At 66.9% G+C, this 46,099-nt stretch carries 36 protein-coding genes (1 of these 36 running past the window's edge); 17 read left to right on the top strand and 19 right to left on the bottom strand.

The annotated features are described in order from the left end of the window. Positions 1–1,520, top strand: the 3' portion of a protein-coding gene (locus tag AC2EAL_RS20560) for an oxidoreductase (RefSeq protein ID WP_484726108.1). 457 nt of this gene lie to the left of the window's left edge; the window shows 1,520 of its 1,977 coding nt (coding positions 458–1,977); the start codon falls outside the window, past its left edge; its stop codon occupies positions 1,518–1,520. 680 nt (positions 1,521–2,200) lie between these two features. Here AC2EAL_RS20560 and AC2EAL_RS20565 read toward each other — a convergent pair. The 12 genes from AC2EAL_RS20565 to AC2EAL_RS20620 all read right to left on the bottom strand — a co-directional run bounded on the left by AC2EAL_RS20565 (position 2,201) and on the right by AC2EAL_RS20620 (position 17,155). Next, a complete protein-coding gene (locus tag AC2EAL_RS20565; RefSeq protein ID WP_484726109.1) occupies positions 2,201–2,599 on the bottom strand; it encodes a hypothetical protein in 399 nt (132 codons plus the stop codon). A 355-nt stretch (positions 2,600–2,954) separates the two neighbouring features. Beyond that, positions 2,955–3,539, bottom strand: coding sequence for an RHS repeat-associated core domain-containing protein (locus AC2EAL_RS20570; RefSeq protein ID WP_484726110.1), 585 nt, complete (start codon positions 3,537–3,539; stop codon positions 2,955–2,957). A gap of 299 nt (positions 3,540–3,838) precedes the next feature. Next, complete coding sequence (locus tag AC2EAL_RS20575) at positions 3,839–4,147, bottom strand: hypothetical protein (RefSeq protein WP_484726111.1); 309 nt, start codon at positions 4,145–4,147, stop codon at positions 3,839–3,841. A 117-nt stretch (positions 4,148–4,264) separates the two neighbouring features. Beyond that, complete coding sequence (locus AC2EAL_RS20580) at positions 4,265–5,632, bottom strand: phosphohexomutase domain-containing protein (RefSeq protein WP_484726112.1); 1,368 nt, start codon at positions 5,630–5,632, stop codon at positions 4,265–4,267. Positions 5,633–5,668: 36 nt separating this feature from the next. Continuing rightward, on the bottom strand, positions 5,669–7,093 hold the full coding sequence (locus tag AC2EAL_RS20585) for a mannose-1-phosphate guanylyltransferase/mannose-6-phosphate isomerase (protein ID WP_484726113.1): 1,425 nt from the start codon (positions 7,091–7,093) through the stop codon (positions 5,669–5,671). Between the two features lie 12 nt (positions 7,094–7,105). Then, positions 7,106–8,377 (bottom strand): MATE family efflux transporter, encoded by a 1,272-nt coding sequence (locus AC2EAL_RS20590; RefSeq protein ID WP_484726114.1) that lies wholly within the window; start codon positions 8,375–8,377, stop codon positions 7,106–7,108. Further along, entirely contained in the window at positions 8,377–9,264 is an 888-nt protein-coding gene (locus tag AC2EAL_RS20595; RefSeq protein WP_484726115.1) for a glycosyltransferase, read from the bottom strand. Before AC2EAL_RS20595 ends, AC2EAL_RS20590 begins: the two co-directional genes overlap by 1 nt. A 159-nt stretch (positions 9,265–9,423) precedes the next feature. Next, entirely contained in the window at positions 9,424–10,653 is a 1,230-nt protein-coding gene (locus AC2EAL_RS20600) for a glycosyltransferase (RefSeq protein WP_484726116.1), read from the bottom strand. 175 nt (positions 10,654–10,828) lie between these two features. Beyond that, positions 10,829–12,346: a glycoside hydrolase 5 family protein gene (locus AC2EAL_RS20605; RefSeq protein ID WP_484726117.1), complete on the bottom strand. Its 1,518-nt coding sequence runs from the start codon at positions 12,344–12,346 to the stop codon at positions 10,829–10,831. Continuing rightward, positions 12,343–13,404, bottom strand: coding sequence for a hypothetical protein (locus AC2EAL_RS20610; protein ID WP_484726118.1), 1,062 nt, complete (start codon positions 13,402–13,404; stop codon positions 12,343–12,345). Before AC2EAL_RS20610 ends, AC2EAL_RS20605 begins: the two co-directional genes overlap by 4 nt. Continuing rightward, on the bottom strand, positions 13,388–16,486 hold the full coding sequence (locus AC2EAL_RS20615) for a hypothetical protein (RefSeq protein WP_484726119.1): 3,099 nt from the start codon (positions 16,484–16,486) through the stop codon (positions 13,388–13,390). Before AC2EAL_RS20615 ends, AC2EAL_RS20610 begins: the two co-directional genes overlap by 17 nt. A gap of 69 nt (positions 16,487–16,555) precedes the next feature. Next, positions 16,556–17,155, bottom strand: a complete 600-nt coding sequence (locus tag AC2EAL_RS20620; protein WP_484726120.1) for a response regulator transcription factor — start codon at positions 17,153–17,155, stop codon at positions 16,556–16,558. A 321-nt stretch (positions 17,156–17,476) separates the two neighbouring features. Between AC2EAL_RS20620 and AC2EAL_RS20625 the strand changes: the two genes are divergently transcribed. Next, a complete protein-coding gene (locus AC2EAL_RS20625; RefSeq protein WP_484726121.1) occupies positions 17,477–17,971 on the top strand; it encodes a putative pterin-binding protein in 495 nt (164 codons plus the stop codon). 27 nt (positions 17,972–17,998) lie between these two features. Further along, a complete protein-coding gene (locus tag AC2EAL_RS20630; RefSeq protein ID WP_484726122.1) occupies positions 17,999–20,629 on the top strand; it encodes a hybrid sensor histidine kinase/response regulator in 2,631 nt (876 codons plus the stop codon). On the opposite strand, the gene AC2EAL_RS20635 is transcribed toward AC2EAL_RS20630, so the two are convergent. Next, on the bottom strand, positions 20,622–21,506 hold the full coding sequence (locus AC2EAL_RS20635) for an NAD(P)-dependent oxidoreductase (RefSeq protein ID WP_484726123.1): 885 nt from the start codon (positions 21,504–21,506) through the stop codon (positions 20,622–20,624). The two genes, AC2EAL_RS20630 and AC2EAL_RS20635, sit on opposite strands and share 8 nt — an antisense overlap. 97 nt (positions 21,507–21,603) lie before the next feature. Between AC2EAL_RS20635 and AC2EAL_RS20640 the strand changes: the two genes are divergently transcribed. The 3 genes from AC2EAL_RS20640 (at position 21,604) to AC2EAL_RS20650 (ending at position 25,148) form a co-directional block, all read left to right on the top strand. Next, on the top strand, positions 21,604–22,593 hold the full coding sequence (locus AC2EAL_RS20640) for an MDR family oxidoreductase (protein ID WP_484726124.1): 990 nt from the start codon (positions 21,604–21,606) through the stop codon (positions 22,591–22,593). A gap of 171 nt (positions 22,594–22,764) precedes the next feature. Then, entirely contained in the window at positions 22,765–24,144 is a 1,380-nt protein-coding gene (locus AC2EAL_RS20645; RefSeq protein WP_484726125.1) for a cytochrome ubiquinol oxidase subunit I, read from the top strand. A gap of 2 nt (positions 24,145–24,146) precedes the next feature. Beyond that, positions 24,147–25,148, top strand: coding sequence for a cytochrome d ubiquinol oxidase subunit II (locus AC2EAL_RS20650; protein ID WP_484726126.1), 1,002 nt, complete (start codon positions 24,147–24,149; stop codon positions 25,146–25,148). A 12-nt stretch (positions 25,149–25,160) separates the two neighbouring features. Here the strand turns inward: AC2EAL_RS20650 and mprF are convergent, their stop codons facing one another. The 3 genes from mprF to AC2EAL_RS20665 are packed head-to-tail and all read right to left on the bottom strand — an operon-like array spanning position 25,161 to position 28,958. Further along, positions 25,161–27,755 carry a bifunctional lysylphosphatidylglycerol flippase/synthetase MprF gene (mprF, locus tag AC2EAL_RS20655; RefSeq protein ID WP_484726127.1) on the bottom strand — a complete coding sequence of 865 codons (2,595 nt, stop codon included), beginning with the start codon at positions 27,753–27,755 and terminating at the stop codon, positions 25,161–25,163. Further along, entirely contained in the window at positions 27,745–28,446 is a 702-nt protein-coding gene (locus tag AC2EAL_RS20660; protein ID WP_484726128.1) for a DUF1003 domain-containing protein, read from the bottom strand. The genes mprF and AC2EAL_RS20660 overlap by 11 nt, the downstream gene beginning before the upstream one ends. Continuing rightward, complete coding sequence (locus AC2EAL_RS20665; protein ID WP_484726129.1) at positions 28,443–28,958, bottom strand: HdeD family acid-resistance protein; 516 nt, start codon at positions 28,956–28,958, stop codon at positions 28,443–28,445. The genes AC2EAL_RS20660 and AC2EAL_RS20665 overlap by 4 nt, the downstream gene beginning before the upstream one ends. 222 nt (positions 28,959–29,180) lie before the next feature. Here AC2EAL_RS20665 and AC2EAL_RS20670 point away from each other — a divergent pair, with 222 nt between their 5' ends. From AC2EAL_RS20670 to AC2EAL_RS20685, 4 genes are all read left to right on the top strand, one after another. Then, positions 29,181–29,858 carry a response regulator transcription factor gene (locus AC2EAL_RS20670; protein ID WP_484726130.1) on the top strand — a complete coding sequence of 226 codons (678 nt, stop codon included), beginning with the start codon at positions 29,181–29,183 and terminating at the stop codon, positions 29,856–29,858. Then, positions 29,845–31,236 (top strand): sensor histidine kinase, encoded by a 1,392-nt coding sequence (locus AC2EAL_RS20675; protein ID WP_484726131.1) that lies wholly within the window; start codon positions 29,845–29,847, stop codon positions 31,234–31,236. Before AC2EAL_RS20670 ends, AC2EAL_RS20675 begins: the two co-directional genes overlap by 14 nt. Before the next feature lie 100 nt (positions 31,237–31,336). Next, complete coding sequence (locus AC2EAL_RS20680; protein ID WP_484726132.1) at positions 31,337–32,002, top strand: hypothetical protein; 666 nt, start codon at positions 31,337–31,339, stop codon at positions 32,000–32,002. 197 nt (positions 32,003–32,199) lie between these two features. After that, complete coding sequence (locus AC2EAL_RS20685) at positions 32,200–32,841, top strand: YfdX family protein (RefSeq protein ID WP_484726133.1); 642 nt, start codon at positions 32,200–32,202, stop codon at positions 32,839–32,841. Positions 32,842–32,965: 124 nt separating this feature from the next. Here AC2EAL_RS20685 and AC2EAL_RS20690 read toward each other — a convergent pair whose 3' ends face one another. From AC2EAL_RS20690 to AC2EAL_RS20700, 3 genes are all read right to left on the bottom strand, one after another. Next, on the bottom strand, positions 32,966–34,510 hold the full coding sequence (locus AC2EAL_RS20690) for a DHA2 family efflux MFS transporter permease subunit (RefSeq protein ID WP_484726134.1): 1,545 nt from the start codon (positions 34,508–34,510) through the stop codon (positions 32,966–32,968). Then, positions 34,507–35,508, bottom strand: a complete 1,002-nt coding sequence (locus AC2EAL_RS20695; protein ID WP_484726135.1) for an HlyD family secretion protein — start codon at positions 35,506–35,508, stop codon at positions 34,507–34,509. Before AC2EAL_RS20695 ends, AC2EAL_RS20690 begins: the two co-directional genes overlap by 4 nt. A 68-nt stretch (positions 35,509–35,576) precedes the next feature. Then, complete coding sequence (locus tag AC2EAL_RS20700; RefSeq protein WP_484726136.1) at positions 35,577–36,191, bottom strand: cytochrome b/b6 domain-containing protein; 615 nt, start codon at positions 36,189–36,191, stop codon at positions 35,577–35,579. A 309-nt stretch (positions 36,192–36,500) separates the two neighbouring features. Between AC2EAL_RS20700 and AC2EAL_RS20705 the strand changes: the two genes are divergently transcribed. From AC2EAL_RS20705 to AC2EAL_RS20735, 7 genes are all read left to right on the top strand, one after another. Continuing rightward, entirely contained in the window at positions 36,501–37,079 is a 579-nt protein-coding gene (locus AC2EAL_RS20705) for a phosphoribosyl-AMP cyclohydrolase (RefSeq protein WP_484726137.1), read from the top strand. 312 nt (positions 37,080–37,391) lie between these two features. Continuing rightward, positions 37,392–39,182, top strand: a complete 1,791-nt coding sequence (locus AC2EAL_RS20710; protein ID WP_484726138.1) for a c-type cytochrome — start codon at positions 37,392–37,394, stop codon at positions 39,180–39,182. Between the two features lie 258 nt (positions 39,183–39,440). Next, positions 39,441–41,171: a sensor histidine kinase gene (locus AC2EAL_RS20715; protein ID WP_484726146.1), complete on the top strand. Its 1,731-nt coding sequence runs from the start codon at positions 39,441–39,443 to the stop codon at positions 41,169–41,171. Next, complete coding sequence (locus AC2EAL_RS20720) at positions 41,168–42,511, top strand: sigma-54-dependent transcriptional regulator (protein ID WP_484726139.1); 1,344 nt, start codon at positions 41,168–41,170, stop codon at positions 42,509–42,511. Before AC2EAL_RS20715 ends, AC2EAL_RS20720 begins: the two co-directional genes overlap by 4 nt. A gap of 203 nt (positions 42,512–42,714) precedes the next feature. After that, positions 42,715–43,692 carry a tripartite tricarboxylate transporter substrate-binding protein gene (locus AC2EAL_RS20725; RefSeq protein WP_484726140.1) on the top strand — a complete coding sequence of 326 codons (978 nt, stop codon included), beginning with the start codon at positions 42,715–42,717 and terminating at the stop codon, positions 43,690–43,692. Between the two features lie 62 nt (positions 43,693–43,754). Beyond that, positions 43,755–44,216, top strand: a complete 462-nt coding sequence (locus tag AC2EAL_RS20730; RefSeq protein ID WP_484726141.1) for a tripartite tricarboxylate transporter TctB family protein — start codon at positions 43,755–43,757, stop codon at positions 44,214–44,216. Positions 44,217–44,225: 9 nt separating this feature from the next. Then, positions 44,226–45,731: a tripartite tricarboxylate transporter permease gene (locus AC2EAL_RS20735; protein ID WP_484726142.1), complete on the top strand. Its 1,506-nt coding sequence runs from the start codon at positions 44,226–44,228 to the stop codon at positions 45,729–45,731. The last annotated feature ends 368 nt before the right edge of the window (positions 45,732–46,099 follow it).

The following is a 46,099-nucleotide window of genomic DNA, read 5'->3' on the forward strand; positions in this document are numbered from 1 at the left end:
CGGTCAGGGCCAAAGCAGCGGGGTTCCAGGGGGTGGAGGTCTGGGCGGCTTACCATTCCCTCCTGGACCAGTTCTGGACGCCCTGGTCGAACCAGCGGTCGGACCAGTGGGGTGGGTCCTTGGAGGGGCGGACAAGGTTCTCGCGCGAGCTGATCGAGCGGGTGCGGCGGGCCTGTGGGGAGGACTTCGTGGTGGGCCTCGCGGTCAGTTATTCCGAGGCTTACGAGGTGACGCTGGGGGCCGAGGCGCTGACCGAGATCCTGGCGCTTCATGACCGGACGGGCCATGTGGACTACGTGACGGTGGGGGCCGGGTCGTATCTGGAGTTCGAGTCGATCATCCCTCCGTTTACCCATGGCGAGAAGCTGACGACGCCCCTGACGCAGGTCCTGAAGCGGGAGCTGAAGCATGCGGTCGTGACCTCCGAGGCAGGGGTGCGGACGCCGGAGAATGGCGAGGCGATCATTGCTTCGGGGCTGGCGGACCTGGTCAGCATCGTGCGCGGCCAGATCGCCGACCCGCATCTGGCGCGGAAGGTGGCGGAGGGGCGGCCGGAGGATGTGCGGGGGTGCATCTCGTGCAACCAGATGTGCTGGGGGCGGCGGTCGCGGGACTACTGGATTTCCTGCCTGATCAATCCCTCGGCGGGGCGGGAGTTCGAGTGGGGCGGGGATCGGTTTTCGCCTGCAGCGGTGCCGAAGGACGTGCTGGTAGTGGGCGCGGGGCCCGCGGGGCTGGAGGCGGCGCGGGTGGCGGCCGAGCGGGGGCACCGGGTGGAGATCGTCGAGGCTCTGCCGGTGGTGGGCGGGCAGTTCCGGCTGGCCGGGATGCAACCCAGGCGGGGGCAGATCCTGGAGCTGATGGACTGGTACGAGCGGCAGTTTGACAAGCTGGGGGTGCGGCTGCGGTTGAACACGTTCCTTGAGGCGGAGGAGGTGGCGGGGCATCCCGCGCAGGTCGTGGTGGTGGCAACGGGGTCCTTGCCGGACGAGAGCGGGTTCCAGCGCTGGGTGCCGCAGGAGCCGTCCCTGCCGGGGATCGAGGCGGGGGGCGTTTGGTCCCCCGAGGCAGTCCTGCGGCGCGAGGCTCGGCTGGGGGACGCGGTGGTGGTCTATGACGAGGGGTCGAACTGGCGAGGGGTGGGGACGGCCTGGGCCTTGGCGGAGCAGGGGAAGCGGGTGACCATCGTGACGCCGGAGCCCTTTGTCGGGAAGGAGCTGTCCCGGACGGCGGCGGATGGGGTGGTGCGGCGGCGGTTGGGGGCCTTGGGGGTGCGGATGCTGGCGGAGCATCGGCTGGTCCGCTGGCACGGCAACGGGGTGACGGTGCGGTCGTTCCTGACCGGGGAGGAGGAGGTGATCCCGGCCTCGGGGCTGGTGATGGCGACGACGAACCGGGCCTTCGATGTGCTGCCAGAGGTGATCGAGGGGAAGGTGCTGCACCGGGTGGGCGACTGCGCGGCCCCCCGGCTCGCGGCCTATGCGTTTCATGAGGGGCGGAAGGTGGGGATGGGGATTTGACGGCGTGTCCACGCTGGGCGGGGTTTCTGGGGTGAGGGAAATCAAGGGGTTGGGTGTGGGCGTTAGGGTGGTGTTAGGCATGTTCGGCGTCCCCGTCGTCGGGTCGTAGTCGCGCATCCAGGTCTGGTGGAGGCGATCGCCGGGTGATCGCTCCACTGGAGCGCTCACTGATCCGGCTCTCCGGACTGGAACCACTGGCCGGGGAATCGGTTGGGGGGGAGGGTGCCGGTCGACACATGCACTCCGCCGAAGGGGTGAGGGGGACAAGAAAACAGTCCAGTGGACTGTTTTCCCCCCGAACGCCCGAGCACGCCTGCGAGGGCCGGGTGGCGGACCAGACCTTCACCCCGGCGGCGTTGGTCGCGAAGACGGGGTGGGCGGTGTGGGAGGCCACGAAGTAGATGACGCCGCCTTCGATCACTGCGACCGGGGTCCGGGCGGGCCGGAGGTGGTCGCGGATCAGGAGGGTGGTGGGCTGGGTGTGCTCGGCGGCGCTGCGACTCGGGGGCGGAGGGAGAGGACGCGAGGGAGGCTTTTGCGGCCCCAGGTGGGACGTGTCCATGGTGGACCGTTCTGATAAAGGACGCCGGATCAATAGCTTGGTCGAGGACGTCAGGGTGGTGTTAAGTCTGCAACTCGCCCACATCACAGTTGCAGCGGCGCGTTACTATAGCGAGACTTCAAGTTACTTCGCGAGCAAACCAGTCCAGTCGCTCAATGACATCTTTGCAGCTGTGCCCTCGACCAAAGCCATTTGCAATGTCTTCAGCGCTCCAAACGCTCTCACTGTTGATCCACCAAGACGGGTTTTTCTTAAGATGACCAGCAAAGCGATTTATCAAATCATTAGCAGAGTGTTTGGCGACACTTCTCAGGTCCATATCGATCCGAAGGCCTCGAGACAAGACAGCACCCAGCCAGCGCCTCGGCAACACCTCGACCGAGGCTGCGGCGTATTCATTGCCGGAGGTATCGAACACTCTTACTCCCAGGAAGTATCCTTGTTCGATACTCTCCAGAGACACATGATCAAACATGTCTGCCCAAGTCTTCACGGTTCCAAGAAAATCAGCATGCATTACAGCTAGTGGAAGGCTCAGCTCTCGCAGAAGCATGAATCCTCACGATCGATTATTTCCGCAATTGCACCCGGGTACATTGATGCCTCGGCCCCCAGCAGCCAGTAAGGAGTTCCATGGCGCCAACGATTGAACGCTCCCATTCTTGCGGCACCGAATTGTCCGTGAAGTGCATTGTGGATAGAAGGTGTTACCGGCCGCAGATTCCACCAAGCATTTCGCCAGCCAGCAGGATGGTTCATCAGTGCGGCGATAATTGCATGGTGACTAATATTTGACGAACTAACCCCCATGGCCGCCTTGTAAGCTCGAGACGCGTCCCGCCAGGGCATGCTCGTCAAGCCACGTGCTCCGGTCAAGCCCTTCCACCAAGCGGATCCCCAACCACCGCTGAACGCACGAGCGCGCCGCCGATGCCGACGTTGGCCCAGTTGACGCATTCCCATCGCCCGTCGTGTTCCCAAAGTTCAAGCAAAAGCGAAATTCCAGCACCTATCGCAGCTGCGGCAGCGACGGCGCACCAGTGGCACTCTCCGGTCGGGTCAGTTAGCATCATAGGCGACTGGCGGACGTAGCCGTAGACCGAGGCGTCATCGATCAGCCCCAGCGGGTCGGGCTGGAGGTATCTCCCCGTCGTCGGGTCGTAGTCGCGCATCCAGTTCTGGTGGAGGTCGCTCTCGGACTGGAACCACTGGCCGGGGAAGTGGGCGGAGGGCAGGGTGCCGGTTGACACATGCACTCCGCCGAAGGGGTGAGGCGCGCCCGGACGGCCTTCCAGTGGAAGGACGTCAGCGCCGAACGCCCGAGCATGCTTGCGAGAGCCGGGGTGGCGGTCCAGGTTTTGACTCCGCTGGCGTTGGTGGCGCAGACCGGGCGGCCGATGTGGTCTGCGCGGACAAAGGAGATGACGCCGCCTTCGATGACCGCGACCGGCTCCCACCCGTTCCAGACATATTCGCGGATCAGGGGGGCGGTGGGCTGGGTGTCCTCGGCGGCGATGCGAAACGAGTGTGGAGGGGAGGGGGACCGGAGGAGGCGTTGGGAGGGGGCGGAGGGAGGGGACGCGAGGGAGGCTTTTGCGGCCTCAGGTCGGAAGCGTCCGCAGTGACAGTTTCGATAAAGGCTGGCGGATCAATGGCTTGATCGTGGACGGCTGGTGTTGTGGATTGGGCGGGGCTCACAGATATTGCGTGAGTTGGCACCGTTCCGCTTGCCATATGGTGCGCGAACCAAGCGCCTTTACAACTTGCTGGCCCCTTCGAGGTCGGCAATCCTCTTTTTCAGAGCGAACACGGCGGCAACCAGTTTGGGAACATCCTGCCTAGCTGCCGCAATAAAATCTTGGTCAGCCACTGTCGCACCTGTCAGCTCCAAATCTGTTTCCCGATGGTTTTCGGGGCCTATCATTATGAAGTCGCCGCCACCGACGTTATCGTCTCGACGTTCCACAATTGACTTCCACGGGCCTTTACGAGCTGCTTCAGCCCGTTGAAGAATTTCACGGAGCTCTTCTTCGCTGATTTCTTCGGGTCTTTCAGTCATTATCATCAATCGGGCTGCTTCGGGCCGGGGTTAGGTCTGACACCAGACGCAAGCACGCCGGGCGCTTGGTCCGGCGTTAAGCTTTCAACCTAGCATGAGATGGATTTTCCGGAAGTGGCGATGTCACCCGTAGCGGCGGATCAGTCCGGAGAGCTCGGTCTCGCGGCGGCGGAGGAGGGCGGGTGAGGCGCGAGTCTCGATATTCAGCCGCAGGAGCGGCTCGGTGTTCGAGCGGCGCAGGTTGAAGCGCCAGTCGGGGAATTCGAGGCTGAGGCCATCGAGCTCATCCACCGTGACGGCCCGGGCGGCATAACGGGCGCGGATGGCGGTCATGGTCCGCGCGGGATCGGCGACGCGGAAGTTGATCTCGCCGGACGAGGGGTGGCGCTGGCGCATCTCGGCGACCTCGGCACCCAGGCTGCGGCCGGTGCGGGAGAGCAGCGCGAGGATCAGGAGAAATGGGATCATCCCGCTGTCGCAGTACATGAAGTCGCGGAAGTAGTGGTGGGCCGACATCTCGCCGCCGTACCAGGCGTTGGTGCGGCGCATGCGGTCCTTCATGAAGACATGGCCGACCGGCGCGGGGATCGGCAGGCCGCCGTGTTCGGCCACGATGCGGCGCGTGTTCCAGACCACGCGGGGATCGTAGACCACGATGCCGCCTGGCTCGGTTTCGAGGACGGAGCGGGCGAGGAGCCCCACGACATATTCCCCGGGCACGGCAGCGCCGGTTTCGTCGAAGAGGAAGCAGCGGTCGAAATCGCCGTCCCAGGCGACCCCGAGGTCGGCGCCGGTGGAGCGGACGACAGCGCCGGTCGCGGCGTGGTTTTCCGGCAGAAGCGGGTTCGGCACGCCGTTCGGAAAGCTGCCGTCGGGCTGGTGATGGACCCGGGTGATGTCGAGCTGCGCGCCGCGGTCGGCCAGGGCCCGGGCGATGGCGTCGAAGGTCGGACCGGCCGCGCCGTTGCCGGCATTGGCGACCAGGCGGAACCGGGCCAGCCGGGCGGGGTCGATGAAGGAGAGGACCCGGTCGACATAGGCGGCGCGGGTGTCGGTGGGGGTGATGCGGCCCCGGCAGGCGGGCTGGGGATCGGCGGGCAGGGAGACATAGGCCTCGATCAGGCGGAACTCGGCTTCGGTCAGGGGCCGCGCGCCCGGGCCGATCAGCTTGAAGCCGTTGTATTCGACCGGGTTGTGCGAGGCGGTGACCATGAGGCCGAACCCGGCCCGCAGGTGGGCGGTGGCGAAGTAGACCTCTTCGGTGCCGCAGAGGCCGAGGTCGAGAACATCGACACCCGTGGCGCAGAGGCCTTCGGCGAGCGCGGCGGCGAGGCGGGGCGAGCTTTCGCGGACGTCGCGGCCGATGACGACGGCGGCGGGGGCGAAGGCGGCGGCGACCGCCTTGCCGAGGCGGGTGGCGAAGTCCGGGGTCAGGTCAGAGCCGACCTTGCCGCGGATGTCATAGGCCTTAAAACAGGGGATACGGGTCATGGGGCTGGTCCGGATGGGGGGTGGGCAGGGCTGCGGTCAGGCGCGGGCGTAGATGTCCTGGTAGCGGATGATGTCGTCTTCGCCGAGGTAGGCGCCGGTCTGCACCTCGATCAGGCGGAGCTCGACCTTGCCGGGGTTCGCCAGGCGGTGGACCTCGCCCAGCTGGATGTAGATCGACTGGTTTTCCGCCAGGGTCGAGACGGTGCTGCCGAGGGTGACAAGCGCGGTGCCTTCGACGACGACCCAGTGTTCGGAACGGTGCATGTGGCTTTGCAGCGAAAGCTCACCCCCCGGTTTGACCACGATGGATTTCACCTGGTAGCGGCTGCCAAGCGCCAGCGTCTCGTAATGCCCCCAGGGCCGGTATTCCTTGCGGAAGGCTTCGGCCTGCGGGGCCTTGCGGAGCCGGAGTTCCTTGACCGCGTCGGCCACCGACTGGCTGCTGTCGAGATCGGCGATCAGCACGGCGTCGCGGGTGGCGATGGCGGCGATGTTGCGCAGGCCGATGCCGACGACCTGGATCCCCTCGTCACGGGCGCTGAGGAGGCTGTCGTGGCAGTGAAGGGCGAGCGCGGTGCCAGAGGTTACGACCCCGGCGGCGTCACGCTGGGACGCCTCCCACACGGCGCGCCAGCTGCCCATGTCGCTCCACCCGACGGAGATCGGGACGACGCTGCCGGTCTCGCGCTCCATCACGGCGTGGTCGATGGAGAGGTCGGCGGCTTCGGCGTAGCAGGGCCCGAGGCGGAGGAAGTCGAGGTCGGTCTTCGCCTCGCGGATCGAGCGGCGGACGGCGGCGCGCAGCTGGGGGGCGTGGCGGCCGAAGGCGGACATCAGGGTCTTGGCCGAGGCGAGGAAGATGCCGGAGTTCCAGACATGGGTGCCGCTGGCGAGCATGGCGGCGGCAGTTGCGGCATCGGGCTTTTCGACGAAGCGGCGGAAGGGATGCGGGACGCCGTCGACGGCGGTTTCGCTGGCCAGTTCGATGTAGCCAAAGCCGGTCTCGGCGCGGTCGGGGCGAATGCCGAAGGTCACGATCTCTCCCCTTGCCGCGACGGGAATGGCGGCGGCGACGGCGCGGGCGAAGGTCATGACATCGGCGATGACGTGGTCGGCGGGGCAGATGAGGACGAGGGCGTCGTGGTCCTGGGCGTGGATCAGCTCGACCGCGGCGCAGACGGCGGGGCCGGTGTTGCGCGGTTCGGGTTCGACGACCAGGCGGTGGCCCTGGACGCCAAGCTCGGCCGCCTGTTCGGCGACGACGAAGCGGTAGTCGTTGGCGGTCATCAGGACCGGCGGGGCGGAGCTGATGTCCTCCAACCGGCGGATGGTCTGCTGCAGGAGGCTGGTGTCGCCGCCGAAGCGGGCGAACTGTTTCGGCATGCTTTTGCGCGAGGCGGGCCAGAGGCGTTTGCCAGAGCCGCCGCAGAGGATGACGGGGTGGACCTTGGGGAGGGACATGGGGCGGGTTCCTTATGCGGGGGTGGGGTGGAGGTCGGGTACCAGGCTGCGCCGGAGGGCGAGGGCCAGAAGCAGGGCGGAAAGGGCCAGCTGGCAGAGGAGCTTGAGCGTGACGAGCGCGGTCAGGTCATTGGCCAGAAGCGTGAGGGTGGCGATCTGCAGCGGGCAGGCAAGGGCGATGGCCCAGATGCCGGACCGGTCGCCAAGCGCCGCGAGGTAGGTGGCCAGAAGGTAGCTGAGGGTGAAGGCGGCGGCAGAAAGCGAGATCAGCGGCAGGTGCGGTGCGGCGGGCAGGAAGGCCGGGCCGACGAGAAGCGTGATGAGCGTATCGGGGGCCGTGCAGGCGAGGCTGGTGAGCAGGGTGGTGACGGCGGCGAACAGTGCGAAGACCGGCAGAGCGGCGCCCAGGGGGCTGCGACCGGCGGCGGCCTGTGCGGCCACGGCGGGTACGAGCACGGCGGCAAGGCTGAAGCAGGCGAAGAACTGGATGCGCTGGACAAGGCCAAGCGCCGCGACATGGCCGGAGGCTTCCGCGCCTAGCCGCAGTTGGGCGATCAGCACGTCGCCGTCCATCAGCACGACCTGACCGGCCTGCATCAGGGCGAAGGGCACGGCGGCCAGGACCAGGGGCGTGACGGCGGCTGGCGTGCCGTGATGGTCCCGCCCGAAGGCCGGGCGCAGTGGCAGCCATCCGGCAAGGACCGAGAGGGCGATGGCGGCGGTGACCCCGGCCAGCCCGAGGCCCAGGTGCCAGGCCAGCGCCGCGCCGATCAGGCGGACCCACATCTCGATCTGGGCCGACAGGATGACCGGGCGGGCGGCGAGGTGTCCGGTGACGATCCCTCGGCCAAGCGCGAGCGGCAGGGCGAAGGGCAGGCAGAGGAGGAGGAGCGGCAAGAGGAGCGGGTTCCCGAGGCCAAGCCTTTGGCCAAGATCAAGCGCCAGGGTGGCGGCGATCAGGGCCGGAAGGACGGCCAGCCCCAGGACCAGCCCGCGCCGCGCCAGCCGGGCCAGGGCGGCCTGCAGGGCAAGCGCCTGGTCGGGCCGGGCGGCGATGCGTTGGCTGACAGCAAGCTGCAGCGCGCCGAGGACCCCCATCACCGCAAGGAACAGGGTCAGGAGCGTGGCCAGTTGGCCGAAGAGAACCGGCCCCATCCAGCGGCTGAACATCACGTTGAAGCCGAGGTTGCCGAGGTTGACCAGGTTGGCCGAGACGAAGATCGCCACCACCGGCCCGGCAAGCCGCGCGGCAATCTCCCGGCTTGGCAGGGCGGGTGCGGACATCAGGCGGCTTGCCCGACAGCGGAGACAAGGCCGTTGAGCACGCTGAGCGCGGGTTGATCGCCGGAGGCCGGGCGGGCGGGCAGGCCAAGGCGGCGTTCGGCGATCAGGCGCAGCATGGCAAGACCCGCCCGGCGGATGGCGCGGCCGGTGACCTTGGAGCCGGGGACCTCGGTCCATTCCGGCAGGGGGAATTCGTAGAAGGCATGGGCGGGAGAGGCGGAGGTGCGTGAGAGGCGGCTGAACAGCTCGACATCGAACAGCCAGCCGGCCGAGAAGGGCTGCGCGAGGGCCTGACGCAGGCGCGGGCCGTTGCGCAGCAGCTTGGCGCCGCATTGTGTGTCACCGATGGGCAGGCCCACGGCGATACGGGCGAGACGGGCGCAGAGGCGCGAGATGAGGCGGCGCGACAGGGTCCGCGCGACGCGGTGGCCCAGGAGCTGCAGGCGGGCACCGTAGACGACTTCGGTTTCGGGATAGCGTTGGGCGATGCGCAGGAAATCCTCGATCGCCGCAAGCGGGGTGGCAAGGTCGGCGTCCCAGTAGCCGACGAAGGGGATGTCGCTGGCCGCGGCGTAGCTCAGGCCCTGGCGCACCGCCTCGGCCTTTCCGGCGTTGCGGCTGAGGGATAAGACCTCGACCCGGTCGGGGTGGACGGCATGGAGGGTTTCCAGGACCGACAGGGTCGCATCGCGGCTGCCATCGTTGACGAAGACCAGCCGCACGCCGGGGGTGCCGGTCAGGAAGGCGCTGAAGGCTTGCAGGTCTAACCGGTTCGCTTCGTTGTAGCAGGGGACGACGATGATGGCCTGGTCGGGCACCCGGCCGGGTTCGGCAAACAGCGCGACGACGTTGGAGCGGTGGATCTGGATCGGGGTGGCAGCGGACATTGCGGGTTCCTTCCTTGGATGATGGGAAGGTGCCACGGAACCGCGTGGTGGTCTTGCAAGCCTATGGATAAACAGGGATTTATGCCGGATAGTCCCCCTGCCCCGAAATGACGGACGGGGCCCCTTTCGGGACCCCGCCTACTGCTTTGGGATAGCGGTTCAGACCTGGGGCACAGGGTCCCCGGGCGCGGCGGCGGGATGCGGCCAGAGGGCGGCAAGCTGGCGCATGTGCACCTCGACCACGTCCGAGATCGGCATGCCGATGGCCGCGGCACGGTTGGCGGCGGCCAGGGCATCGGCGCGGTCGGGATCGGCCAGGAGGTCGGCAATCGCCTGGGCCATGCCGGTAGCATCGCCGGGGGCGTAGTTCGCGCCGTCCAGCCCCTCGTCCCGGCAGACGTCGACGAAGTCGCCGATGCGCGGAAAGACCGGGACGGCGCCGTAGCAGGCGGTCTGGTGCAGGACGCCGGAGCTGCCGGTCGTGGCGCTGTAGTCGAAGACGCTGACCCGGGCGGTGCCGAAGAAGTCGGGGATGTCGGCCTCGGCGACATAGCCGTGGAAGCGGATGGCGGGCTGGTCGCGGCAGGTGGCGGCGACCGAGGCGAGGTAGCCCGGCGTGTTGGGATGGTCGGTGCCGCCGATCACCAGCTGGAGCCCCGCAAGGCCGGGCCGGGCACGCAAGGTGCGAAAGGCGGCGATCAGCGTCTCAAGCCGTTTGTAGGTGCCGAACTTGCCCATGGTGACGATCCGAAGCGGGCGGTCGCGGGCGGAGGTCAGGCTGCGGGCGGTGGTGTCGAAGGTGCCGTGTGGAACAAGAAGGACCGGCGCGCCGGGGTAGCGGCGGGCGAGGTCCTGGCGGTAGCTGTCAAGTGTCACGGTCAGGTAGTTCGCGGCCAGCAGCGCGCGGGTGATGACCGCCCCGCCCAGGCGGACGATCCGCTGCCGCCAGGGCTGGCCCTTCAGCTGGGTCTGCTCCAGGTCGACGCCGCTGATCAGGTTGTGGGCGATGACGCCGGAGGGAACCCGGCAAAGGCGGGCCAGGAGGGGGGCGCAGAGGCCAAGGGCGGCGGGCAGCTCGCGGTCGCCGAAGCTGGCCATCTGCAGGTTGAAGATCGCGGCATCGGCCCGTTCGGCCTTGAGCGCGGCAGTGATCCGGACGGCGGAGAGGGCCGAGTTGAACGACCAGACGCGGCGGACGCGGACCTTGGGGCCGAGGTCAAGCTCGGCGGTCGGGGCGGCCAGACGGTCGGCGAGGACGATGACTTCGGCCACGTCGGGGCGGGCGGCGAAGGCCTGGGCGAGGTGCAGGCCGTATTCGTTGAGCGTCAGGCGGCCAGGCGGAAAGGCCGAGACGAGGGCGATGCGGCGGGGAGTGGTGGGGGCGGACATGGGGTTCCTTGCGGTTGGGGATGTGGTCCCGAAGCTGCGCCGTGCCCTGCCCAGGGCGGGGCTTGAATCCCCAGCCAAGCCCTTCGGTCACTGCTTCGGTCCCGCCCAACTTATGCGCCCGGGAGGCACGCCTGTCCGCTGTCCAAACGGATAGAATTGCGCGGATCGGGATAGGTCAGGGACTGCCTTGCGCGGCGGCAAAGGCCTTTCGGACAGCAAGGCCTGCGGGCTTGAGGTTGCCTTGGGCATCAAGGACGCCAAAGCGCGACTGCAGCCGCAGCACCCAGGGCGAGGCGCCCACAGCGGCGGCATCGGGGTTAGCCAGGTCGTAAAGCGTCCAGACCAGCACTCCATCCGCCGAGGCAAGCTGCGACAGGCGATCCTGCAGGGCGGTGGCTTGCGTCGTCTCGGTTCCCGGGAAGCCCAGGGCAAGCGTGTAAGAGCTGGCGCCGATTTCGGTCACCAGGACCGGTTTGCCCTGGGCCTTGCCGCGCGCCATGGCCAGGCGGTCGGCGGTTCCCTCGGGCGTCGCGTAATCGTGGTAGGACACGGCGTCGACCCGGTCGAGGAGGTCGGTCGCGGCCTCGGCCGTGGACCAGCCGATGGTCAGGGGCAGGCGCGGCGCGATGCTGTTGGTCATTAGGGCCATGGTGGTCAGCCAGGCATCGACCAGCCCGGCCCCGTGCGCGGCGCGGTCGAGGTCGGGTTCGTTCTTGAGGTCGACCAGCACCACGGCGGGTGATGCGGCCAGCACCGGCAGGACCCGGCGCAGATAGGCGACATCGTCGGCCCAGAGCGCGGGGCGGTAGCCGGGTTTCAGGTCGAAGAGCGTGGGGATGACGGCGATGTCGCGGGCCTGGGCGAGGTCGAGGAAGGTCTGCAGGTTCAAAAGGTTGCGCTGGCCGGTCGGGTCGGGGCCGAAGTCGGCCACCGGGAGGAAGATGCGGAGCGCATTGCCGTTCAGGCTGGTGACCCGGTCAAGGTCGGCGGCGATGACCTTCGCGTCGAACTCGGGCCAGAAGCGGCGCCAGGGGGTGGCGGCGGGGTAGTAGTTGAAGCCCTGCAGCAGCGGGAGCGTCTGGGGGGCACGGGCCTCGGGCGTCAGGGCCTGGCTGCCCTTGCGTTCATGGCTGAAGATGCGCCAGCCGGTGGTTTCGTTGGTGAGCGTGGTGAGGACGTCGTCCTGCACCAGCTGGAACCAGGTCAGCGCGCCGTCCTGCAGGGCGAAGCGGACCGTCGTGGCCTGGGACGACAGCTGCAGGACCGAGCCGTCGAGGTGCAGGAACTCTGGCCTTGCGGTCTGGTCCAGGATGACCATGCGGGTGCCGGTCCGGGCGGCGTCGGTGGCGGCAAGGGTGGCGCGGGTGAGGGCCACTGCCGAGAAGTGATCGGCAAGAAGCGCGGTCTGCCCGGTGTCGGACGCAGCGGCAAAGGCGCGCCAGGCCTGGGTCAGGGCGGCGCCGACGGTCGCCAGATCCTGCGGCGTCACGCTACGGACCAGCGGGCGGGTCGGTGGCAGCCAGGCGACGGCCAGCGCGGGGGGTTCGACCGGGGTCAGCGCCTCGGCCAGGTAGCGGTAGGTGCGGGTCCGGTCCTGCGCCGCAAGGAAGGACAGCGCCGCCGTCCAGAGGACAATGGCAACGGTGGCAAGGAAGCCCGCGACGGCCAGGCTGCGCGGAAGGAGGCGGGTCATGGGCCTCCCCCGGGTGCGGTGGCGGTGCGCCAGTCCTCGGTCAGGTCCAGGGGGCCGATCGGAGAGGAAACGGTGATGCGCTGGACATCGGTTGCGGTGCCGAAGGGGAGGAGAAGCTCGACCGTGCCATCGATGACCCAGGCGGTTTCGGTGTAGGTCTCGCCTTGGCGGAGGTCTGCCGTGACGCTGACCTGTGCGCCGTCCGACAGGGCGTAGCCGTCCGCGGTCAGGAATGGGCCAAGCCGCAGCCGAATGGCGTCGATGGCGGCGAGGGCGGTGAGGTCGACCTTGGGTCGCGCGGTGGCGCGGGGTTGGTCAACGAGGAGCGGCAGCTGGGCCGAGTGCTGCTGGCCGAGGGTCAGCGTCGCCATGGCCCGGCCGGGAATGTCGCCGGTGATGAGGCGGGCGGTGGCGCGGTCCTGCAGGACAAGGCCTTGTGCGAGGCTGTGGCTGCCGTCGGCATGCGTCAGGATCGCGGTGAGGCCGGTGCCGTCGGGAGCCGGGTTGCCGAAGCGGTCTGCGAGGGGCGCCGAGGTGAGCACAAGTTCGGTGTCCAGCCCGGCAGGCGGCACGGGCCCGTCCAGCACGGGCCGCAGCGAGGCGATGTCGGCGGTGATGCCCAGCATGGCTTTCGGGCTTTGCCGCTGTCCGACCTCGACCCCCACGAACAGGGTATCGGCGCGGGTCTGGGGCGGGATCAACAGGTCGGCGATGCCGCCCCGGGTGCGGGTCGTGGTGACCTTGCCGGCGACGGTCACCCGGGCGGGGCTGCCATCGGCCACCAGGTTGCCATGCCGGTCAAGCGCGATGCCCACGACGTGACCGGGGTCCTTGCCGGCCACCAGGCTTTTCGGTCCGGCGAAGATGATGACGGACTCGGGCGCTTGCGGCGGCACCAGCCCGGCCCGGCTGGTCCATCCGGCCCAGTCCAGCCGCTCGGGCTGGGTGGTGGCGGGATCGAACAGGCCGAAGGCGTCCGAGACCAGCGGGTCGGCCAGCGCAGGGGCGGAGAGGAGGGCGAGGGCCAGGACGGCGGCGCGGTCAGAAGAGCGGGTCATGGGTCATGCTGGTCACGAGGAGGCGCAGGCGGCTGTAGCCGCTGGCGGGGTCAAGCGGGATCGCGCCGTCCTGTGCGCCGGGAAGCGTCAGATCCGGTTCCTGGTGGCGTCCGTTGGTGGTGATCGCGGTGCCGGACAGGTCGGTAATGGGGGTGATGTCCTGGGCGAGCGGCAGGACCAGGCGGAACGGGGCGCTTTGGCCGGGGTAGATGTTGGTGTCGACAAAACCGGTGTCGGCCCAGAGCGGCTGGCCGTCGGGGCCATAGAGGAGAAGGTTCAGCCCGGTGATGCTGGCGGTTTCGGTCCCGGTGTTGACGGCAAGCCCGGTCAGGACAAGTGCTCCGTCCTGGACCTGGCTGCGCACAGCGTTTAGCGCCACGCCACGATAGAGGTCGCGCCCGGTGACCAGCGCGCGGGCGGCCAGGGTGGCGGTGGCGGGCGGCTGACTGAATTCGGGGGGGACGAACAGGGTCGGGTCATATTCGCCGGTGGCCAGCGCGTCTTGCAGGGACAGCACACCTTCGAAGTCGATGCGGAAACCGGCGGTCTCGGCCGGCAGAAGGCGGTGGGCGTTGACCAGTCCGGCGACATCCTGTGCCAGCGGCGAGGTCGGGCCGTAGAGCGTGGCGCCGAGTGTTACATGCGCGGGGTCGGCGTCGGCGTTGGTCACCTGGCCGATCAGCGCATGGCGGGTGCCGTGCCGGACCAGGCGCGCGCCCGACACGGCGATGCGCGGGCGGTCCAGCCGGTCGCGGTGGAGGTCGGTCTCGGGCCGGGGTTGGCGGCGGCCGACGACGTTGAGGTCGAGGGTTTCCTGCCGCTGCAGCAAAAGCGGGGTCTGAACCGGGCGGAGGACTGTCGGCGCAAGATACCAGGCCCCGTCGCGGCGAACGGTGCGGACCGTCAGGTGTTGCTGGCGCAGGTCAAGCGCGGTGAGCCAGTCGAGTGTGACGGCAAAGTCGGCGATGGTCCCGGTCTGCCGCAAGGGGGTGATGGTGACGCCGGACAGTTTGCCGAACGAGGCGACCAGGCCGCCGGTCCAGCGCCAGGCGAACTGGACATCTTCGAACCGGCCCCGGGTTTCCGGGTCAAGCCGGGCGAAGGCGGCCTCGTGGCGGCGGAAGTCGAGGTCGTCGAAATAGGCCTCGATCACCGCCTGCGGCGCGGCGGGGCGGGTCAGGCGCTGTGTCAGGGACCAGGCGAGGGCCAGTGCGGCCACCAGTGTCACCAGCGCGCCCCCGGCCACGATCCGCCGGACGGCTTGGGGGTTGGTAAAGCGGGCCTCGGACCGGGTGACCGGGCGGAACCCTTCTGCCCGGGCGCCAAAGGTGCGGCTGAGGGCGGTGGACAGGAACAAAAGGCCCGCGGCGACCAGCGCGAGGGGTGGCAGGAGGCCCCACATCAGCACGTGCAGGGCCGGGATGTCCCGGCGCGGCAGGACCAGCGGTAGGGGCGGAATGTCGGGCTTTTCCCAGACCACCAGCCCGTTGCCCAGCCGGTTGAGCCGAGTCCAGCCGGCGAAGTGCAGGAGGGGATCGTAGAAGGCGTCGTTGCTGAAAATGTACTTAAGATTGTAGCGTTCGGCGTTCACCAGGAACTGCCGCAGCGACCCCAGGCCCGGCACGCCGAGGTATTTGGCATTCTCCAGCCGCTCGACCGAAAAGCGGGTGAGGTCGGGCAGGCGGCGGGCGGAGTGGTAGTTGCCGTCCACCGACAGCGCGTCGGTCTGGGCGGAGAGATAGGCGAACTGGTCGCCCAGCCCGAGCGTCAGGTAGCGCCAGCGGTTGTGTTCGTCCTCGGCCATGAAGCGCGCGACGGGGGCGGGATCGACGAAGTCCGGCTGGGTCGGCTGGATCCGGGGCAGGACGGCGGGCAGGACGGCCAGGCCGACCATGGCCAGGAAGATGCCGCCCATCAGCAGCCGATGCGCGCCGATGCCGACGGAGCGGGTGATGACCTCGCGCGAGCGGCCGTGGAGGAGGCCGTCGAACATCAGCCCGAGGAAGGGCAGGATCAGGATCGTCGCCCAGAAGGTGAAGCGGTCGAGGGTCAGGATGTCGAAGGCCCCACCCAGAAGCAGGCGCGGCAAGGGCGTGGTCCCACCGGTCCCGAGAAGGACACAGAGAAAAAGCGACAGCCCCAGCGGCCAGAGGCAGGTGGTGGCAGACTTGTAGAGCGCATAGGGCAGGAACAGGATCGCCACGCCCCAGGGAATGGCGAAGAACACCAGCCCGAGGTCGAGCCGTTCCAGAAAGCTTTCCCGGCTGCCGTGCGGGATCGGGACCTGGGTGATCGGGTCGGTGACGGACCAGTACCAGTAGGGAAAGACGGTCAAGACGATGGCGCCAAGCATCAGGACGGCCAGGACGGCTCCGCGCAGGAGGGCGGGGAGGAAGCGTGCAAGGACATAAAGGCGGGGGCGCCGGGCGGCGGGCTTGAGCTCGGCCACCGCCTTCAGCGCGTGGAGGCCAAGCGGCAGGATGAAGAGGACACCGCCGAAGATCGTCGTCACATGATGCGCGGCGGTGGTTGCGGCCGCAAAGACCGTCGCGGCAGCGCAGCTTTGCCAGCCGCCGTGGACGATCCAGCGGTAGACATGCGGCAGACCGTTCAGGAAGATGCCCAGCGAGCAGATGGTCGGCAATTGTCCGAACAGATGCACGGTCTCCGAGATCGACGAGGCGAGGACCGCCGCAAGCGCGGCATACCCTGCAGCACGCGGCGGCACCCAGAGGAGCGCAAACCGGTAGACCCCGGTGACCAGCAGCAGAAGCCCGCCCAGCTGCACCAGGACAAAGGCCGCGCGCAGGGGCAGGAAAGTCATCAGCCCCGCGATGGCCATATGCGTGCCGGGCGGATAGGAGGTCACGGCAAAGCCGGTGTACCAGCGCGGCTCCCACGGGTCGAACCAGCTGCGGTGGTAGTGGTCGGCAAAGAACATGTGGATGAACGCGTCGTAGGTGTTGCCGTGGGTGAAGGGCAACAGCCCGCCATGAAACAGCGCGGTGGCCGCAAGCGCGATCAGAAGCAGGCGCAAGCCGGCGCTGTCTTCGCTGGAACCTGTGGCGGGGTCGACGGTCATGCCGGAACAGACGGGCGCCCAGGTCGCGGCGTTTGCCCGACCCCGGTCGTAACGACCCGCCCTACCCTGTCAGATCAGGTTCATCTCACGCGCGATCATCGCGGCGTGGGTCCGGTTCCGGGCGTTCAGCTTGCGGCTGAGCGTCTTCACATGCAGCTTGATGGTGACTTCCTGCAGGTCCAGATCGCGGGCGATTTCCTTGTTGGACTTGCCTTCGCAGAGGCCACGCAGGACGTCGGTCTCACGCTGGCTGAGGGTACCGCCGCCCGTCTCGGCCTGCTGCATGAAACTGTAGGGCGCATAGACCTCGCCCGCGGCCATGAAGCGGACGGCGCTGACCATCGAGCGCGAGGACATGGTCTTGGGGACAAAGCCCGCCGCTCCCTCCTTGATCGCCTGCTCGGCCAAGGCGCGCGAGGCGGTGCCGGACAGGATCGCCACCGGCCGCCGGTCGTTGGCGGCGAGCATCTGGTGTAAGCCTTCCAGCCCGTTCATCCCCGGCATGTTGTAGTCCAGAAGGACCAGATCGAAGCTGCCGGTTTCATCGGCGGCGCGCACGGCTTCTTGTAAGGTCGGCATGGTAACGACCTCGACCACACCCTCGCTTTTCAGGAACGAGGCAAGGGCTTCACGCACCAGGTCATGATCGTCGGCAATCAGAACACGCATGGTCGAAACTGTGGTCAATCCGGCCGGTCTGGTCAACTGGCGGTGGTGAGGGGCGTCTTGTAACTGCATGGCTGTGTTCCGGCTACCGGGTGAAACTGTACTGCTGCGGCTTGTCCGCTCTCGAATGAAACTAGGGCTGTTCCGGTCTGCCGTCGCGCGGCCAGACGAAGAGGCCCGCAGCGCAAAAGAAGAAGCAAAAATATACGAAAGGGTAGGATTCTATCCCTATGCTTGCATGACGTGCGCCTAGGATCATGGCACTTATCCCAACGGCATCCAGCCCTTATGAGGTCGCTTATGTTTGCTTTACTGAACCGGACGATGGCCGCTTTTGCAGTGGCGATGGTAACCTCCGGCCCGCTGCTCGCCGACGGGTTAGCAGCCCCGACGGGCGAGATCCTGTTGACCGTGACCGGGGATTTCCCCGTCAAGAACCAGGATGACACGGCCGTGTTCGACGCCGAGATGCTGAAGGCCATCGGCGAGGTCAGCTTTGAGACGACGACGCCCTGGACCGAGGGTGCGCAGACCTTCACCGGGGTCCCGCTGCATGCCCTGCTGGACGAACTGCAGATCACCGAGGGCATGCTGAAGGCGACGGCGATCAACGATTATGCCATCGACATCCCGGTCACAGACGCGGTCGAAGGCGGCCCGATCCTGGCCTACCTGCAGAACGGCGAGCCGATGTCCGTCCGCGAGAAGGGCCCGCTGTGGGTGGTCTATCCCTATGACCTGAAGGCCGAGTACCAGACCGAGGTGACCTTCTCGCGCAGCATCTGGCAACTGGTCAGACTGGACGTGATCGCCAACTGACCGGCAGCTTGACCGGGGCATGGCAGGATGCGTGTGAGCAACAGCAGCCAGAAAAGCGGGCGCCGAAGCCGGGGCCCGCTTACGCTTGTGCTGGCTGCAACGGTTTCGGGCATCCTGCTGTGCACGCTGGCCATCTTCTTCCTGGCAAACACCGTCCATCGGGAAATCAATGATCTTGCGGTGGCGAACTCAGACACGACGCAATGGTCGCTGGTGCAGACCGAGGTCGAACTTCTGGCCCTGCAGGTCGCCATCCATGCGATCGAGCATCAGCCGACGCCCGACCTGTCCGAGATCAGGAAGCGCTTTGACATCCTGTACAGCCGGATCCGGCTGATTGCCGAAAGCGAGCAGTTTTCCAACCTGCGTCTGAAGCCCGATGCCGCCGGAAACCTCGCCCTGTTGCAGGCCTTTCTGGATCGTCATGTCGCAGCGATCGACGGCCCGGATGCCGAACTCGCGGCACATCTGCCGGACATGGCTGCGGACGTTGCGGCGACCCGCACGACGGGCCGCGAGTTTTCGCTTCTGGGGGTTCGCTTCTTTGCATCGGATTCCGATGCCAAGCGCGAAGGTGTGGCCGGGACCCTGGCCAGCATCGGCTATCTGACGGCGGCCCTGGTCGCGGCGCTGATGGGCGGGCTTGCGATCCTGGTCACCATGTTCCGGCGCAGCATGCGGGCCGAACGTGCCGCAGCGGATGCCCGGAACCGGTTGCAGGAGGTGATCGCCACCTCGCTGGACGGCATCATCGCAACCGATGCCGAGGGCAAGATCATCGAGTACAACGGCGCCGCCGAACGGGTCTTCGGCTATTCCCGCGCCGAGGCCTTCGGGCAGGACATGGCCGATCTGATCGTGCCGGACCACCTGCGCGCGGCGCATGCGGCCGGCATGACGCGCTATCGCCAGACGCGGGAAAAGCATGTGGTCGGCAAGGGCCTGGTGCGTCTGGAGGCGAAGCGCAAGGACGGGACGGTGTTCCCGGTCGAGCTTTCGCTCAGCTCGGCCAGTTTCAACGGAAGCGAGATCTTCGTGTCGTTCCTGCGCGACATCTCGGACCGGGTCGCCGCCGAGCAGGAGCTGATCCTGGCCCGTGACCGAGCCGTGGACGGCGAGCTGGCGAAGGCACGACTCCTTGCCGTCATGAGCCATGAGATGCGCACGCCGCTGAACGGCATTCTCGGCACGATCGAGTTGATGGAGGACTCGGGCCCCGCGCCGAAGCATCGCAAGTTCATCGCGGCGATGAAGACATCGGCCGAGCTTCTGTTGCATCATGTCAACGGCGTCCTGAACATGTCGCGGGCCGAGGCCGGAAAGCTTGACCTCCATCCCGCAGATATCGATCCGGCAGAGCTGGTGCAGGAACTGGTCGAAAGCCAGCGCCCCGTGATCGAGGCGCATGGCAACCGGATCACCTTCGACACGGCCGCCGCGCCGAAAACGATCGTTGTCGATCCGCTGCGGCTGCGGCAGGTGATCCTGAACCTGATCGGCAACGCGAACAAGTTCACCCGCAACGGCGAAATCCGGGTGGAATGCGACCGGTCGTCCGATGCCACCCAGGTCGAGTTCCGGGTGATCGACACCGGCATCGGCATTGCCGAAACCGATCTTGAGCGGATCTTCGAGGAATTCCAGACGGTCGATTCCAGCTATGGCCGCATGGCCGAGGGCACCGGGCTTGGCCTGGCAATCTCGCGGCGGCTGGTGCGGACCATGGGCGGCGAGATCGGCGTGGACAGCGAACCCGGCGAAGGCAGCCTGTTCTGGATCCGCCTGCCGATGGGACGCCCGGGCCAGGCGACCGGGGCACCCGCGCCCGACGCCAGAGCGCGACCGAAGGCGGCGGCTGTACGCAGGACCATGCGTGCGATGTCCGTCCTGCTGGTCGAGGACAACCGGATCAACCGCCTGATCGCGCGGGAAATGCTGCAGAATTCCGGGCACCGGGTCGAAGAGGCGCATGACGGGCGCGAAGGTGTCCGGATGGCGGGGATGAAGCAGTTCGACGCGATCCTGATGGACATCAGCATGCCGGAACTGGATGGCGTGCAGGCGACCCGCATCATCCGCAGCGAGGACGGTCCCAACCGCGACACCCCGATCATCGCCCTGACCGCGCATGCCCTGCCCGAGGATTCGCGCCGGTTCCTGCAGGCCGGGATCAACGACACCATCGTGAAGCCCCTGACCCGGGCCACGCTGACCGAGGCGCTGGCGCGGATGGCCACGGCCACGGCGAGCACGCCCGAGCGCCTGCCCGAGCTGGCCTCGGTCATGGCCGAGCTGTCGCAGCAGATCGGGGATGAGCAGGCCCGGCATCTCTTGACCGGCTTCCGTGCCGAGGGTGAGGCGCTGGCGCAACGGTGCGGGGCGGCGGACTGGGCAACCGAGCCGACTGAGACGCGGGCGCAGGCCGTCCACAAGCTTGCCGGATCGGCCGCAGTGCTGGGCGCGGGCGAGTTGCGGGCAGTGCTGAAGCGGCTGGAAACCAGCTATCGGCGGGGCAACGATGCCGAAGCCGTGGCGGAGCTTGCCGAGCTTGGCACGGCCTGGGACCTTACCCGCGCTGAGATCGACCGGATGCTTGCCGCCCCGGCCCTTGGCACGCCGGATCACGCGGGCAGCGCGGCGGCACGGTCGGTCAGCTGACCCCGTTCGCCCGCGCGATGAAGTCGGTCAGGTGCGGGACATAATCCTCGGGCCCGGCACCCCCTTGCGCCACGGCCCCGGCAAAGCTGTTTTTCGCCGCGCTTGCCATCGTGGTGGTGACGGTGGCCGCGTTGGCCATCGATTCCAGATAGCGCAGGTCCTTGTAGGCGTTCGTCAGGGTAAAGCGGTGCGCCTCGCGGTTGCCCTCAAGCGCATAGCCCATGAAGGTCTGGTAGAAGCCGCAGTCCATCCGGCCGCCGCGGATCACGGAATCGAAGGTGGCGGTCGAGATACCCACCTTGGCGGCCAGCGCCAGCGCCTCGGCATAAATTGCGGCATAGCCGAGCGAGAGGAAGTTGTTCAGAAGCTTCATCCGGTGCCCGTCGCCGACGCGCCCGATATGGACGATCTTCCCGGCCCAGGTCGCGATGACCGGCTGGAGGCGGGCGAAGATGTCAGGCTCGGCGCCCACCATGCAGTCGAGGGTCCCGGCCCAGGCCTCTTTCGGGGTGCGGGACAGCGGCGCATCGGCGAAGTGGACGCCCTTCGCGGCCAGGTCGGCGGCCAGGCGTTCGGTGACCGTGGGGTCCGAGGTGGAGCAGTCGACGATCACCGCGCCGGGCCGCAGGTGCGGGGTCATCCGCGCCACGGCCTCGGCCACCTGGGGCGAGCCCGGGAGCGTGAGGAAGATGATCGTCGACCGGGCGGCGAGGTCTTCAAGGCTCGCCTCGGTCGCGCCGCGCCCGATCAGGTCATCGATGGGCGCGCGGTTCCTATGGGCGGTGACGGTCAGGGGGTAGCCCTTTTCGACGATGTTCTTCGCCATGCCGTGGCCCATCAGGCCGGTGCCGACAAAGCCGATGTGTTCCTGGGTCATCTGCGTCTCCTTTCCGGGCAAGGTGGCGCAGGGGGGCCGGGTTGACAATCCCCGCCCGGCGGGGCGCAGTGGGGGCGGTCTGACAGGGAGGGTCCACATGTTCCGTGCGCTGGTTCTGGAGAAGGAAGGCGATGCCGCCGTTGCCCGGGTGCGGGAGCTGGACGAAAGCGCCCTGCCGGCCGGGGACGTGACGGTGGCGGTCGAGTATTCGACGCTGAACTACAAGGACGGCCTCTGCCTGTCGCCGACCGGGGGCGGGCTGGTGCGGGCCTGGCCGCATGTCGCGGGGATCGATTTTGCCGGGGTGGTCGAGGCGTCGGACGATGCCCGGTACAAGCCCGGCGACCGGGTGGTGCTGACTGGCTGGCGGGTCGGAGAGGTGCATTGGGGCGGCTATGCCCAGAAGGCGCGGGTCAAGGCGGACTGGCTGGTGCCGCTGCCTGAGGGCCTGACGACGCGGGCCGCGATGGCGGTTGGGACGGCGGGGTTTACCGCGATGTTGGCAGTGATGGCGCTGGAGGAGCACGGGCTGACGCCCGCGAAGGGCGAGGTGCTGGTGACTGGTGCCGCGGGGGGCGTGGGCTCGGTCGCGGTCGCGATCCTGGCGCGGCTGGGGTACCAGGTCGCCGCAGTGACCGGGCGGCCCGAGACGGAGGAGTACCTACGCGACCTTGGGGCGTCTCGGGTGTTGCCGCGGGCAGAGCTGGCCGAAACGGTGAAGCGGCCCCTGGAGAGCGAGACCTGGGCGGGATGTATCGATGCCGTAGGCGGCGCAATGCTGGCGCGGGTGCTGGGGCAGATGAAGTACGGGGGCTCGGTCGCGGCGGTGGGGCTGGCCGGGGGATCGGCGCTGCCGGCCTCGGTCATTCCGTTCCTGCTGCGGGGGGTCAACCTGCTGGGGATCGATTCGGTGACGGTTCCCTATGAACGGCGGGTGAAGGCCTGGGCACGGGTGGTGTCGGACCTGCCGATGGAAAAGCTGGAAGCGATGGTGCGGCCCGCCCGGCTGGAGGACCTGCCGGACCTTGGCGCGGCGATCCTGAAGGGGGGCGTGCAGGGCCGGGTGGTGGTGGACGTGAACGCCTGAGGCCCGTTCAGGCGGGAGGGTTGGGTCGAGGCTGAGCTGCTCTCCAGCCCTTTCCACGAGGGCGGGCCGACCTGCTGCGGCGAACCGTCACTCTCGTTGGAAATGGACGGCAAACGACACACATTGCCACCTGACGGTGCGCACAAGCGCGATCAAGCCCGGTTGGAAATCATGGACGCTCTTCTTCTTTCCCGGATTCAGTTCGGGGCGAACATCTCATTCCACATCCTGTTCCCGACGATCACCATCGCGCTGGGCTGGGTGCTTCTGTTCTTCAAGCTGCGCTTCAACGCGACCGGCGACCGCAAGTGGGCCGAGGCCTACATGTTCTGGGTCAAGGTCTTTGCGCTTTCCTTCGCGCTGGGGGTCGTGTCCGGCATCACCATGTCCTTCCAGTTCGGCACCAACTGGCCGGGCTTCATGGAAACCGTCGGCAACGTGGCCGGCCCGCTTCTGGCCTATGAGGTGCTGACGGCCTTCTTCCTGGAGGCGGTCTTCCTGGGCATCATGCTGTTCGGTGCCAGCCGGGTGCCGGGGTGGCTTCACACAACGGCCACGGCCTTGGTCGCCTTCGGGACCACGATGTCGGCCTTCTGGATTCTGGTCCTGAACAGCTGGATGCACACCCCGCAAGGCTATGAGCTGCGCGACGGCATCGTCCATGCGACGGACTGGTGGGCGATCATCTTCAACCCTTCGATGCCTTATCGGCTTGGCCACATGCTTTTGGCCAGCGGCCTGACCGTGGCCTTCCTGATCGCCGGGATCAGCGCCTTGCGGCTGCTCTTGAAGGACCGCAGCGAAAGCGTCCGCTCGACCTTCCGGGTGGGCGTGATCCTGGGGTCGGTGCTGATCCCCCTGCAGATCCTGATGGGCGACATGCACGGGCTGAACACCCTGGAACACCAGCCGCAGAAGGTTGCCGCGATGGAGGGCAACTGGGAGACGCAAAGCCATGTGCCGCTCCTTCTGTTCGCCCTGCCGGATGAAGCCGCACGCACCAACCATTTCGAGATCGGCATCCCGAGCCTTGCCTCGATCATCCTCAAGCATGACCCGGCGGGCGTCGTGCCCGGCCTGAACGACTTTGTCACCGCCGAGGGAGAGGTGCTGCACCCGCCCGTGGCCCCGGTGTTCTGGTCGTTCCGGATCATGGTCGGCGTCGGCGTCCTGATGCTCTTGGCCAGCTGGACGGGGGCGTTCCTCCTCTGGCGGCGCGGAGTGGACGCGATGCCGCGGCTTTACCTTTACGGGATGTCAGGGCTGGCGTTCTCGGGCTGGATCGCGACGCTGGCCGGCTGGTACACCACCGAGATCGGCCGCCAGCCCTGGCTGGTTCAGGGCGTGCTGTCGACCAAGGCCGCGGTGGCCGACGTGCCCGCGCCGATGGTCCTTTCGACGCTGGTGATCTACCTTGTCGTCTATGCGGCGCTGATCCTGGCCTACATGGGCGTCATCACCTACATGGCGCGCAAGGCTGCCAAGGGGGAACCCCTGCCCAAGGATGAACGTGTGAAGGGCGGCGAGGCCATGGCCGTCCCGGCGGAGTGACGATGATGTTCGCAAGCCTCGACCTGCCCTTCATCTTCGCCGCCCTTCTGGGGCTGTCGATCCTGATCTATGTCGTCCTTGACGGCTTCGACCTTGGCGTGGGGATCCTGTTCCCCTTCGCCAATCAGGACCAACGCGACACGATGGTCGCCAGCATCGGCCCGTTCTGGGACGCGAACGAGACCTGGCTGGTGCTGGCCATCGGGCTGTTGCTGGTGGCCTTCCCGGTGGCGCATGGTGCGATCCTGACGCAGCTGTACCTGCCCGTGGCCATCATGCTGGTCGGCCTGATCCTGCGCGGCGTTGCCTTCGAGTTCCGCGCCAAGGCACCGCTCAAGCACAAGCGAGCCTGGGACGGGGCCTTCTTCCTGGGCAGCCTGATGACGGGCCTGTCGCAGGGCTTCATGCTGGGGCTCTATATCATGGGGCTCAGCTATACTTGGTGGCACGTGGGCTTTGCCCTGATCACCGCCGTCTTCCTGACCGTGGGCTACAGTTTCATCGGTGCGAATTGGCTGATCGCCAAGACCGACGGCGCCTTGCAGCGGAAGGCGGTGGAGTGGTCAAGGGGCGGGATCTGGGGCGTTGTCCTGGGGATGGGGGCGATCTCGCTGGCCACGCCGCTGGTATCGGAACGGATCTACGAAAAGTGGTTCGGTCTGCCCGAGATGCTGTACCTGTCGCCTTTGCCGGTCCTTTCGGCCCTGCTGATCGGGTTGATCTGGTGGCAGTTGCGCCGCCTGCCGATGGAAGGGGACCGCCGGTCCTGGCTGCCCTTCGTCGCCACGATTGCGCTGTTCGCGCTCGGCTTCGCGGGGATGGCCTACAGCTTCTTTCCGTTCATCGTCCCCGAGGCGATCACCATCTACGAGGCGGCCAGCGCCCCGGAGTCGCTGGCGATCATCCTGGTCGGCACGCTGGTCGTGCTGCCGACGATCCTGGCCTATTCCATCCTCAGCTACTGGATCTTCCGCGGCAAGGCGACCGCGCTGCGCTATGACTGACGCTGTGCGGGGCTAGCGAACCAGACCCCGCACACCCTTGGAAATCAGGGTGCTGACCTCATAAAGCACCTGTGGCACCGCCAGCCCGCGCGGGCAGGCGAGGTATTCGGGCGTCCAGACCGGGTCGAACTTCTCCTTGAAGCTGCGCAGCCCTTCGAAATGATAGAACCGCTCGCCATGGTCGCGCACGAACCCGCCGACCCGGTTCCAGAGCGAGGCAAGACGGTGGCTTTCCAGCCCTGAAAGGGGCGCGGCCCCCAGCGAGAACCAGTGAAAACCCTGGTCCCGGCCCCACAGCATGATGTTGCCGAACAGCGCATCCATCGCGAATTTCGGCCCCTGCGGATCATGCCGCATCAGGTCGAGCGACAGCTCTGACCGGTCCGCGCCCTGCATGAGATTGGCAAAGGCGACGATCCGGCCGCTTTCGACGTGACGCAGCACCGCGTGGTCGAAATGCGCCAGGTAGTCCGGCGTGCAGGCGCCAAGGGAAAAGCCCTTCTCTGCCCCGCTGCGCGCGCCAAGCCAGGCATCCGACACCGCTTTCAGACCGGCAAAGGCGGCGGGAACCTGGGCCTTGGACAGGATCTCGAACGCATAGCCCTCGCGCACGGCCTTGTTCACCGCCTGCCGGAAATCGCGCTTGGCACTGCCCTCAAGCGTGAAGCGAGTCAGGTCCACCCGGGCCACTTCGCCGATCTTCAGGATCGACAGGCCAAGGTCCAGATAGGTCGGCAGGAAGGCCGATCCGATGCTGTAGAAGGCGCAGCGCCGCCCGGCCTGATCGGCCATCTCGCGGAAGGTCCAGATCAGCTGCCGCGCGGCTTCGGGGTCGCCGACCGGATCGCCTTTGGAAACCAGCGTGTGTCCGGTATCGGCATAGGCGAGATATGCGCGCCCGGTCGGATCGACCAGAAAGGACTTGTCACCGCTGAGCGCGATCTGCGCCTCGGGGTCGGGGCTTTGGGCCAGAAGGTCCAGCACGGGTTGCGGGATTGCGCCGGGCCGATGCCGCGGACCGCGCGGCATGACCAGCGCATTGAAGCCCACCGCCAGCATGACGACCGCGACAACCAGCGAGGCGCGCAGAAAGCGCGATGCATCGCCGTCCCATGCAAAGTCCCACCACAGCGTATCGCGATAGGCGACATGGCCATAGGCGAAGAACCCAAGCCAGAAGATCGGGAGTACCAGGGCCAGAAGCGCCACGAGCCAGGGCCCGTTCAGCCGGAAGACGGAGGTATGACGCACCCGGTAGAAGGCGCTACGGAAAAGCCCGAGGATGCCAAGCGCCGTTGCCAGGGACAGCGCTTCCTTCCAGTCGAGGCCCTTGGTCAGAGACGCCACCAGCCCGACGCCAAGCAGCAGCATGGCCACCGTCCAGGCCCGCGCCAGCCTACGATGCAACCCGCGCGCCACGATGAGGAGGAGGATGCCCGCAACACTGCCGACAAGGTGCGAGACCTCGACAAAGGCCAGCGGGAAGACGCCGCGCAGCAGGCTGACCCGCGTGGGATCGGAAGGCAGGTTGCCTGACACCAAGAGGATCACGCCCGAGACCAGCGCGATCCCGGCGGCAAGGATCGGCACGATCGGGGCAAGGAGGTCACGCGCAAGGGCAAGCCTGTCGCGCTTGCCCAGCGCCCAAAGCACCGCCATCCCCAGTGCCGCGACCACAAAGGGCAGCACGGTATAGACCAGCCGGTAGAGAAGCAGCGCCGCCAGCACGTCGGACCGTCCGGCTGCCCCGAGGCCCGCGATGATCGCGGCCTCGAACACCCCGATCCCGCCGGGCGTGTGGCTGAGAATCCCCAGCGTGATCGCGCCGACATAGACCGCGAAGAACACGGCAAGGTTCGGCGCGGCATCGGCAGGCAGAAGCGCGTAAAGCGTCAGGGCCGCCCCGCCGATATCGACAACCGCCACCGCGATCAGCGCCAGCGCCAGGCGCAGGTCGGGAAGGGGATAGCCGTGGCCGCCCAGCGTCACCATGCGCGGGCGGCGCGCCAGCCAGAGAAGGAAGGCGGACAGCGCCAGCAGCAGGGCGAACCCGACGGCGGACTCGAGCGTGGGACTGACCGGCAGCACGGCGGCCAGTCCCGCCGGGTGCAGGACCATCAAAAGCCCCAGGATCAGGAGGGCAGCCATCCAGAAGGCCGACCAGGAGGTCGCGATGATGCCGAGGACCAGCCCCAGCTCGATCCCGACTGTGCCGTAGACCCGGTAGCGCACGGCGGTGCCGGTCAGGTAGGAGGCCCCGAGGAGGTTCGAGATCGCGTAGCCGCTGGCCCCCGCCAGGGCCGCCACCCGCAGGGGCACGCGATCCGGTGCCAGCCTGCGGACGGCCAGCACGTCGTACATCGACAGCGCCGCATAGCTGACCATCATCGCCAGGACCGCCAGCGCCAGGGCCGACAGCGGGGCCGCCGCCAGATCGGCCTTGACGTCCGCAAGGTTGACCTGCCGCGACATCAGGTGCAGCGCGAGGATCGCGGCAATGGCCACACCGACAGGCACCAGCGTACGAAGCCAGGGGTTCTCGGCCAGCTGCAACAGGCATGAGAACAGGGACGGACGCGCGGGATTGGGCAAGGGGCTATCGGTCACGCAACCGTTCCTCCAGAAGGTCGATCTGAACCTGCTGCAGGGCCAGCAGCTTCTGCCATTGATGCGCAAGCTGGTGATCCAGCTTTTCATGCAACTGGCGGATCTCCAGTTCGGCCTTCAGGTTGACCTGATAGTCGTTCTGGCTGCGCTGACGGTCCTTCGTCTCCTGGCGCCGCTGGCTCATCATGATGACGGGCGCCTGCATTGCGGCGACGCAGGACAGGACGAGGTTCAGAAGGATGAACGGATAGGGGTCGAAGGGCCGGGCCAGAAGATGGCTGACGTTCAGCCCGATCCAGCCGGCCAGCACTGCCGCAAAGAGAATGATGAAAGTCCAGCTGCCGCCAAAGCTTGCCACCGCGTCGGCGGCGCGTTCACCGAAGGACGCAGGCAGATCGTCCTCGGGCTGGCGCGACAGGATCTGCCCGGTTTCCAGGCTGGCGATGACTTCGCGGTCGATCTCGGACAACTCGCCCCGGTCCAGTTCCAGCATCCGCTCGACATAGAGCCTGCGGAACCGCGACAGGTCCTTGCGGCAGATGAGCTTGCCCTCGGCCCAGCCCGGCGCTGTCTCGGCAATCAGGTCGGAAAGACCGGGGCGCACGGCACCCCAGGGACACATCGCCGCCAACGCATGATGTTCGCCGCAGACATGGCACAGGCCCTGCGGCACGGTCCGCCCCCTGGTCATGACCGTCCGGCCCCGGAAAGGCCGCGGCCGAGAAGGATAAGGGCGATGCCGTTGGCCAGGAAGTTGAGCCCGGTCAGCATCCCCAGCGTCCAGGCTGCCGTACCCGGCCATCCGGTCAGGATCAGAAGACCAAGGACCAGCGACGCAACTCCGGACAAAAGCAGGAGGCCCCAGGCCCGGACCTTGCCACGCAGGCCAAGTCCGACACTGATCGAGGCGGCGCCCTGGATCAGGTAGACGGCGATCAACAGCATGGTCATCGTCTGCACGCCGTCCTGCGGAAAGACCAGGAAGATCGCGCCCAGCGCCAGCACCAGGACGAACAGGGCGGTCGTCATCCGCCATTCGGGATTTGGTCGCAGGGACAGCCCGAAGCCCAGGCCTGCCGACCCCCAGACCAGCAAGAGCACGGCCACCAGCTGCTCGACCGCGATCGTGGCCCAGGCGGGCAACGCGGTCGCCAGAAACCCGAGGATCACGAAGAGAAGGCCGATTGCAGTCAGTCTGCCCATGGGTCGCAGCGGACCGGGCGTGGATGGAATTGTCATGATCTGTCCCCAAGCCAGGGTCGTCACACGCGACCCTTGATCTGAGGAGCTTGGTCCCAAGGAAACCGGTGCTGCGGTTTTCACGATGTTTACATCTTTGTAAGGAAGCATCGGATGCTGGATTTTCCGGATGTTCTGCGACATCGGTTGCCCAAGACGCCCCACGTTTCGAAGGTTTGACCTGTCATGAAGATCCTGCTGGCCGAAGATGACCGGAAAGTCGCCGACTTCATCATTGCCGGGCTTTCCGAAAACGGGCATTCGGTCGACCACGTCACCGATGGGCGCGAAGCCCTGACCTACTGTCTCTACAACAACTGCGACATCGCCATTCTGGACCGGATGATGCCGGGGATGGACGGGCTTTCAGTGGTCAGGACGCTGCGTGCGGCGCGCAAGGACATGCCCGTGCTGATGCTGACCGCGATGGCCGATGTCAGCCAGCGGGTCGAGGGGCTTGCCGCCGGGGCGGACGACTATCTGGCCAAGCCGTTCCACTTCTCGGAATTGCTGGCCCGAGTGACGGCGATTTCGCGCCGCCGGGGGGAGCCCAAGGAAGCGCCTACCCTCAGGGTGCACGACCTGACGCTGGACCTGCTGGCACGGACGGCTCGGCGGCAGGGTCAGCTGATCGAGTTGCAGGCCAAGGAGTTCGCGCTGCTTGAGGTGCTGATGCGCAATGAGGGCCGGGTGGTGACCCGGACGATGCTGCTGGAACAGGTCTGGAACTTCAACTTCGAGCCGAATACCACGGTGGTGGAAACCCATGTCAGCCGACTGCGGGCCAAGATCGACAAGCCGTTCGACACCGCCTTGATCCACACGGTCCGCAGCACAGGGTATTCCATGCATGGACCGCGCTGACGTCACTTCGGGTGCAGCCTTCAAGACCGCCTTGCGCGGAACTGCGGTGCTTGTCGTGGTTCTGGTCCTGTCGGGGGTGACAGCGTTCTTCTACTTGCGGCGCGAGATGATTGCCGAGCTGGAAGATCAGATCGTCGAAGACCAGATCGTCCTGGCCCAGATTTATCAGCACGGTGGGGCGTCCGAACTGATCGATGCCATCAATACTCTGCGCCATCCGCTGCCGACAAAGCTGCGGGCGCTGGGGCTGTTCGATGCCCATGGCGCGGTCCTGGCAGGCAATATCGACCTTGCCCCCGATGTGGTCGGCTGGTCAGAAGTCCAGCTTTCGATCCTGCATTTGGACACGATCGAGACGCCCCCCGCCCTCGGGACGTTCCATGTCAACACCACGAAACTGGACGGCTTTACCCTGGTCGTCGGTCGCAACCTCGAGGCGGCCGAGGCCAAGGAGGACCGGCTGCTTTTCGCGCTAACCATGATGGGCCTTGTGGTTGGCGCCGCGTTCCTGATTCTCGGTTATGGGGCCAGCATGTCGTCGCTGCGCAAGCTGGACCGGATGGCGAAGGTGCTGGACCGGGTGTCCCAGGGCGATACGGCGGCAAGGCTGGGTGTGTCGCAAGACAACGACCAGATCGACCGCGTCGCCCGCGCCATGAACGTGCACCTGGAGCGGCTGTCGATCCTGATGGGCACCACCAAGGCCAATGCCGCCGCCATTGCGCATGATCTGCGCACCCCCCTGTCGCGGGCGTTCCTTGCGGTCGACAAGGCCCAGCTGGGCCTCGATCGGGGCGAGGACCCGCGCACGAGCCTGGACGAGATCGAGGCCGAGCTTACCCGCCTGCGCAGCATCTTCGACGTGATCCTGCGCATCTCGCGGCTGGAGCAGGCCACGGATGACACCGCCACGGCGCCGGTGGCGCTGGCTCCGGTGCTGGCCGACCTGGCCGAAACCTTTGGCGCACTGGCGGAAGACAAGGGCCAGACCCTTGTCCTGAACCACGTCGCACCGGGGTTGGCGATCAGGGCGGATGCGGCGATGCTGTCGCAACTGCTGGCGAACCTCTTGCAGAATGCCATCACCCATTGCCCGCCGGCGACGGTGATCACGCTGGGCGCGGCAGCCGAGAACGGGATCGTGCGCCTCTGGGTGGCCGACACCGGACCGGGCATTCCAGACGGCGAACGCGAAAAGGTGTTCGAGCTGTTCTACAGCGTCGATCCCAACCGCACACAGGGCGGCAATGGCCTTGGTCTGGCTCTGGTCAAGGCGATTGCCGAACGGCTGGGCGGGCGGATCACCCTGTCGGATGCGAACCCCGGCCTGCGGGTGGAAATCGCCTTTCCGGCGTCTTCCGAAAAAAGCGAAACCTGACATATCGGTAAGGCTTCGGTCAGGCCGTGGCAATTTCCCTGGGTGAGACAGTCTGCATGCAACGATCCCGTTGCGGCACCGTTCGAAAGGGAATGGAATCATGAAAAAGCTCAGCACTGTCTCGACCATCGTTCTGGCTGGAGCCACCGCTCTTGTCCTTGGCACCGCCGCCTTCGCAAAGACCGGCTATGGCGAGATGCTTCAGTCGGTGAAGGACGGCCTGGTGTCGATCCAGGTGCCTGAGGCGAACCTCGACAAGCTGTCGGTGGCGCAGTTGGGCGCACTGTCCGAGATCATCGACAGCGATCAGTCGAACGCCGACAAGCAGGCTGCGGCCGAAGCGGTGATCCGTGATGCGCTGAAGCCGGATGCCATGCTTATGACCAATGCGGGCGCCAAGCAGATGGAGGCCGAACTGAAGGTCGATCTTGAAAGCGCTGGCCTGAAGATGCCTAGCCCCGACAAGCTGACCTTCGCGCAGGTCCAGGAACTGCTGGCGATCTTCGAATCCCCCGACGCGAATGATGCGGCGGATGCGGCTGCGGCTCTGTCGAAGATCGAGCATCCCGTGATGGCCACGATGGGCAATGCCGGGGCCAAGCAGCTGGAAGCGGAACTGAAGGGCAACCTCGCGACGGTCGGCATCACCCTGCCCGAGAGCGACAAGCTGACCTTCAAGCAGGTGTCCGAACTGACCACCATCTTCGACCAGGGTGGCTCGAACGCCGACATGAAGGCGGCCGCGATGCAGGTGCTTGGGATGTAACAGCGCCCCGCTTCGACCGGTGGTGAAATTGGACGGCGGGCCTTCTGGCCCGCCGTTCTGCATTCAGGCGCGTCGTCTGTCCGGTAAACGCCGCGTGAGTTTTCTGTCCCCGATGTATGGGTCGCGCACAGCGGGAGGCAACGGTCGGGCGCAGTCTTTCCCCATCCAATCCTGGATCATCGAAAGGAGCTACGACCATGACCTTCAAATCGAAACTCGGCACGGTTCTGCTGGTTGCCCTGATGGCTTCCACGTCGGTCGCCTCGCTGTCCCATGCCAACACCGACGCGAAGCCCGCCTACGCCACGCAGACCCAGATGCTGCGGCTGTCCGAAGAGGCCCTCACCGCGATCAACAGCGCCCAGGCCGCCCGGCTTGAGCTGTTCAACAACAACCCCGAAGGCGCCAAGGCTGCGGTCGATCGCGGCATCGGCGCGCTTGAGGCGGCGCAGGAAACGATGAAGACCGTGGTGATCCCGGGCACGGACGCCGCTGATGCCAAGACGGAATACCTGCCCTTCGACAGCAAGATGAGCCTGGCCGAATCCTTCACCGTGACGCCCGAGAAGGAAGCGGCGCTTGGCAAGGCGAAGGGGATGTTCGAGGCGAACGCGCCTGACCGCGCCATCGACGTGCTGCGGGAAGCTTCGGTCGACGTGATGGTTTCGACCGCGCTGCTGCCCGGCAATGCGACGCTGACCGAACTGCGCAACGCCCAGAAGCTGATCGCTGACGGGAAATACTTCGAGGCCAACGTGGCGCTGAAGTCCATCGAGGACAGCGTGGTCGTCCGCAGCTTCGGAATCGACGCAATCCCGGTGCAGGGCCACAAGGGCTGATGCAGGGTTGACCCGGGGACGACCCCGGGGACCATGAAAACGGAAAGGGCCGGAACCTGTGATCGGGGTCCGGCCCTTTCCATTGCCGCGTCACGCGACCTGTTCCGATGCGCCCCTTGTCGGCCTAATGCGCGGTCACAGGTGCGGCAGACCCTTTCCGCGGGCGCTGCAGGATCAACAGCACCGGCAGCATCAGGAAGGCCGCCCAGCCGGTCAGCACGAAGGCATCCTGAAACGCCAGCATCGAGGCCTGGGCCGACACCAGGCCCGCCAGCGTCTCGGCGCCCCCGGGGGAACTGGCGGTTTGGCCAAGGGGTGCGAGCACCGCAGTCACCTGCGGGTTGAAGGGGGTGATCCCGGCGGTCAGGCTGGCCCAGTGGAACTGCGTCCGGCTGGCCAGTTGCCAGCCGATCACCGCGATCCCGAGCGACGATCCCAGAGACCGCATCACGCCGTAAAGACCCGAAGCCTCGTCCTGGCGGTCAGGCGCGATGTTCTGGAAGGCGAGAGTGGACATCGGCACGAAGAACAACCCCATCCCGACGCCCGAGATCATGCCGGGGACGGCCAGATCCCAATAGCCCGCGTTCAGGTCAAGCCAGCCAAGGGACAGGTTGCCAAAGCCTGTCAGCGTCAGTCCCATGGCGACCAGAAGCCGCGGGTCGTACCGCCCCAGAAGATAGGACCCCGTCACCACCATCGACACCCCGGCCGCAAGTCCGCGCGGCATGAACAGCGTCCCGGCATCCAGCACCGGATAGCCAAGCAGGCCCTGCACGAACAGGGGCAGGATCGCGATGGTGCCGTACATCGCCACGCCGAAGCCGATGATCGTGGCGTTGGCCGCGGCAAAGCTACGGTCGCGCAAGAGGCCGAAGTCGATGATGTTCGTGCTCAGGCCCCAGCCGCGCGCGACGAACAGCACCGCCGCCACCGCCGAGATCAGCGCCGCGACCTGGATGAAGTGCGAAGCGAACCAGTCGCGCGTCTCGCCCTGGTCCAGCACCAATTGAAGCCCACCGATGGCCAGAACCATCAGGACAAGGCCGGTCCAGTCGATATGCACGAGCTTCGGCGGCTCGGCCTTCAGCTCTCCGGCCATCATCACCAGTGCGAAGGCGGCGATCGGCAGGTTGACGTAGAACACCGCGCGCCAGCTGAAGTATTCGGTCAGGATGGCGCCCAGCGTCGGCCCGAGGACGGGCGCCACGACGACGCCCAGCCCGAATAGAGCCATGGCCTGCCCACGCTTTTCCCGGGGAAAGCTGTCGAACAGGATCGACTGCGACAGGGGGATCAGGAAAGCGCCGAAGAGGCCCTGCCCCAGACGGCAGGCGACGATCCATTCCAGGCTTTGCGCCAGACCGCAGAGCATGGAAAACCCGGCAAAGCCCATGATGGCCGTGGTGATCAGCCGACGGCGACCGAAACGGCGGGCGAACAGGCCGGTCAGCGGCATCACGATGATCGAGGCCACGATATAGCTGGTCAGGATCCAGACCGTCTGGTCCGAGGTGATCCCGAAAGCGGCCTTCATGTGCGGCAGGGCCACGTTGACGATGGTGCTGTCCAGAACCTCGAGCACCGCGGTCAGGACGACCGCCAGAACGACAGTCCAGCGGGCGGCAGGCAGGGGCGTCGCGGTGGCCGCCGTTGCGACGCCGCTCATGGTGCGGCCTTCTGGGCGGTCCGGGCATCGACCGTGGCGGTCACGCTGGCCCCCACGCGCAACCGGACAGGCGAGCCGGAGGGCAGCGGGTCAAGCGAGATCCGCACCGGAAAGCGCTGGGTGACCTTGACCCAGTTGCCGGTCGCGTTCTGCGCGGGCAGCAGCGAAAACACCGCCCCAGAGCCCGCGCCCAGGCTTTCGACCTTACCGGTCAACGACTGGCCGGGGTACATGTCGATGTCGATCTCGACGCTTTGGCCGGGGACGATGCGGGACAGGTCGGTTTCCTTGAAATTGGCGTCGATCCACCAGTTTCCATCCTCGACGATGGAAAACAGCGGCTGACCGGCGGACACGACCTGGCCCGGGCGCAGGCGCAGGTTCGCGACCCAGCCAGAGGCCGGGGCCGTCACCGTGGCGTGCGACAGGGCAAGCTGGGCCTGATCCAGGGCGGCCTGGGCTGCCTTGATGGCCGGGGCCTTGCCGCCGCCTGCCTGATCCCGTGCCGCCGCCAGCGCAGCCTCTGCCGCTGCCTTGGCCGCTGCGGCCTGATCGCGCGCAGTCTGCAACTTTTCCAGCCCCGCCGGGGCCAGATCGCCGGACGCTGCCAGTTTGCTGTCACGGGCAAGGTCGGCCTCGGCCTGCGCCAGGGCGGCGCTGGCCGACGTCACATTCGCCTCGGCTGCAGCGACCTCGTTCGTGGAGGCGCCGGTGGACAGGGTGGCCAGGTCCAGTTGCGCGCGCGCCTGGTCGACAGCCGCCTGCAACGCGCTTGCGTCCAGCGTGAAGAGGACATCCCCCGCCTGCACATGCCCGTTCTCGACGACGGCCACGGTTTCGACCTTGCCCGCAACCTGGGGGGCGATGGTCAGGATATCGGCCTGCAACGTGGCGTCATCGGTCGAGGGGAAGGCCTCCTGACGGGCCCACCATGTGTAAATTCCGCCACACGCTGCAAGTAGCAGGCCGACAAGCAGCAAGGGTTTCAGCGCAGGCATGGGGATCGGCACCTTTCATCAGGATGCAGGGTTGGCAATGAAGGGGGGCGGGAAGGGCCGCGCGTCCGTTACGGGTCATCCCGACGGATGCGATCGGCATCCCCGGCTCCGCTGGACCAGATGCTCTGCAGGCCCTGATCACCGGCGTAATGGTGCAGCAGCGCCAACAGCCCGTGCCCGATCAGGAACAGCCAGACCAGAACGCCGGTCAGGCCATGCAGCCAGCGCAGCCATTCGCCCAGGGGCGTCGCCGAGGCCCCGTCGAACGCGGCAAGCAGGTGGCCGACCCCGGTTGCGGCCATGACCGTGACAAGCACCAGCCCAAGGCCATGTGCTGCCGAAGCCATGGGCGCTGTCGTCCGGAAGTCCGCAAGATGGCCGTGTCGCAAGGCCGCCCAGTGCCGACGCGCGTCTGCGAAGAGTGCCGAACGCCGATCCGCGTTGAACCAGGGAAACAACAGGCCCGCCTCGGTGCCGCTGCGACGGGTGGCGATCACGACCCAGAGGGTCAGTGCCAGCGCCCCGATCAGGAAGTCGCTGTCCTTGTGGAGGGTGAAGAAGCCGTTGCCGGCATGACGTGCCGAAGGGGCCTGCATGACCAGGCCTGCGATCAACTGGACGCCGACGGCTATGGCAAGCGCGCCATGCAGGAACCGCGTGGGGCCAGAATGGTGGGACTGCACTGTCGCTCTCCGGCTGCGGGCGCCAGGTCGCCGGCGGATCAGGGGCCACGGTGCCTTTCCCGATCTGCCGCTGGCGCGTGCATGGTTTCTGATGATCGCGTTCCACCTTTGCCGGATCGACTGTCGCGTGCTGTGCCGAAACCTTACATTTTTGCAAGAATTCCCCCGGCACGCGACGTGCTGCAGCCGGACCGCATGTTCGGAACGGGTTTCCTGACAAAGAGTTAAACCTGCGGAAAACGGTGCGGCAGATCGCACCGCTAGCTCTGTCGTCGTGGCCACAGGGCCCGTTCAGAGAAAGACGACATCATGTATGCACTCCGCAAAACTCTGCCTTCGAAGCTTCTGGCCGTGATGACCGCAGTGGTCATCGCGGGCTCGGCACTCACCGGGCCCGTGCTGGCCGCGAACCCCACCGACCCGATCACCGAGACGGACGTCCTTGCCGCCGAGGCCACCTGGGGCGCAGGCATCGTTCATATCGGCGAGGTCTTTACCAAGGGCGGCGACTACAGGGCGGCCGCGATGGAGCACATCGACGCACTTTACGGCTATGACGACGGAACCGTCCTGTTCAAGCCGACCAAGGCGGCCGTCGACGAGTTCCGCGAGACGAAGGATCAGGCGCTGTCCTACTTCGTCGGCGGGTCAGAGAAAGAGGACCATGGCTTTGCGATCACCCCGTGGAGCGAGGTGCGCTTTGACAACCAGGGCATGGTGATCGACAAGGACAGCGCCGTGGCAATGGGGAACTACTACTTCACCAATGCCAAGACCGGCGAAGAGGTGAAGGTCGACTTCACCATGGGCTTCAAGCGCGCACCGGATGACGGGCACCTGGAGATCTTCCTGCACCATTCCTCGCTGCCCTACAAACCGGCCGAATGACCGTCGGCCGAGGGCAACAGGTAAGGCGGGTCCGACGGGCCCGCCTTTTTTGCATTTCAGCGATCAGCGGGCGAGAAAGTCGCAAGTTTCCGAAAGAGTTAAAGCTGCGGACAGGTTTCCGTAAGCTTTTCGTTCACTGTCTTGGGTTCACACGTGGATCAGCGACCGGAATCACGGGGTTCGGATCAGTCCGTGGGGGCCAGATGCCCCGCCAGGAACCGAACGACCCGAAAGCTCCGGAGGCGTCCAGACCATCGGACGTTGCACTCGGCGTGACCTTGGGTTGGCCGAAAACCAGACAAGGGAACCGACATGAACCGGATCAAGACCATCGCCGTCGTCCTTGGGGGCGCGGGTCTCGTCGCGGGCATTGTCGGCGGTCTGGTTCTTCTGTCAGGGGTGGTCAGCGTCAGCGCCCGCCCGCCACATTCCGGGTTGACCACCGCGCTCCTCCACACCGCCTTCACCCGCAGCGTCGCGCACAATGCTGGCGACCTTGTCGTGCCGGACGACCTTGATGCGCCCGGGCGCGTCGCACTTGGGGCCAGGACCTATGCGGCGGTCTGTTCCAACTGCCACGGCACCCCGGGTCTGGGACAGAACCCGATTGCCCTGTCGATGCGGCCCAGTCCGCAATACCTGCCTGCCGTCGTCGGTCAGTTCTCGGATGCAGAGCTGGCCTGGATCGTCGACAACGGGGTGAAGTTCAGCGCGATGCCCGCCTGGCCCGCCGAAGGGCGGCTGGATGAGACCTGGTCCGTGGTGGCCTTCCTGAAGCAGCTGCCCGACATGACGCCCGCGGATTACGCCGCGCTGACGGCAAGCGACCCGGCCGCGGTGACCGAGATGCCCATGGGCACGGACCTTGCGCCCGTGGAAAGCAAGATGCCGCGCCGGTCCGAACCGCTGGAGGAATATGCCTGGACAGTGCCTGCTTCGGGGTTCGGCGGGGTCGCGGTTGGCAACGAGCCCCTGGTCCGCTGTGCGGGCTGCCACGGTGTCGACGGCCGCGGGACGGTGACCGGGGGCGAGGCGCCGAACCTGACGATCCAGACGGCGGAGTATCTGCACGCCGCCCTGCGGTCCTATGCCGAGGCGCGGCGCCACAGCGGCTTCATGCAGCCACAGGCGGCGACCCTGACGGACGCGCAGATGCTGGCCCTGGCCGAGTATTTCAGCCGGGTCCCGCGTTCGGCAGGCGGCCCCGACGCGCCCTCAGCCGAAGCGCTGGCGCGCGGACGTGACATTGCGATGAACGGCATTCCCGACAAGGGCGTCGCCGGCTGTCTGACCTGCCATGAGCGCGGCGCCGATGAACCCGACAAGGGCCTGTACTTCCCGTCGCTTTTCGGCCAGTCCGAGACCTTCCTGCGCCGCCAGCTCGACCTGCTTGCCGCCGGGTCGCGCGGCGCCACTGGCATCTACAACCCGATGCACGCCGAGGCGCATGGCATGTCGCAGGCCGACCGCGATGCCGTGGCTGCCTGGCTGTCCGCCCAGGTGCCGACGAAGGTGGCAAGCCTGGGCCAGGAGGCGGTCCCGGTATCGGCCAAGATTCAGGAAATGACGGTCAAGGTCTGCGCGACCTGTCATGAGGCTGACCTGGCGGGCAGCAAGGATGGCCATGCGCCGAACCTGACCCTGCAGACGGCGCCCTATATTCTGGAAACCCTGCACAGCTTTCACCTGAACAAGCGCCACAACAGCCAGATGGTCGAGATGACCCGCAACCTGACCATGGCCGAGATCGAAAGCCTTGCGTCCTTCATCGGGGACATGCCCCCCGTGGCCCGTGCGCAAGAGCTTGACGCCGCAGCCATCGCCCGGGGTAAGGAGCTTGCGCTGAACGGCGACCCGGAGCGGGGGCTGCCCGCCTGCGCGACTTGCCACGGCGCGTCCGCGGTCGAAGCGCTGCCGCTGTTTGCGCGGCTGGATGGCCAGTCGGCGGTCTATCTGGAACGGCGGCTGAGAGAGCTGGACAGCGCCTATGCTGCCAAGACGGCCGGGCTGAACCCGATGTATCAGTTTGCGCGCAAGCTGACGGAAGGGGAACGGGCCGACCTTGCAGCCTATTTCGCCAGCCTGCCCCCGGTTCCGAAGTAACGCTCTGGTCGCTTTGGCGCCGGGTCGGGGAAACTCCAGAACAGTCCGCTCTGGACCGGTTCCGACAGATCGGGCTGTTGCGCCAACCCCAAACGTCACGTCTTGCGCGAGCCCTCTGCCTTGAGGCAGAACGAGACCACCCTGCCGCGATCCAAGACAGGGCGCCATGTGCGCATGGGATAGAGAGGGGTCCGTTCCGCGATGAAGGGCAGGCTGCGTAGCTGGATGTGGGCCCTTGCCGCGGCTTCCGTGCTGCTGATGCCCGTGGTTGTCCAGATGGCGACCAGCAACGTCCTGACCGAGGGACGGGAGCGGGCCGAGAGCAATCTGCGGCAAACTGTAAACGCACTGGAAAGCTACCTGCGCCGCTATGAGGCGCTGCCTGTCCTGCTGGCGCAGAATGAAGAGGTCGGGCTATTGCTGGCCAACCCGGACGATGCGCAGCGGGTTGCCGCCATGAACCTCTGGCTTGCCCGGACAAATGCGCTGATCGAGGCATCGGACCTTTACGTCATCGACCTGGACGGCGACACGATTGCCGCGTCGAACCATGACCGGGATGACAGCTTCATCGGCCAGAACTTCTCATACCGGCCCTATTTCACCGAAGCGCGCGATGGTGGCCTGGGCCGCTATTTCGCATTGGGCACTACGTCGGGGGTGCGGGGCTACTACTTCGCCTCGCCGGTCCGGGACGAGACTGGGCGGGTCCTTGGGGTGGTGGCGCTGAAGGTCGGGGTCGACGCGATCGAGGCCGGCTGGCGCGCGCGCGACTACCGGATCCTGGTCACCGATCCCGAGGGCGTGGTGTTCATGTCGACCGAAGCGGACTGGCTTTATCGCGGGATTCTGCCATTGACCGACGAGCGGCGCGCGCGGCTGGCCGAGACCCGGCGCTATTCCGACGCAGACCTGACCGAACTGCAGGTCGCCTCTGCAACGTCGAACGGGGTGACGCTGATGCAATTGGCGGGTGGCGACAGCGTGGTGCACGAATACATCGCGACCGAAGAGCCGATGCCCCGCGCGGGCTGGACCGTCCGCGTCCTCTTGGACGCGGCACCGCTACGGGCGCAGGCGCGCCTGATCATCGTTGCTGTCGCGCTGTTCCTGCTGGTCGGATTCCTTTCGGCCTGGACCGTCGCGCAGCGCCGGGCGCGGCTGGCGGAACGCCTGGCCATGCAGGCCGCAGCGCGGGCCGACCTGGAACACCAGGTGTCCGAGCGGACGGCCGACCTGACCCGTGCGAACGCCGACCTCCACCGGATGCAGGCCGACCTGGTGCAGGCGGGAAAGCTGGCCGCATTGGGACGGATGTCTGCGGCGCTGAGCCACGAGATCAACCAGCCGCTTGCCGCCGCGCGCAACTATGCCGACAGCGCGGGGCTGCTGATCGACCGGGGCGATACGGCCCGTGCCAAGGAAAACATCGGCCAGATCCTGGGCCTGATCGACCGGATGGCCGCGATCGCCCGCCACCTGCGCAACGTGGCGCGCAAGCCGAACGAGCCCTTGAAGGCCGTGGACCTGGCAGCGGTGGTGCGGGATGCGCTGACCATCGCGCAAGCCCGCCTGACTGCGGCAGGGGCCGAGGTGGTACTGGACCTGTCCGCAGAACTACCCCCGGTACTGGGCGGCCCGGTGCGGTTGCAGCAGGTGATCGTCAACGTGGTGTCCAACGCCGCCGACGCGGTCGAGGGCATGGCTGACCGGCGCATCCACCTGACCGCCTCTCCAGCCGCCGAAGAGGTGACGCTTGCCATCCGCGACCATGGGCCGGGCGTCGCCCCTGCCATTGCAGACCGCATCTTTGACCCGTTCTTCACGACCAAGCAGCTTGGATCGGGTCTCGGCCTTGGGTTGTCGATCAGCTACAACATCATGAAGGATTTCGGCGGCGACCTGAGGGTCTCGAACCATCCGGACGGCGGCGCCGTCTTCACGCTGGTGCTGCGCCGCGCCGGAACCAGTGCGTTGGCCGCGGAATGAAGCAGACCGTCCTTCTTATCGATGACGACGAGGCGATGCGCCGGTCGACCGAGCAGGCGCTGGAGCTTGCGGATTTCACCGTCCAGTCCTTTGCCAGTGCCGAGGCCGCACTGCCCTTCATCGGCCCCGGCTTTACCGGCGCGGTGATCTCGGACATCCGGATGCCGGGCATGGACGGGATGAGCCTTCTGGAACGCCTGACGCTGGCCGACCGCGAACTGCCGGTGATCCTGATCACGGGCCATGCCGAGGTGTCCCTGGCCGTCGAGGCGATGCGGCGCGGGGCCTATGACTTCATCGAAAAGCCGTTCTCGACGCAACGATTGGCCGCTGTCCTGCGTCGCGCGCTGGATCGCCGCGCGCTGGTGATCGAGAACCGCCGCTTGCGCGCCGTGGCGGGTCAGCGCGACGACCTGGAGGCGCGGCTCCCGGGTCGCAGCCCCGCCGTGATCGACCTGCGCCGCCTGGTGCGCACCCTTGGCCCGTCCGAGGCAGATGCGCTGATCACCGGGCCGACGGGCGCCGGGAAAGAGGTGGTTGCGCAGGCGATGCACGACCTGTCGCCGCGGTCCGGCAAGCCCTTCATCGCGATCAACTGCGCGGCCCTTCCCGCGCAACTGATCGAAAGCGAGCTCTTCGGCCACGAGGTCGGGGCCTTTCCGGGCGCCCTTCGCGCGCGCTATGGCCGCTTTGAACATGCGCGGGGCGGAACGATCCTGCTGGACGAGATCGGGTCGATGCCCCTGGACCTGCAGGCCCGCCTGCTGCGCGTGCTGCAGGACCGGGTGATCACCCGGCTTGGGTCCAACGACCCCATCGCGCTGGATGTCCGCTTTCTCGCCACCTCCAAGGCCGACCTTTCCCAGGCCGCCGCCCAGGGCACCTTCCGGCAGGACCTGCTCTACCGTCTTGCCGTCGCCACCATCCGCGTGCCCGCGCTGTCCGACCGGCGCGAGGATATCCCGCTTCTGTTCCTGCAACTGGTCCGCGAGGCTGCCGCGCGTCACGGGGTCGAGGATCGCGTCCCGGACCCGGAGCTGCTGGCCGAGCTTTCCGCCCGCGATTGGCCGGGCAACGTGCGCGAGCTGCGGAATGCCGCAGACCGGTTCGTCCTGGGTCTCGACTGGATGGAGGGCACGGGCCCCGAAGCCCCGCGGCTTGCCGACCGCGTGGCGGGGTTCGAGCGCAGCGTGATCGCGGGGGCCATCGCCGCGCATCGCGGGCATCTGCGGAAGGTCTACGAATCGCTCGGGATCAGCCGCAAGACGCTCTACGAGAAGATGCAGAAGCACGGCCTTGACCGCCGTCTGATCGTCGAGGGGGACGAGGGCGAGAGCTGATCGCCCTGAGGTGGGTGGAAATCCACCCATGCCCAAGCCCGCGATGGGGCCATTCCTACCCAAACACCCTGCCGACGGGTCGGAAACCTTCCCGCCACCCGACGGTTTCCTTTGCCCGCGCGCCGGTTTCGCGCGCCCTTGTCCGCAGCCCGGACGGAGGAGGAAGCCGACCGGGGACACCAAGCCACGTCTGGGAGGACATCATGGCACTTTCGAAAACGCTCTCCGGCCTTGCGGCCGGCGCGGTCCTGACCGCATCAACCGCCTTCGCCCAAACCTATCCCGAACGGCAGATCACCATGGTCGTGCCGTTCTCGGCCGGTGGACCCACCGACACCGTGGGCCGCCTGATCGCCGAGAAGATGTCGGCCGACCTTGGCCAGCAGATCATCGTGGAAAACGTCGGCGGAGCCGGCGGCACGCTCGGTGCGGGCCAGGTGGCGGGGGCCGAAGCCGACGGCTACACCATCCTTCTGCACCACATCGGCATGGCGACCAGCGCCACGCTCTACCGCAACCTCGCCTACAACCCGACCGAGGCCTTCGAATACATCGGCCTCGTGACCGAAGTTCCGATGACCATCGTCGCACGCAAGGACCTGGAACCGGCGGATTTCGCCTCGCTGATCACCTACGTGAAGGAAAACGCCGACACGATCACCATGGCGAACGCCGGGATCGGCGCGGCTTCGCATCTGTGCGGGATGCTCTTCATGCAGGCGGTCGAGGCGCCCATCGTGACGGTCCCCTACAAGGGCACCGGCCCGGCGATGACGGAACTTCTGGGCGGCCAGATCGACATCATGTGCGACCAGACCACCAACACCGCCGAACAGATCAAGGGCGGCACGATCAAGGCCTATGCGGTGACGACACCCGCGCGGCTGGACATCTTCCCCGACTTGCCCACGGTGGCCGAAGGCGGCTTCCCCGAGATGGAGGTGTCCGTCTGGCACGGGCTTTACGCGCCGAAAGGCACGCCCGCCGAGGTGACCGCGCGCCTTTCCGCCTCGCTGCAGGCGGCGCTGGCTGACCCGGCGATTGCCGAGAAGCTGGCGGAACTGGGCACCGCGCCCTCGCCTGCCGCTGACGCGACCCCCGAGGCCCTGAAGGCCAAGCTGGAAGCCGAAATCGCGCGCTGGAAGCCGATCATCGAGACCGCTGGCGTTTACGCCGACTGACCTGATCCGGGGGGCGCCTGCGCGGTGCCCCCCAACCTTTGGCGAGGGGAGGCGCCACCGTCATGAAACTCACCATCGACTGGACCGACGCTCTTGCCGGTCTGCTGTTCATCGCCTTCGGGCTTCTGTTCGGCGTACAGGCGCTGGGGCTGGAAATCGGCACCGCATTCCGGATGGGACCGGGCTACTTCCCGCTCGTGCTGTCCGGGATCCTGATCCTCCTGGGCCTCGCCATCATCGCGAGCGCCATCCACGACCGCGGCAGCGAGGGGATCGGCACGCTGGCCTGGCGCGGGGTCCTGTTCATCCTGCCCGCACCGATCTTTTTTGGCCTCACCGTCCGTGGCCTGGGCTTCGTTCCCGCCATCTTCCTGACCACGCTGATCGCAGCCCTTGCCTCGCTGAAGATGCGCCTGCCCTGGGCGCTGCTGCTTGCCGCCGGGGTCACCGTCTTCGCCACCCTGGTCTTTTCCTACGGCCTCGGCCTGCCCTTCCGCCGCTTCGGCCCTTGGCTTCCGTTCTGAGGCATTGAAATGGACCTTCTTTCCAACCTCTCGCTCGGCTTCGCCACTGCCGCCTCGCCGGAGAACCTGTTCTTCTGCCTGATCGGCGTGATCCTCGGCACCCTGATCGGGGTCCTGCCGGGGATCGGGGCCACCGCGACCATCGCGATGCTACTGCCGATCACCTTCCAGCTGGAACCTGTCTCCTCGCTCATCATGCTGGCGGGTATCTACTACGGCGCGCAATATGGCGGCTCGACCACGGCGATCCTGATCAACATGCCTGGGGAAAGCTCCTCGGCCGTCACCGCCATCGACGGCTACCAGATGGCGCGGCGCGGCAAGGCGGGGACTGCGCTGGCCGTGGCGGCGCTGGGGTCGTTCTTTGCGGGCACGGTGGCGACGCTTCTGGTCGCGCTGTTCGCGCCCCCCCTGACCGCCATCGCGCTGAAGTTCGGCGCGGCAGAGTATTTCAGCCTGATGGTCCTGGGTCTCGTCTCGGCCATCGCGCTTGCCCACGGGTCAATCCTGAAGGCGCTGGCGATGGTCGTCCTTGGCCTGATCCTCGGCCTTGTCGGCACCGACATCTACACCGGCACGCCCCGCTTTACCTTCGGGATCACCGAATATGCCGACGGGCTTAGCTTCGTCGCCCTCGCCGTCGGCGTCTTCGGCATCGCCGAGATCCTGCGCAACCTGGAAGGCGAGCAGGATCGCACCGTCCTTGGCACCAAACTCGGCGGCCTTTTCCCGTCGCGCGAAGACCTGAAGCGGATGGTCGCGCCAATGGTCCGTGGCACCGCGATCGGCTCAGTCCTGGGTATCCTGCCCGGGGGTGGGGCGGTCCTGGCTTCCTTCGCCTCCTACACGGTCGAAAAGCGCTTGTCGGACACGCCGCAAGAGTTCGGCCAGGGCGCCATCGCCGGCGTCGCGGGACCGGAATCGGCCAACAACGCCGGGGCGCAGACTTCGTTCATTCCCCTCCTGACCCTGGGCATCCCGGCGAACCCCGTGATGGCCCTGATGGTCGGAGCGATGATCATCCAGGGCATCGTCCCCGGCCCCAACGTCGCCACCGAACAGCCCGAGCTGTTCTGGGGCATCATCGCCAGCATGTGGATCGGCAACCTGATGCTGGTGATCCTGAACCTGCCCCTGATCGGGCTGTGGGTGAAGCTTCTGAAAGTGCCCTACCACGTCCTGTTCCCGATCATCATGGCCTTCTGTTCCATCGGGGTCTATTCGGTCAACTCCAACGTCTACGACCTCTACGCGGTCGCCTTCTTCGGTCTGATGGGCTACACGCTGCTCAAGCTGAAATGCGAGCCAGCGCCGCTCCTCCTCGGCTTTGTCCTTGGTCCGATGCTGGAAGAGAACCTGCGCCGCGCGATGATCCTGGGCCGTGGCGATCCGTCGATCTTCGTGACGCGCCCGATCAGCCTGACGCTGTTGTTGCTGACCGTAGCCGTCCTTGTGGTGATGCTGATGCCAGCGATCCGCAAGAAGCGCGACGAAGTGTTCGTCGAGGCCGACTAGGTCGGAAGTCAGTAAGCCGCGATGTCTGCCGGTCGTTCAGTCGGCTCACCGGTCGTGACCTGCTGCTATCGAGGGCGGCAACCTGGCCTGACCGGGCTCCCGCCACCACCGTCATCGCTGCCGTTGCTCGTCCCGCTCTCGGCCTCCTGGCCACAAGGTTGGGCGGCGGATCGACTGCGCGGCACCTCAGGAAGGATCCAACGGCCATTCCAATGAACTTTATGGGGAGTTGGGCGCGATCCTGTGGCCATGGTGTGATCTTCGCGAGCTTGGTCAGGGGCGCGGAACGCGGGAAGCCCCGCTGGTTGGCGGGGCGTACGGCATTGATCTTTATGGGAAGATTTGGTTGCGGGGGCAGGATTTGAACC

The organism is Tabrizicola sp. T74, from assembly GCF_057219935.1.

Bases quoted from the DNA above. Each gene is read 5' to 3' on its own strand.
- AC2EAL_RS20565 (WP_484726109.1), bottom strand. From the start codon at position 2,599: ATGCATGCTGATTTTCTTGGAACCGTGAAGACTTGGGCAGACATGTTT.
- AC2EAL_RS20575 (WP_484726111.1), bottom strand. From the start codon at position 4,147: ATGATAATGACTGAAAGACCCGAAGAAATCAGCGAAGAAGAGCTCCGT.
- AC2EAL_RS20580 (WP_484726112.1), bottom strand. From the start codon at position 5,632: ATGACCCGTATCCCCTGTTTTAAGGCCTATGACATCCGCGGCAAGGTC.
- AC2EAL_RS20585 (WP_484726113.1), bottom strand. From the start codon at position 7,093: ATGTCCCTCCCCAAGGTCCACCCCGTCATCCTCTGCGGCGGCTCTGGC.
- AC2EAL_RS20590 (WP_484726114.1), bottom strand. From the start codon at position 8,377: ATGTCCGCACCCGCCCTGCCAAGCCGGGAGATTGCCGCGCGGCTTGCC.
- AC2EAL_RS20595 (WP_484726115.1), bottom strand. From the start codon at position 9,264: ATGTCCGCTGCCACCCCGATCCAGATCCACCGCTCCAACGTCGTCGCG.
- AC2EAL_RS20600 (WP_484726116.1), bottom strand. From the start codon at position 10,653: ATGTCCGCCCCCACCACTCCCCGCCGCATCGCCCTCGTCTCGGCCTTT.
- AC2EAL_RS20605 (WP_484726117.1), bottom strand. From the start codon at position 12,346: ATGACCCGCCTCCTTCCGCGCAGCCTGGCCGTCGCGGGCTTCCTTGCC.
- AC2EAL_RS20610 (WP_484726118.1), bottom strand. From the start codon at position 13,404: ATGACCCGCTCTTCTGACCGCGCCGCCGTCCTGGCCCTCGCCCTCCTC.
- AC2EAL_RS20615 (WP_484726119.1), bottom strand. From the start codon at position 16,486: ATGACCGTCGACCCCGCCACAGGTTCCAGCGAAGACAGCGCCGGCTTG.
- AC2EAL_RS20620 (WP_484726120.1), bottom strand. From the start codon at position 17,155: ATGCGTGTTCTGATTGCCGACGATCATGACCTGGTGCGTGAAGCCCTT.
- AC2EAL_RS20625 (WP_484726121.1), top strand. From the start codon at position 17,477: ATGGCCGCTTTTGCAGTGGCGATGGTAACCTCCGGCCCGCTGCTCGCC.
- AC2EAL_RS20630 (WP_484726122.1), top strand. From the start codon at position 17,999: ATGCGTGTGAGCAACAGCAGCCAGAAAAGCGGGCGCCGAAGCCGGGGC.
- AC2EAL_RS20635 (WP_484726123.1), bottom strand. From the start codon at position 21,506: ATGACCCAGGAACACATCGGCTTTGTCGGCACCGGCCTGATGGGCCAC.
- AC2EAL_RS20640 (WP_484726124.1), top strand. From the start codon at position 21,604: ATGTTCCGTGCGCTGGTTCTGGAGAAGGAAGGCGATGCCGCCGTTGCC.
- AC2EAL_RS20645 (WP_484726125.1), top strand. From the start codon at position 22,765: ATGGACGCTCTTCTTCTTTCCCGGATTCAGTTCGGGGCGAACATCTCA.
- AC2EAL_RS20650 (WP_484726126.1), top strand. From the start codon at position 24,147: ATGATGTTCGCAAGCCTCGACCTGCCCTTCATCTTCGCCGCCCTTCTG.
- AC2EAL_RS20660 (WP_484726128.1), bottom strand. From the start codon at position 28,446: ATGACCAGGGGGCGGACCGTGCCGCAGGGCCTGTGCCATGTCTGCGGC.
- AC2EAL_RS20665 (WP_484726129.1), bottom strand. From the start codon at position 28,958: ATGGGCAGACTGACTGCAATCGGCCTTCTCTTCGTGATCCTCGGGTTT.
- AC2EAL_RS20670 (WP_484726130.1), top strand. From the start codon at position 29,181: ATGAAGATCCTGCTGGCCGAAGATGACCGGAAAGTCGCCGACTTCATC.
- AC2EAL_RS20675 (WP_484726131.1), top strand. From the start codon at position 29,845: ATGGACCGCGCTGACGTCACTTCGGGTGCAGCCTTCAAGACCGCCTTG.
- AC2EAL_RS20680 (WP_484726132.1), top strand. From the start codon at position 31,337: ATGAAAAAGCTCAGCACTGTCTCGACCATCGTTCTGGCTGGAGCCACC.
- AC2EAL_RS20685 (WP_484726133.1), top strand. From the start codon at position 32,200: ATGACCTTCAAATCGAAACTCGGCACGGTTCTGCTGGTTGCCCTGATG.
- AC2EAL_RS20690 (WP_484726134.1), bottom strand. From the start codon at position 34,510: ATGAGCGGCGTCGCAACGGCGGCCACCGCGACGCCCCTGCCTGCCGCC.
- AC2EAL_RS20695 (WP_484726135.1), bottom strand. From the start codon at position 35,508: ATGCCTGCGCTGAAACCCTTGCTGCTTGTCGGCCTGCTACTTGCAGCG.
- AC2EAL_RS20705 (WP_484726137.1), top strand. From the start codon at position 36,501: ATGTATGCACTCCGCAAAACTCTGCCTTCGAAGCTTCTGGCCGTGATG.
- AC2EAL_RS20710 (WP_484726138.1), top strand. From the start codon at position 37,392: ATGAACCGGATCAAGACCATCGCCGTCGTCCTTGGGGGCGCGGGTCTC.
- AC2EAL_RS20715 (WP_484726146.1), top strand. From the start codon at position 39,441: ATGCCCGTGGTTGTCCAGATGGCGACCAGCAACGTCCTGACCGAGGGA.
- AC2EAL_RS20720 (WP_484726139.1), top strand. From the start codon at position 41,168: ATGAAGCAGACCGTCCTTCTTATCGATGACGACGAGGCGATGCGCCGG.
- AC2EAL_RS20725 (WP_484726140.1), top strand. From the start codon at position 42,715: ATGGCACTTTCGAAAACGCTCTCCGGCCTTGCGGCCGGCGCGGTCCTG.
- AC2EAL_RS20730 (WP_484726141.1), top strand. From the start codon at position 43,755: ATGAAACTCACCATCGACTGGACCGACGCTCTTGCCGGTCTGCTGTTC.
- AC2EAL_RS20735 (WP_484726142.1), top strand. From the start codon at position 44,226: ATGGACCTTCTTTCCAACCTCTCGCTCGGCTTCGCCACTGCCGCCTCG.